The following is a 57,671-nucleotide window of genomic DNA, read 5'->3' on the forward strand; positions in this document are numbered from 1 at the left end:
AGCAGGCACTCAACGAGGAGGTCCGCGCGGCAGTCGAAGACAAGCGCAAGCAAGGGTGGACACTGGCCGTGCGGTTGACCTGGGAAGCGGGGGATGCTCGGCGATGGGTGGAAGAAGCGTTGAACGCGGGCTACACGCAATTGATTGCCGGCGGCGGCGATGGCACGTTGCGCGATATTGCCGAGGCCCTGGCGGCACACCCGAATCAGGCGAGCCTGGTTTTGATGCCACTGGGTACGGCCAATGATTTTGCTCGTGCTGCTGGCGTACCTCTAGCGCCCGCACTGGCACTGGATCTTCTGGAGGTTGCGCCACACGCTATCGATCTGGGGGAAGTCGGAGGCCAGGTCTTTCTGAACATGGCCACGGGCGGTTTCGGCAGTCAGGTCACGGCCAATACGTCAGAAGACTTGAAAAAAGTTCTCGGCGGCGCAGCTTATCTGTTTACCGGCTTATCACGCTTCAGCGAGTTGCATGCGGCTTATGGCGAGTTGCAGGGGCCGGACTTTCATTGGCGCGGAGAGCTATTGGCGCTCGGTATCGGCAATGGTCGGCAGGCGGGAGGCGGGCATGTGCTATGTCCGGAGGCGCTGGCTGACGATGGTCTGCTGGATATCAGTATTTTACCGGCACCGCAGGAAGTGGTCGGTACCTTGAGAAACCTGCTGGCCGATGGCTTTGGCATCGATAACATGTTCGTGCGCGCTCGTTTGCCCTGGGTCGAGATCAAGGTCTCGGAAGGGCTGCACATCAACCTTGATGGCGAACCATTAGAGGGCGATAACCTGCGTTTTACCGCGCGTGCCGCGGCATTACGCGTGCATTTGCCGGAGAATTCACCGCTGCTGAGTACATCGCGGTCAGCTAATCGTCCAGGCTAATGATTTGCTCGCGTACCGCAAACAGGACAAGGCCGGCCACGTCGTAGATCTGCAGGCGCTTCATGATCTGCGAGCGGTGGGTTTCAACGGTCTTGATACTGAGACCCAAGCCATTGGCGATTTCCCGGGTGGATTTTCCGCGAACAATCAGTCGCAGGATTTCCAGTTGCCGCGCCGTCAGGTTATGTGATTCGTGCGTTTCCGGGTGCTGTTTCTGGCTCCGGATCAGCGCCTGGTTGATGACCGTGTGGGCGATGGCAGGGCTGAGGTAGCGTTCGTTGTGGCGCAGGGCATCCAGCGCATGTTCCAGCTCGGTGGCCGTGGTGTCCTTGAGTAAATAGCCATGAGCGCCGGACTCCAGCGCTTGCATGATGAGCGCGGGATCGGTGTGCATCGACAAAATCAGCACCTTGCTTTGCGGGCGCACCCGCTTGAGTCGCTGCAAGGCTTCGAGACCGCTGGTCTCCTTCATGGAGATGTCCAGCAGAACAATGTCAGGGGACAGTTTCTCGACCATTTCGAGCAGCTGCGACCCATCATTGGCCTCGCCAACAACCGCATAGCCGGGAATGTCCAGCACCAAGGCGCGTACGCCTGCCCTGATCAGCGAGTGGTCATCCACCAGAAGTAAATTACAAGTCAATGCAAAACCTTATTCGTACTGGCCCGTTCGAGCGCGCGTGGCGCCCAGGGGAAGAGTGCTTCGATTTGAGTGCCTTTGCCTGGCTCGCTCGTCACGGCCAAGGTTCCGCCCAACTGATCGATCCGTTCCAGCATCCCGGCCATCCCGCGCTGGCCCTCTCGACCGGGATCAACCGCAGGTGCGAAACCCAGGCCGTCGTCGCTGATCAATAGTGTCAGGCCTTGGGGCATACGTTGCAGTCGGACCAGAAGATTTTTCGCTTCGGCGTGACGCAAAATATTGGTCACGGCTTCCTGGGTAATTCGAAACGCTGCCACCGCCATTTCTTCCGGCACACCGGTCAACCGTTGATGGCATTCCAGGCTCCAGTGCACCGATGTATTGGCCAAGGTCTTGAGTAGATGCGCACGCAGACTGGCTTCCAGCCCGAGGCTCGCCAACTGTCTGGGATTAAGGATGGCCGAGACGTCACGAACCTTGGTCAGGGTTTCTTCCAGCGTGTCGCAGAGCACCAGGCACTGGCTCTGCATTTCATCAGGCATCCGACGCTTGAGCCATTCACTTTGAAGTTTTGCGGCGGTCAGCAGCTGGCCGATATCGTCGTGCAATTCTCTACTCAGACGATGGCGTTCATTTTCCTGGACTTCCAGCAAGCGGTCGGCGAGCTCTTGCGGTTCAAATTTTATCGATTTGCCAGAGAGGCGATGTTGTAGCCAGACGCTGGCCAATGCCGCGATATTGAGCACCAGCAAGCTCAGGGCAAGGGAAGTGGAGAGACCGAAGACCATCAAGCTGCCAAGTGCCGAACAGGTGCACAGCAATAGCGTGAGCCGTCGAGCGTTTTTCTGGGACGGTGGCCATGAGGTGACTGACTTGAGGCTGGCGTACATAGCGGATGGAGCCAATGAATGTTCGCTGCGGGCAGACCGGCCATAGTGGCTGACGGGTCTCTGTCTGAAAATCTGTAGTGACTCGTCTTGAGCAGAGTGGTCTCCAGTGGCGGAACTACAGCCGTTATCGGCTGGCTCTGATCTGAATTCACTTTGCCATTAATTGGCGTCAACTAATGGTCGGCATAATACCACCTTAGATACCGTTGGTCGCGTTTGGTATATATGTCCAAAGAGTCAGGAAATAAAGCAGTGGACGATAGTTCCACTATGGAAAAAGTTTACGGAGGGAGTAACGATTAACGCCGTACTGTCGTTCGCAGGTATGAAATATTCAATTGCGACATGAGTGCACTCAGTTATAGAGGCGCGTCATGGCAATAAGAATACGCACCCTGTAGTTGTCTGACTAATTCAAGCCTGCCGTTCCGAGTAGGAAACGAGCGTAAACGGCTTGGAATTAGCCGGTAACTGAAAATGACTCTGACCGACCTGGACCGCAAAGGCTTCCAGCAGGGAAGTCTGTTCGCTGTCATCCAGGCTGAGCTGACCGGTGGTCTGATCGATGAGTTCGAGCTGCCAGGCCATCAGCGTGAAGCAATCCTTCAGCGCGCCCAGTGCTTGCTCGTGCAGGTCTATGTGGGTGTGGGCATGGTTCAGCAAGCCGTGAATATGCAGGGAAAATTCCGACACGGCTTCCAGCGCCAGGGCATCGGCCCGGCTCGCCAGTTTGAGCAGGCTGCTGAGCATGCAATCGATTGCGTCCTTGTCATTGCTGATCAATTGCAGATGGCTCAGGCACTCCTCCGATTTGGCCAGGAGGGTTTCCGCTTCGACAAGAAACTCCGGTAAACGCTGAGCCCACTGCTTCGGTTTGTTCGGCATGCTTATCTCCACAACGTCATGTCAAATGAGGGGATGTCGCGTATGTCGATGAGGGCGTCCAACGTCCCGACGCTGCCATGCCGGCATGAGATCGCGCTCCCGCAGGCCTGAGCGCAGGCTTGGGAACTCGAGAGGGTGGATGGCCACTTACCTGCGATCGCACACAAAAGCCTGACTCCGTTCATGCAATGAGAATGGCGTCACATTAATGGCTATTGGATATTGCGAATATCAGGTTGGGCCTGATTGTTACTAGGGGAATCCCTTACGCGGGGGAACCTAGCGTGCAAACCGTGGTCGCGCCGCTGGATAAAGCAGGTGAATTGCGGATGCAGTAAACCATGATGTTAATGTGACATCAATGCTCGATCGTGGCATTTTGTCTCAGGGTCAAGATATGGCAACAACAGCCGATAACCCTCTTTAGTGAATTAATCAGAACAAGCCCAGGAGTCATTAATGGCCGGCATTCTCGACACGGTAGACCAACGCACGCAACTGGTGGGTGAGAATCGCCTGGAAATTCTGATGTTTCGCCTGGCCGGCCGGCAATTGTTCGCGATCAACGTCTTTAAAGTGCAGGAAGTGTTGCAACTGCCCAAACTGACCCTGATGCCCCAGCGCCATCCGTTCGTTTGCGGGGTGGTCAACCTGCGTGGCCAGACGTTGCCAGTGATTGACCTGTCCCAGGCCATCGGCATGCGCCCGCTGATACCGAGCCCGACCAGCACGATCATCGTCACCGAGTACAACCGGTCAGTGCAGGCGTTCCTGGTTGGCGGTGTGGACCGCATTGTCAATATGAATTGGGAAGCCATTCTGCCGCCGCCGACCAGCGCCGGTCGCCAGCATTACCTCACGGCGATCAGCAAGGTCGATGACCAGTTGGTGGAAATCATCGACGTCGAGAAAGTACTGGCCGAAATCGTGCCTTACAACGCCAAGGTCTCCCGCGAAAAACTCGACGATCCGGTTCTGGAGCGCGCCCGTGGCCGCGAAGTGCTGCTGGTCGATGACTCCAATGTCGCACTGTCGCAATTGCGCGACACACTGGGTCAGTTGGGCGTGAAGATGCACATTGCCAGTGACGGCCTGAAGGCGCTGAACATGCTCAAGGCCTGGGCGGATACGGGCGTGTCGATGACCGACAAACTGTTGATGGTGTTCACCGACGCAGAAATGCCGGAAATGGACGGCTATCGCCTGACCACCGAAATTCGAAACGACCCGCGTCTGCGTGGCCTTTATGTGGTCCTGCACACCTCCCTGTCGGGCAGCTTCAACGACTCGATGGTGAAGAAGGTCGGCTGCGACAACTTCCTCTCCAAATTCCAGCCGGACAAACTCGTCGACGTGGTGCGCCAGCGCCTGATGCTCGACGAAGTCCCGGCCTGATCACGATCAAGGACTGGCCACTTTCCGTGTAGGAGCGAGCCGCCCGGAGCAGGCTCGCTCCTACACGGGAGCCATGTCATGTTTTCAGCCTTTGATTCGGTGACCAAGCTCGTATAGGGTGGCCTTTTTTGACCATCAGGGAGCTGGCCATGTTGCGTCTGAGCGCGCTTTACCGTTATCCGTTGAAATCCGGCAAGGGTGAAACCTTGCAACACGCCGGCCTCGACAAACTGGGGCTGGACGGTGATCGACGCTGGATGCTGGTAGATGAGGCCAGCGGACGCTTCCTGACCCAGCGCGCAGTCGCGTCCATGAGTCAGTTGTCGGCGTTGTGGAATGCCGAGGGCGGCCTGACCCTCAGCGCCCCGGGCCGCTCACCGATCGACATCGCCTTGCCCTCCAGCAACGCTGAACTGCGTGGCGTCACCATTTGGCGCGACACCTTGCGCGTGCCGGATGCCGGTGACGAGGCGGGCGCCTGGGTCAGTGAGTTCATTGGCAAGCCGACGCGGCTGGTGCAGGTTCCTCTTGATCGTGCGCGCATGACCGAGGCCGGTTACGGCAAGGACGATGATCAGGTAGCGTTCGCCGATGGGTATCCATTGTTACTGATCGGGCAGGCGTCCCTCGAAGATTTATCGCAAAAGGTCGGACGTTCCCTGGAAATGCTGCGCTTTCGACCGAACCTGGTGATCGAGGGCAGCGAAGCCTTTGCCGAAGACAGCTGGAAGCGTATTCGCATCGGCGATGTCGAGTTTCGGGTGGTCAAGTCCTGCTCTCGGTGCATTCTGACCACCATCGATCCGCAAACCGGTGAGCGAAGCGATGACCGGGAACCGCTGGCCACGTTGCAGAAATACCGTTCCGAGGCCGATGGGGCGATGTTTGGACAGAATCTGGTCAACGACAGTAACGGTCGTCTCGAAGTCGGGATGCCGGTGACGATTCTCGAGTAAACGTCCCGGAATGAAAAATGCCCGTGTCTTTGGACACGGGCATTTTTTTATCGCGATGAAAACCCGGGGGGTTAGCCGCGGTATTCACACAGGTAAGCGGTGTCGACGGCCACTTTCAGCTGAAACTTGCTGTTGGCAGGCACGTTGAACTGGCTGCCGGCCGCGAAGGTTTCCCAGTCGCTGCTGTCAGGCAGTTTGACGGTCAGGGCGCCGCTGACCACGTGCATGATTTCACGTTGGCTGGTGCCGAATTCGTATTCGCCCGGAGCCATGACGCCAATAGTCGCAGGACCTTCAGCGGTGCCAAAGGCGATCGACTTGACGGTGCCGTCGAAGTACTCGTTGACTTTAAACATGGGCGATTCCTCGAAAAGGGCTAAAAAGGGCCGGCCAGTATGCACAAGGCCTCGAGCGTCGTCACCTCTCTAGGAGGGGAGAATCAGCGGTAATAAGCGAGCTGTATTGCGCGCATCTTCCAGTGCCCGGTGCTGCTGTCCGGTGAATTGCATGCCCGCCAGTTGCAGGGCGCCATTGAGCCCCAGCGGGCGTTCCAGGCGCCGGGCCTTGGCAAAGCGCTGCTTGAGGTTCATGTGCGGCACGCGGCTCAAGGCGCTGTCGAGTTGCAGGCGTTCCCACTCCTGAACCAACTGTTTGCGGTCGTAGTCGCCCCAGCTCGCCCAGCCTTCCAGGCGTGAGTGATGCTGGCCCAGCCAACGTTCGAACGCCGGCCAGACCTCGGTCAGCAGTTGCGCGGTATCGATATTGCCCTGAGTGATGTGCGTCAGCTCCCGGCAAAACGGTGTCAGCAGGGGCCGCCGCAGTGGTCGCACGAAACGCTGGAAGTGGTCCAGTTCGCGACCTTTGCGGTCCACCAGGGTGGCACCGATTTCGATGATTTCCATTTCCGTTACTGGCCAGCCACCTTCATCGGTGGTGGCTTCCAGATCTATCACCAGCCAGTGAGGCATCGCAGGTTTCCTGGTATCCGCGTCCTGATAGGGCTTGAGCGTAGCCAAACCCGGCGGATCCGCCTAGCGGCTTATTCGACCTCCAACAAAATCTGACGATTTTTGACCTGATCGCCGACCTGAACCTGCAAGCGTTTGAGGACTCCGTCGATGCCCGACTTGAGTGGATGCTCCATTTTCATGGCTTCGAGCACCACCAATAGCTGGCCTTTGCTGACGGTACTGCCCTCACTGACCAGTACGTCGACGATGGCGCCGTCCATCGGTGCCTTGAGCGTGCCGGAACTGACGCTGGTCTGACTGCTGACCAGCGCCTGGGTCCGATCCAGCAGTTTCAAACTGCCGGGCCGCGCGAACAACCACAGGTGCCCTGCCTCGAGTCGATAGGCATGACGCTGGTGGATACCGTCAATCTCCAGCATTGCCCAGCGCCCATCGCTACGGATGATCTTCAATGTGAGCCGTTGCCCGGCGACATGAATCCGAAACGACCCCTCAGGCAAGGCGTTCAATTCCACCGGCCAATCGTGGTCATTCAGGCCGATGCGATAGTGCAACGGCACGCTGGCATTGTTGCGCCAGCCCTTCAGCGGTACCGGGTGAGCCTGTGCCGACACTTGATAAAACAGCGCCGCAGCGATGGCCAGCTCACAGGCGCTCGGGACATGAGCCTGCAAGCACGGCTCGTCAGTAAAGCAGTTCGGGATGAACCCGGTGCTGAACTCGCCGCTGATGAACTGCGGGTGTTGCAGCAGACTGGCAAGCAGGCGCTGATTGCTCTGTACGCCCAGCAGCACGCTGTCCTGCACCGCGCGCAACAACTTGCGTCGGGCCTCTTCGCGGGTTGCACCGTGGGCGATGATTTTGCCCAGCATCGGGTCATAGAACGGACTGATGTCCTGGCCTTCAATCAGGCCATGATCGATCCGCACACCATTCTGCAACGCCGGCTCCCACGCCTTGACTTGACCGGTTTGCGGCAGAAAGTCGTGAGCGGGATCTTCGGCGTACAAACGTACTTCCATGGCATGCCCGCTGAGCTGAACCTGCTCCTGTCGCAATGGCAGCGGTTGTCCTTCGGCGACGAGCAGTTGCCAGGCCACGAGGTCCAGCCCGGTGATCAGTTCGGTCACCGGATGTTCTACCTGCAGCCGGGTGTTCATCTCCAGAAAATAGAACTGCCCGCGTGCATCCAGCAGAAACTCCACCGTCCCGGCGCCGACGTAGTTCACTGCCCGGCCGGCCTTGAGCGCAGCCTCGCCCATGGCCTGACGCAACTCGCTGGTCATCACCGGGCACGGCGCTTCCTCGATGACTTTTTGATGCCGGCGCTGGATCGAACAGTCGCGCTCGCCGAGGTAGATCAGGTTGCCGTGCTGATCGCCAAACAGCTGAATCTCGACGTGGCGCGGGTCGATCAAGGCTTGTTCGAGAATCAGTTCGTCGCTGCCAAAACCATGCTGCGCTTCTGAGCGTGCAGTGCGCAGTTGTTCCAGCAGCTGGCTGGCATCCTGTACCAGGCGCATGCCTCGTCCGCCCCCGCCCGCACTGGCTTTGATCATCAGTGGGTAACCGATGCGTTCAGCTTCACGACTCAGGGTTGCATCGTCCTGTTCGGCGCCTTGATAGCCTTTAACGCAGGGCACTGCGGCATCGATCATGGCGATTTTCGACAGGCGTTTGCTGCCCATCAGCTCAATGGCTTCGGGGCTGGGGCCGATGAAGGTAATGCCCGCGTCACGGCAGGCAAGGGCGAAGCCAGCGTTTTCCGAGAGGAAGCCGTAGCCGGGGTGGATCGCATCGGCACGGGTGCGCCGGGCAGCGTCGATGATGGCCGGGATGTTCAGGTAAGACTGCTGCACTGGGGCCGCGCCGATGTTGACGGCTTCGTCGGCCATTTGTACGTGCAGGGCATCGGCGTCGGCGTCGCTGAAGATGGCGACAGTGCGATAGCCCAGCGCCTGGGCGGTGCGCTGGATACGGCAAGCGATTTCACCGCGGTTGGCGATCAGGATTTTTCTGAGTCCGGGCATGAAGGCTTTCCTTGAGAATTGCGGTGAATGTGATGACCTCTTCGCGAGCAGGCTCGCTCCCACAGGATTTGTGATCGACGCATAACCAATGTGGGAGCGAGCCGGCTCCGGGCGGCGTTCCGACGAAGCTTCTAAGTGGCCCACCCCGGTTTACGCTTTTGCACAAAAGCCATGGTCCCTTCGATAGCTTCCGCCCCCGTCACCGCTTCGCTAAACCACTGCGCCGCGTCATCCAGCAACGCATCCGACGGTTGCCCGGCACTCGCCAGCAACAGTTTTTTAGTTGTCGCATTCGCCCCCGGCGCGCAGCACAGCACATGGGCGAGGATTTCATCGAGGCGTTCAGCCAGGGCTTGCGCATCATGCTCGACAAAGTGCACCAGGCCCATGCGCCGAGCCTGTGTACCGTCGAAACGTGCGGCGGTCAGCGCCAGGCGCCGGGCCTGGGTCAGGCCGATGCGCTGGACCACAAACGGGGCGATTTGCGCGGGCAACAAGCCGAGGCTGGTTTCCGGCAATCCGAACTGCGCCAGGTGATCGGCCAGGGCCACGTCGCTGACACACGCCAGCCCCAGGCCACCGCCCAACACCGCGCCTTGCAGCACCGTAATCACCACTTGCGGCGCGTGTTGCACCTCTTGCAGCAGTGCGCCAAAGGCCCGGTTCAACTCGCGATAGGCGTCCGAACCTTGAGCGCGTGCGTTGGCCATGTCCTTGATGTCGCCACCGGCACAGAAGTGTCCGCCGGCGCCGCCGATCACCAAGGCCCGAACCGCACGATCATCACGCACCGCCGCAAGGACCGCGCGCAGTTCGGCGACCATGTGCAGACTCATGGCATTGCGGCTTTGCGGACGATTGAGGGTGATGTGCAGCACGCCGTTATGCGACTCCAACAGCAGTGTCTGGCAATCGGGCAGGGTGCTCATTTCTTTTTCCCCGGCAGAATGCCCATGAGTTTGCAGATGATCCCCAGCATGATTTCATCGGCGCCACCACCAATCGACACCAGCCGCACGTCGCGGTAAGCGCGGGCCACCGGGTTGTCCCACATGAAACCCATGCCGCCCCAATATTGCAGGCAGCTGTCGCTGACTTCACGGCCCAGGCGCCCGGCCTTGAGCTTGGCCATGGAAGCCAGGCGAGTGACGTCCTGACCTTTGATGTATTGCTCGGTGGCCTGATAGACCAGCGCCCGCAGGCATTCGATTTCGGTTTGCAGCTCGGCCAGACGGAAGTGGATCACTTGATTGTCGATCAGCGCGTTGCCGAAGGTTTTGCGTTCTTTGCAGTACTCGATGGTGCTGTCGACGCAATACTCCAGGCCCTTGATCATGTTCGCCGCACCGAACAGGCGTTCCTCCTGGAATTGCAGCATTTGCATCATGAACCCGGCGCCTTCATGGCCGATGCGGTTGCGTTGCGGCACACGCACATTGTCGAAAAACACCTGGGCGGTTTCCGAGCTGCGCATGCCGAGTTTGTCCAGGTGCGAGCTGAGGCTGATGCCGGGGGTGTTCATCGGCACCATGATCAGCGACTTGTTGATGTGCGGTTTGTCGTCGGAGGTGTTGGCCAGCAGGCAGATGAAATCGGCGCTGGGCGAGTTGGTGATCCACATCTTGCTGCCGTTGATCACGTAGTCATCGCCGTCCTTGCGGGCGGTGGTTTTCAGCCCGGCGACGTCGGAGCCGGCCCCAACTTCGGAAACGCCGATGCAACCGACCTGTTCGCCGGTAATCGCCGGGCGCAGAAACTCGTCGCGCAATTCATCTGAACCGAAGCGGGCGAGGGCGGGCGTGCACATGTCGGTCTGCACGCCGATGGACATCGGAATGCCGCCGCAATGGATGGTGCCGAACTCTTCGGCCGCGACAATCGAATAGCTGTAGTCCAACCCCATGCCACCGAATTTTTCCGGTTTGGAAATCCCCAGCAGGCCGAGGTCGCCGGCCTTGCGGAAGATTTCATGGATGGGGAAACGCCCGGCCTTTTCCCATTCCTCGACGTGAGGGTTGATCTCGTGATCGACGAACTGGCGGACGGTGCGGCGCAGTGCTTCGTGTTCCTGGGTGAAGATCATTTTTATTGTTCTCCTAAAGGCCGGTCTAGAACCTGGCGACGCCAAAACTGTTGGCTTGCAGCGGCCGCACCTCGGCCTCGTGACAGATATCCAGCAAGTAACCGAGCAACGTCCGCGTGTCCCGCGGATCGATCAGTCCGTCGTCCCACAGATTGGCACTGCCGTAGAGGGCGGTGGACTGGCTGTCGAGTTTCTGTGCGGTGACCTGTTCCAGCATGTCGAGCATTTTTGGATCCGGCACCAGACCGTCCTTGAGCTGTTTGGCCTCGGTGACAATCCGCAGCACCTTGCCGGCCTGGGCGCCGCCCATCACGGCGGTGCGGCTGTTGGGCCAGGCGAAGATGAAACGTGGGTCGAGGCCACGCCCGCACATGGCGTAGTTGCCGGCGCCGTAGGAGCCGCCGACGACAATCGTCAGTTTCGGCACCCGGGCATTTGCCACCGCTTGAATCATTTTCGCGCCGTGCTTGATCACGCCTTGCTGTTCCGATTCGGTGCCGACCATGAACCCGGTGGTGTTGTGGAAAAACAGCAGCGGCGTCTGGCTCTGGTCGCACAGCTGGATGAACTGCGCGGCCTTGCTCGCACCCTTGGGCGTAATCGGGCCGTTGTTGCCGATGAAGCCGCAGGCACGGCCCTGGATTTTCAGGTGGCCGCAAACGGTCTGCTGATCGAACTCAGCCTTGAATTCTAGGACGTTCGAACCGTCGGCAATACGCGCGATGATCTCGCGCACGTCATAGGGTTTTTTCGGGTCGTCCGGGATCAGGCCCAGCAGCTCGTCGATGGGGTAGAGCGGTTCTTCCCAGCGCTGTTCCGGGCGCCAGGGCAACTGATCGTTCCAGGGCAACAGACTGACGATCTCGCGCACCTGGCGTACGCCGTCGGCATCGTTCTCGGCCAGGTACTCGGCGGTGCCAGCGGTTTGCGCATGCATCTCGGCGCCGCCGAGTTCTTCGTCGGTGGCGACTTCCCCGGTTGCCGCTTTCAGCAGTGGCGGGCCGGCGAGAAACAGCTTGGCCTTGCCGCGCACGACCACCACGTAATCCGACAATCCCGGCTGATAAGCGCCGCCCGCGGTGGCCGAGCCATGCACCACGGTAATCTGCGGTAATCCCATGGCCGACATCCGCGCTTGATTGGCAAAGCTGCGCGCGCCTTCGACGAAAATGTCCGCGGCGTAATTCAGGTTGGCGCCACCGCTTTCGGCGAGGGTGATCACCGGCAGTTTGTTCTCCATGGCGATCTGTTGCAGGCGCAGGGACTTTTTCAGTCCGCTGGGGGAAATGGTCCCGCCCTTGATCGCACTGTTGTTTGCCACCACGAGCACGCGGACGCCGGACACGTAACCGATCCCGGCGATCAAACCACCACCGGCCGCGCTGCCGTCCTTGTCGTCGTGCAGCTTGTAGCCGGCCAGGCTCGCCAGTTCGAGGAACGGCGCGCCGGGGTCGAGGAGCAGGTTGAGGCGTTCACGCGGCAGCAGTTGGCCGCGCTTGTCGAACTTCGGCTTGGCCTCGGCCGCCTTGTTCAAAAGGTTCTGTTCGAGCTGGCGCACGTGTTCGATCACGGCCAGCATCGCGTCGCGGTTCTGGGCGAACGGCGCGCTGAACGGGTCCACTTGCGATTGAATCACCGGCATGGCTTATTCCTTGTCCTTGAGCACTTCTGGCAAATACGCGCGGTGAAAACCGTTGTACGACTCACTGTTTGTAGCCTTGTGGATCGGCCACGCGCGCCCGCCGAGGCTGGCGGCTCCGTCGATGCGCAAGGTGCTGCCACTGACAAACGCCGCGGCCGGGCTGAGCAGGAACACGATTGCAGCGCTGACTTCCGATTCGGTGCCGATGCGTTTGAGCGGCACGTGTTCGCGCAAGGTGGGGATCACCGCTTTGAAAGCGCCTTCATAAGTGTCCATGCCGCTGGAAGCGACCCACCCCGGCGCCACCGCGTTGACCCGCACCCCGGCGTAACCCCATTCGAAGGCGGCAGTCTTGGTCAGGTTATCCATGCCCGCGCGCGCCGCGCCTGAATGCCCCATGCCGGGCATGCCACCCCACATGTCGGCGAGCATATTGACGATGGCGCCGCCATGCTTGCTCATGGATTGATTGAACACTTCCCGGGCCATCAGGAAACCGCCCACCAGATTGGTGCGGACCACGGTTTCGAATCCTTTCTGATTGATTGAGGCCAGCGGTGACGGGAATTGCCCACCGGCGTTGTTGACCAGACCGTGGATCGGCCCGTATTTGCGAATCAGTTCGCTGACCAGATGCTTGACCGCATCTTCCTCGCGAATATCGCACACGGCCCAATCCGCCTTGCCGCCGTCTTCGGCAATCTCGGCGGCAACGCTTTTCAACTTGTCGGCCTTGCGCCCGACCAGTAGCACATGCGCGCCCAGCGCTGCCAGTTCATGGGCGGTGCAACGACCGATGCCGCTGCCGCCACCGGTGACAAGAATGGTCTGGCCTGCAAACAGATCGGTTTTGAAGATCGAATCGTAAGCCATGGCGGCAGTCCTCTAGTTGACCTGGTCGGCGATGCGCTGGGGCACCGGAATCTGGATTTCCAGCAGTTGCTGGGCGAAGGCTTTGCCTTGCGGGTCGATCCGCAGGCTGGCCACGCCACCACCGCCGAGGGCGTTCTCCAGTAGAAAATTCAGGCTGTGGGTGCCCGGCAAATACCAGCGCTCCACACGCCCGTGAACGGGGTCGAGGACGTGGCTCATCCAGTCGACCATGACCTCCGGCGTCAGCGCTTCGGCGATCCAGGGCAGGTACTCGGGCGCGCGGGCTATGACGCCGATGTTACTGTGATTGCCCTTGTCGCCCGAGCGCGCGACCGCGAGTCTGATCAGGGCCACGCTGGCATCGGCGCGGTCGCTGGGCTGCGGTGGGTCGAACGGGACAGGCAAGTCATCCGGGTCGAGCACATCGACGGTGGGCAGGGCGCAGGGGTGGCGCCGGCCGTTGAAATCAATGTCCAGCGTGCAGGCGGTTTTGTCGATAAGGAAGGAGAACAGCCGGATCAGCGGATACACCGTTGGCCGCCCGCCGACGATCCCGGTCAGCCCCGGCGCCATGCCGGTTGCAGCCTGGGCGATTTCCCGGGAGAACACGATCAAGGCCTGTTTGCTCGGGTGACGCACAGCGAGTTTGATCACCACTTCGCGGCTGTCCGTGCGCTGGCCGTGGGGGCCGTAGGTGGCCTCGCTGCCGAGCAGTTCAATGTTCACTTCGCTGTAGGGCGCCCAGCCGCGTTGGCGGAAAATATCCGAGGTTTTGTTGATGATCGCTTCACTGACCCGTCGCGCCTTGTCCACCGCATCGATGCCCGCCATCAAACAACTGGCGGTGCAGCGGAAACCGTCCGGGTACGTCGCGCTGACCTTGTACTGATCGGTCGGCGGCAAGCCCTTCGCGCCATGCACCTGAACCGCGTTTTTGCCCTGTTGCTGAAGTTTGACCTGAGTGAAATCGCAGACCACATCCGGCAGCAGGTAAGCCCGTGGATCGCCGATTTCATAAAGCATCTGCTCGCCGACGGTCAGTGGCGTGACCAGACCGCCGGAGCCTTCCGGTTTGCTGACGATGAACTGGCTGTCGGCGCTGACCTCGACGATGGGGAAGCCGATGTGCTCGTAGTCGGGCACTTCGCGCCAGTCGGTGAAGTTACCGCCGGTGCATTGGGCGCCGCATTCGATGATGTGACCGGCCAGGGCGGCTTGGGCGAGTTTGTCGTAGTCGTGCCAGGACCAGCCGAATTCATGTACCAGTGCCGCGCTGACCACGGCGCTGTCGACCACGCGGCCGGTGATGACGATGTCCGCACCCAGACGCAAAGCCTCGACGATGCCTGGCGCGCCGAGGTAGGCGTTGGTCGATACGCACAGGGGCGGTAACGGTGCGCCGCAGAACATTTCATGGAGGCCGAGGCTGCTCAGCTGCTTGAATTGCGGTTGCAGGTCATCGCCCAGCAACACGGCGATTTTCAGCGCAACACCGGCCTTGTCGCAGGCGGCTTGCAGGGCGGCGGCGCAGGCGAGTGGATTGACGCCGCCAGCGTTGCTGATGACACGAATCTTCTGTTCGGCAAGTTGCCCCAGCAGTGGGCTGAGGACTTCGATGAAGTCCCCCGCATAGCCTGCCTGCGGGTCTTTCATCCGTGCGCCGGCCATGATCGACATGGTTATTTCGGCCAGATAGTCGAAGACCAGGTAGTCCAGGCGTCCACCTTCCACCAGTTGCGCGGCAGCGGTCGAGGTGTCGCCCCAGAAGGCGCTGGCGCAGCCGATGCGAATCGTTTTAGGCACAGTCAACTGCATAGCCACCTCCCAGTGAAGTGAATCGAGACTACCAAGCAAGCGCTTGGTTTGTAAACGCCTGAAATATCTTCTGCCCGAGCGCTTGCTTGGTGGTCGTCGCCAGCTTAAATTGCCCGCGCAACCCCGTTGTTTTAGCGGCAAGCGGCGTATTTGATTGATCGACTGTAGGAGAGAACGGGTGGACGAGCAAAAAGCCCTGAGGGTCATGCGCGAATTGGTCGACAACGGCCAATTGACCGACCCGGACAGCGCCCGCGGCAAACTGCTGCAAGTGGCGGCTCACCTGTTCCGCAACAAAGGTTATGAACGCACCACGGTGCGCGATCTGGCGGGCGCCGTGGGCATCCAGTCAGGCAGCATTTTTCATCACTTCAAAAGCAAGGACGAAATCCTTCGCGCCGTGATGGAAGAGACCATCCGCTACAACACTGCATTGATGCGGGCGGCCCTGGCCGAATCCAGCAACGTCCGCGAGCGAGTGCTGGCGCTGATTCGTTGCGAATTGCAGTCGATCATGGGTGGCAGCGGCGAGGCCATGGCGGTGCTGGTGTATGAATGGCGCTCGTTGTCCGAAGACGGGCAGGCGCAGGTATTGGCACTGCGTGATATTTATGAGGAACTCTGGCTGCAGGTGTTGGGTGAAGCCAAAGAGGCGGGTTTCATTCGCGGCGATGTGTTCATCACGCGGCGTTTCCTGACGGGCGCGTTGTCGTGGACCACCACCTGGTTTCGCGCTGACGGCAGCATGAGCCTCGATCAATTGGCCGAGGAAGCCTTGATTCTCGTACTGGAAGAAAAACAATAAGGTTGTGCCAATCTAGGGAAACTGGCTAAGTGGCCGAAACCGCCTAGCTTGAATGCATTGATGCGTATTTTTTTGGGGAGTGGGTTGTTTTGATGTCTTCGCCAATCAGGACGGCTTCGCGGCTTTTGCTGGCGTCGCTTGCGGCGCTTTGGGTATTGCCGTCCCACGCTGCACAACTGGTGCGAGTGGGGGCAGCGCATTTTCCGCCCTACACTATTCGCCCGGAAACCGGTGTCGATACCGGCCTGCTGCCTCAGTTGGTCGAGGCGTTGAATCGCCAGCAAAGCGATTATCAGTTTGTCCTCGTGCCCACTTCCATTCCCCGGCGCTTTGGAGATTTCAAGCAGGGCCGGGTCGACATGGCGATTTTCGAAAACCCGGATTGGGGCTGGCAGGAGATTCCCCACACCAGCGTCGACATGGGGCTTGAAGACGCCGAGATTTTCGTCGCGCAACGCCTGCCGGATCGACAGCAGAACTATTTTGTCGACCTCACTGGCAAGCGCCTGGCCTTGTTCAGCGGCTATCACTACGAATTCGCCAACTTCAATGCCGACCCGAAATTCCTCGCGCAAAACTACAACGCGACGCTGACCTATTCCCACGACAGCAACTTGCTGATGGTGCTGCGCGGGCGTGCCGACATTGCACTGGTGACGCGCTCGTACCTGAGCGACTACCTGCTGCGTAACGAAAAAGTCGCCGATCAACTGCTGGTGTCCCAGCGCATCGATCAGGTCTATCACCACTACGCGATCCTCCGTCCCTCCGGGCCGATCACTGGCGAAGCGTTCGGCAAATTGCTGCAGGGGTTACGCGACAACGGCCAGATGCTGAAGATTTTCGATCCGTACAAAATCGCTGTAGTGCCGGTGCCGCGAAACTGATATCGCGCCACAGTATTTGCGCACTTGTCTTAAATTTCCGGGCCCTGCTCACGTCACATCGTTGAACTGTCGACGATTGACGTGAGCCCGACCCATGCCCGATTTGAATGACCTCACTGCACTGGCCCTGCCAGCCGAAGGGCCGCTTGTAGCGGATGAAAGCGAAAACCGCTTGCACCTCAGCCTGAAAGGGCAGCCGTTGATCCAGCTGCGCCTGATCCGTGAGCCCGAGTTGCAGGTGCAAGTGGAAGAGCATTTTGGCCAACCGCTCGGACATAGCATCCGGGCGGCGTGTTATTGGCTGTTTGCTCGTGATCCCGCTTGCCAGCGCCTGACCTGGCAACTCAATGAAATCCCCATCGATGCACTGCTCAGCGGATTGCTGGTTCCCACCGAAATCGCCGGCCAGTATCACTGTTTGCGCACCCTGTTCTGGCAAATACCTCAGCCATGGCTGGGTGAATTGCTGGTCGTCAGTTATCCGCAGCATAAGGTCATCAGCAACGGCAAGCGTCATCCGCTGCGCCCACCGAAGCCGCGGGGGGAAGTCTATCGGCGCTTTGACGCGCGCCTCGGAGCCTGGATTTCCCTGCGCACGGTGGACATTGAATTGGACCTGGAGCGTTTCAATCGCTGGCAGAACAGCCCGCGCGTGGCGAGTTTCTGGCAGGAGGAGGGCAGTCTCGAGCAACATCGAGACTACCTGGAAAAACTGGCGGCGGACCCGCACACGTCGACCCTGATCGGCTGTTTTGATGATCAGCCGTTTGCCTACTTCGAAGCGTATTGGGCCAAGGAAGATCGCATCGCGCCATTCTATGACGTCGATGATTACGACCGTGGCATCCACATGCTGGTGGGTGAGGAAAACCACCGGGGGCCGCACAAAGTGGCGAGCTGGTTATCGGCGCTGGTGCATTACCTGTTTCTAGACGACCTGCGCACGCAACGGGTGGTGGCCGAGCCTCGTGCGGATAACGCGAAGATGATCGGGCACATGCAGGGGCAGGGTTTTTACTGCGAGAAAGAATTCGACTTCCCGCACAAGCGGGCGGCGTTGATGGTGGTGGGACGGGAGCGGTTTTTTGATCGGTGCCGGTTGGCTTGATGTTTATGACTCAAGACCTGTATTGGTCTTGAGCCTGCTCGCGATGGGGGCACCACAGAATCCAGATCTTAACGACGAGCAAAAGTATCCGCCCGACTCCCCGACACCTTGCGGCAATGCACCAGCGCATCACGAATCATGAAGTTCACCAGGGTCGGCGATACGCCGAGTTCCTTGGCGATATCCTTCTGCGGCACCCCGTGCAAGCGGTACATCTCGAAGGCGTAACGGGTGCGGCTCGGCAGCTCCGTCAGTGCATCGGCAATGTGCTCAAGGGTAGAGAAGTTGATGTGCGAGGTTTCGGGTGAAGCGCCTTGGATCACCACGTTCAGACCTTCCTCTTCAGGGCCGGAATACTTCTGCTCCAGCGCCTGCTTGCGGTAGTGGTCGATCGCCAGGTTGCGCACGATCTGGAACAGGTAGCTGAGCTGAGCCTTGAACGATGACGTGATCGCCGGTGCTGATTGCAGCCGGAAAAATGCATCCTGCACCACGTCTTCGGCGCGTGACCGGCAACCGGTGATGCGGGCTGCAATCTTGACCAGAATCAGTCGATTGTCGACGAAGGCCTGAAGTAGCGGTGAATCGCACCTGCTTGTGGATACTTGTTCCGTCATGGAAATCACCCTGCTGCCAATAGGTTGGTGGGACGGCACGAAACCGGTGCCGCCCGACACGTCGAGCGACAAATTAAGTTGAATGATAATGATTGTCAATTGAGAAAGAGAAGTAATGCGCTTCGGTGGTGCAAAGTGCGAACTGCTGCACGCCGACGTCCTCGCTTGCACCCTCCATCCGTGCTGGCTATCCGGCCTGTCGACTAATTATTTGCAGATGTCATCCGTTCTCATTGGTTAGAAAACCGATTCCACTTGCAAGCCGAAATCAGGCAGGAAACCTCATGACCGACGCGTTCGAAATCCCAAGCACACTGGTCCAAGCCCTACAGCGCCGCGCGGCCCTGACGCCGGATCGGGTGGCCTTGCGTTTTCTTGCCGAAACCCCGGATCAGGCGGTAGTCCTCAGTTATCGCGAACTGGATCAGCGCGCGCGAACCATTGCATGTGCGTTGCAAGCCGAGGGGGCGTTTGGCGATCGCGCGGTCCTGTTGTTTCCCAGTGGTCCGGATTACGTCGCCGCGTTTTTCGGCTGCCTGTATGCAGGCGTGATCGCGGTGCCGGCCTATCCGCCGGAGTCTGCCAAGCGTCATCATCTGGAACGCCTGCTGTCGATCATCGGCGATGCCCAACCGCGTTTGCTGCTGACCAGCGCCGATCTGTGCGACGCGTTGCGGCAGATCGAAGGCGCGCCGCCGCTGCTCTGCGTCGACACTCTCAATGTTGAACTGGCGGATCGTTGGGTCGAACCAAACCTCGAAGGCAACCACATCGCCTTCCTGCAATACACCTCCGGTTCCACCGCGGTGCCCAAAGGCGTACAAGTCAGCCACGGTAATCTGGTGGCCAACGAAGTGCTGATTCGCCACGGCTTTGGCATTGATCTGAACCCTGATGACGTGATCGTCAGCTGGCTGCCGCTGTACCATGACATGGGCTTGATCGGCGGTCTGTTGCAGCCGATTTTCAGCGGCGTGCCGTGCGTGTTGATGTCGCCGGCGTACTTCCTCGGCCGGCCGCTGCGCTGGCTGGAAGCGATCAGCGAGTACGGCGGCACCATCAGCGGCGGACCGGATTTTGCCTACCGGCTGTGCAGCGAGCGGGTCGGCGAATCGGCGTTGGAACGGCTCGACCTGAGCGGCTGGCGTGTGGCGTACTCCGGGTCCGAACCGATTCGTCTCGACACCCTGGAACGCTTCGCCGAGAAGTTCGCCACGTGCGGATTTACCCCGGACAGTTTCATGGCGTCCTACGGCTTGGCCGAAGCGACGCTGTTCGTGGCCGGCAGCCCCCGGGGCCAGGGCATTGGCAACCTGCGCGTAGACGATCAAGCCCTGGCGCAAAACCGCGCCGAATCGGGCGAGGGCAGCGCGATCATGAGTTGTGGCATCAGCCAGCCGGATCACGCAGTGCTGATTGTCGATCCGGTTGCGCTCACTGAACTGGCCGAGAATGTTGTCGGTGAAGTCTGGGCCGCCGGGCCGAGTATCGCCCTCGGCTATTGGCGCAACCCCGAGGCCAGCGCCAAGACCTTCGTCCAGCACAACGGCCAGACCTGGTTGCGCACCGGCGACCTGGGGTTTATGCGCGACGGCGAACTGTTCATCACCGGGCGCTTGAAGGACCTGCTGATCGTTCGTGGGCACAACCTCTATCCGCAGGACATCGAGCAGACTATCGAGCGTGAAGTGGAGGTGGTGCGCAAAGGTCGCGTCGCGGCATTCGCGGTCAATATCGACGGTCAGGAAGGCATTGGTGTCGCCGCCGAAATCAGCCGCAGCGTGCAGAAAATCCTGGCGCCCGAAGCGCTGATCAAAGCCATCCGCCAAGTCGTGGCCGAAGCGTATCAAGAAGCGCCGAGCGTGGTGGTGCTGCTCAATCCGGGGGCGCTGCCCAAGACGTCGAGCGGCAAGTTGCAGCGCTCGGCGTGCCGCCATCGTCTGGCGGAGGGCAGTCTCGACAGCTATGCGCTGTTTCCGTCAGCGGCCACCGAGCGTGAAGCAAACACCGAGTCCGGGTCTGAGCTGCAATCCCTGATCGGCCAGATCTGGTGCGAACAATTGCAGGTCAAACAGATCCATGCGGACGACCACTTCTTCCTGCTTGGCGGCAACTCCATCGCCGCCACCCAGGTGGTCGCGCGTCTGCGGGAAGTACTCGGCCTGGAGCTGAACCTGCGTCTGTTGTTCGAAGCACCGACCCTCGGCGCATTCGCCAGCGCTGTGGCTCAGCAACAACAGGATGGCGGCCTGGCCCAAGGCGCGATCACCCCGTTGTCGCGCACCGACGCAATGCCGCAATCCCTGGCGCAAAACCGCCTGTGGATCACCTGGCAACTCGATCCGCACAGCAGCGCCTACAACATTCCCGGTGCGTTGCGTTTGCGCGGCGAGCTGGATGGAGACGCGTTGCGCGCCAGCTTCCAGCAACTGATCGAGCGCCACGAATCCCTGCGCACGCGGTTCTTCGAGCGTGACGGCGTTGCGCTGCAACAGGTGGATGCCGCTGCCGGGTTCAACCTGCAATTGATCGACATCAGCGACCTGCCGGCCGCCGAGCGTGAAGCTCGCGCCGAGCAAATCCGTGAGGACGAAGCGCGTACTCAGTTCGATCTGGAGAAAGGTCCGCTGTTGTGGGGGACGCTGGTGCGCCTCGACGATGAAGATCACCAGTTGCTGCTGACGATGCACCACATCATCGCCGACGGTTGGTCGCTGAACCTGTTGATCGACGAGTTCTCGCGCCTGTACGCCGCAGCTTCCCAGGGACAACAAGCAACACTTCCCGCCTTGCCGACGCAGTACGCCGACTACGGCAGCTGGCAGCGCCAATGGTTGGCGCAAGGGGAGGGTGAGCGCCAACTGGCGTACTGGAAAGCGCGGTTGGGCGATGAGCATCCGACGCTCAACCTGGCCACCGACCACCCGAGTTCGGCACAGCACACTCGCAGCGCGGCGCGGCATTCCGTCAAGCTGGACGCAACCTTGAGCGACGCCATTCGCCGGACCGCACAGGCGCATGACTCAACCCCGTTCATGCTATTGCTCGCCGGGTTCCAGACCCTGTTGCACCGCTACAGCGGCCAGCGCGACATCCGCATCGGCGTGCCGAATGCCAACCGTCCACGCCTTGAAACGCAAGGGCTGATCGGCTTCTTCATCAACACCCAGGTGCTGCGTGCCGAAGTGGATTCGCGACAGCCTTTTGTTGAGCTGCTGGCGCAAACCCGTCAGCACGCATTGGGCGCCCAGGCGCATCAGGACCTGCCGTTCGAACAACTGCTCGAAGCGTACCCGCAAGCCCGCGAACAAGGTCTGTTCCAGGTCATGTTCAACCACCAGCAACGGGACTTGAGCGCACTGCGCCGGCTGCCGGGATTGCTCGTCGAAGAGTTGCCGTGGCACAGCCGCGAAGCCAAGTTCGACCTGCAACTGCACAGCGAGGAAGATCAAAAGGGTCGCCTCAGCCTGTCCTTCGATTACGCCAGCGAACGGTTCGAGGCATCGACCATCACCCGTCTGGCCGAACACTTCAGCAACCTGTTGCACGCCATTTGCGAACAACCCGACACCGCCATCGGCAACCTGCCGCTGCTGACCTCAAGTGAGCACGATCAGCAAACTGCCTGGAGCGCGGCGCCTTGCACGCCGGCCAGCCAATGGCTGCCGCAACGGCTCAACGAGCAGGCGAAACTGACACCGGAACGCACCGCCCTGGTGTGGGACGGTGGCGCCATGGACTTCGCCGACCTGCACAGCCGCGCCAACCGCCTCGCGCATTACCTGCGCGACAAAGGTGTCGGCCCGGACGTGTGCGTGGCCATCGCTGCCGAGCGTTCGCCGCAATTGCTGATCGGCCTGCTGGCGATCATCAAGGCTGGTGGCGCGTATGTGCCACTGGACCCGGACTATCCGACCGAACGCCTGGCCTACATGCTCGGCGACAGCGGCGTCGAGTTGCTGCTGACCCAGACCGGGTTGCTTGAACGTCTGCCGGCCACCGAGGGTGTCAGCGTGATTGCCATGGACGCGCTCAACCTCGACTGTTGGCCGAACCATGCGCCGGGGCTGCATTTGCAGGGCGACAACCTCGCCTACGTGATCTACACCTCGGGTTCCACCGGTCAGCCGAAGGGCGTCGGCAACACTCACGCGGCGCTGGCCGAGCGACTGCAATGGATGCAAGACACTTATCGCCTGAATGACACCGACGTGCTGATGCAAAAGGCGCCGATCAGTTTCGACGTGTCGGTGTGGGAGTGCTTCTGGCCGCTGATCACCGGCGCCCGTTTGCTGATGGTCGACCCCGGTGAACACCGCGATCCGCATCGCATTGCACAGTTGGTTCAGCAGTACGGCGTGACCACGCTGCACTTCGTACCGCCGCTGCTTTCGTTGTTTATCGACGAATCGCTCACCGCTGAGTGCACCAGCCTGCGCCGCGTATTCTCCGGCGGCGAAGCCTTGCCGGCCGAACTGCGCAACCGTGTGCTGGAACAATTGCCCGCCGTGCAACTGCACAACCGTTATGGCCCGACCGAGACCGCGATCAACGTCACCCACTGGCAGTGCACCACGGCCGATGGCGAGTGTTCGCCGATTGGCCGTCCGTTGGGCAACGTCATCTGCCGCGTGCTCGACAGCGACCTCAACCCCGTACCGGCCGGCGTACCCGGCGAACTGTGCATCAGCGGCATCGGGCTGGCGCGTGGTTATCTGGGGCGTCCGGGCCTGACTGCCGAACGCTTTGTCGTTGATCCGCTGGGCGAGCCGGGCGCACGTCTGTACCGCACCGGCGACCGAGCGCGCTGGACTGCTGACGGCGTGATCGAATACCTCGGTCGTCTCGATCAGCAGGTCAAATTGCGCGGCTTCCGTGTCGAACCGCAAGAGATTGAAGCGCGGTTGCTGGCGCAGGAGGGCGTTGCACAAGCCGTGGTGCTGGTGCGCGAGACGGCAGTCGGCGGGCAGTTGATCGGCTACTACACCGCCACACAAACCAGCGAAACCGAAGACGCCCAGGCCTCACGCCTGATCACCGCGCTGGCCGCCGAGCTGCCGGAATACATGGTCCCGGCGCAGCTGATGCGTCTGGAGCAAATGCCCCTGAGCCCGAGCGGCAAGCTCGACCGTCGCGCCTTGCCCGAGCCGCAATGGCACGTGTGCGAACACGTCGAACCGGTCACGGCGCTGGAGCAACAGATCGCCGGTATCTGGCGCGAAGTGCTGGGCCAGACGCAAATCGGTCTGCGTGACGACTTCTTTGCCCTCGGCGGTCACTCGTTGCTGGCCACACAAATCATTTCCCGCACCCGCCAGGCCTGCGACGTCGAATTGCCGCTGCGTGCGTTGTTCGAGAACCGTGAACTGGGCGCATTCGCCGAGCAGGTTCGGCTGATTCAGGTCAGCGGCCAGACCAACGAGCAACCGCCGATCGAGCAGGTCGACCGCAGCCAACCGGTGCCGCTGTCCTATTCCCAGCAACGCATGTGGTTCCTCTGGCAGATGGAACCGGACAGCCCGGCGTACAACGTCGGTGGCATGGCGCGGCTGCGTGGCGTACTCGATGTCGGGCGTTTCGAAGCGGCGCTGCAAGCGTTGATCATGCGCCACGAAACCCTGCGCACCACGTTCCCTAGCGTCGACGGCGTGGCCCGGCAACAGGTGCATGGGCAAGCCGGAATGCGCATGGGCTGGAAGGATTTTTCCGCACTGGCGGGCGATGTCCGCGAGCAGCGCGTCCAGCAACTGGCTGACGACGAGGCGCATACGCCGTTCGATCTGGAAACCGGCCCGCTGCTGCGTGCCTGCCTGGTCAAGACTGCCGGGCACGAACATTACCTGGTGCTGACCCTGCATCACATCGTTACCGAAGGCTGGGCGATGGACATCTTTGCCCGGGAATTGAGCGCGCTCTACGAAGCTTTCGTCGATGACCGCGAATCACCACTGGCGCCGCTGCCGGTGCAATACCTCGATTACAGCGTGTGGCAACGCCAGTGGCTTGAGGCCGGCGAGCGTCAGCGCCAACTCGACTACTGGACTGCACAACTGGGCCGTGAACATCCACTGCTGGAACTGCCGGCGGACCGTCCACGCCCACCGGTGCAAAGCCACCGGGGCGAACTGTTCCGTTTCGACCTGAGCGATGACCTGGCGGCGCGCGTTCGGGCCTTCAATGCGCAAAACGGTCTGACCCTGTTCATGACCATGACCGCCGCGCTCGCCGTGCTGCTTTATCGCTACAGCGGCCAGACTGATCTGCGCATCGGTGCGCCGGTGGCCAACCGGATTCGTCCGGAAAGCGAAGGGCTGATCGGTGCGTTCCTCAACACCCAAGTGCTGCGTTGCCGACTCGACGGGCAGATGTCCGTTGGTGAATTGTTTGAGCAGGTGCGCCACACCGTGATCGAAGGCCAGTCCCATCAGGACCTGCCGTTCGACCACTTGGTGGAAGCGTTGCAGCCACCGCGCAGCGCCGCTTACAACCCGTTGTTCCAGGTGATGTGCAACGTGCAGCGCTGGGAATTCCAGCAGAGCCGCACCCTGGCCGGCATGACCGTCGAGTACCTGGCCAACGATGCGCGGGCGACCAAGTTCGACCTCAACCTGGAAGTTACCGACCTCGATCATCGCCTCGGTTGCTGCCTGACCTACAGCACTGATCTGTTCGATGAACCGCGCATCGCGCGCATGGCCGGGCATTGGCGCAATCTGCTGGACGCATTGCTGACCGATCCGAAACAGCGCCTCAGTGAACTGACGTTGCTGGACACCCGCGAACAACAAGCATTGCTCGATAGCCTTGGCGTCGAACCGGGTGAGCATCGCCTCGACCAGTGCATTCATCATCTGTTCAGCGAGCAGGCGCTGGTGCGCAAGGAGGCGCCGGCCCTGACCTTTGCCGGGCAGACCCTGAGCTATGCCGAACTCGACAGCCGCGCCAATCAACTGGCCTGGATGCTTCGCGAGCGTGGTGTTGGTCCGCAGGTGCGCGTCGGCCTGGCGCTTGAGCGTTCGTTGGAGATGGTCATCGGTTTGCTGGCGATTCTCAAGGCCGGAGGTGCCTATGTGCCGCTGGACCCGGAATATCCGCTCGACCGTTTGCATTACATGATCGAGGACAGCGGCATCGGCTTGCTCATCAGCGATGCGGCAATGTTCGAATCCCTCGGTGTGTTGCCAGCAACGGTGGCACGCTGGTGCCTGGAAGAGGAAACGGCCGGGCTGGTCAATTCCCCGACCAGCGAGTTGCCGTTTATCAGTCTGCCGCAACATCAGGCGTACCTGATTTACACCTCCGGTTCCACCGGAAAACCGAAAGGCGTGGTGGTGTCTCACGGTGAGATCGCGATGCACTGCCAGGCGGTGGTCGAACGCTTCGGCATGCGTCCGGACGATTGCGAGCTGCATTTTTACTCGATCAACTTCGATGCCGCGACCGAGCGTTTGCTGGTGCCGTTGCTGTGCGGCGCGCAAGTGGTGTTGCGTGCGCAGGGGCAGTGGGATGCGCAAGAAATCTGCGGCTTGATTCGTCAACATCACATCAACATTCTTGGCTTCACCCCCAGCTACGGCAGCCAGTTGGCGCAATGGCTGGCGACCCGGGGCGAAACCCTGCCGGTGCGCATGTGCATCACCGGCGGCGAGGCCCTGACCGGTGAACACCTGTCGCGGATTCGTGCGGCGTTCAAACCGAGTCTGTTTTTCAATGCTTACGGCCCGACCGAAACCGTGGTCATGCCGCTGGCCAGTCTTGCGCCCGAACAGCTGGAAGAAGGCTTGGGCAGTGTGCCGATTGGTCGCGTGATCGGCGCGCGGGTGGCTTACATTCTTGACGCCGATCTGGCGTTGGTGCCACAAGGCGCTACCGGCGAGTTGTATGTCGGCGGCGCCGGTCTGGCGCAGGGTTATCACCAGCGTCCGGGCATGACCGCCGAACGCTTTGTGGCTGATCCGTTCGCCAACAATGGCGGACGCCTGTACCGCACCGGCGACCTGGTACGTCAGCGTGCCGATGGGTTGGTGGAGTACCTCGGGCGTATCGACCATCAAGTGAAGATTCGCGGTTTCCGCATCGAGTTGGGCGAGATCGAGGCTCGTCTGCTGGAACATGAATCCATCCGTGAAGCCGTGGTGCTGGCCCTCGACGCACCGAGCGGCAAGCAACTGGTGGGCTATCTGGTCACCGAGGTGGCCGAGCAGGACGAAGCGCAACAAGCCGCACTGCGCGACGCCCTCAAGTCGCACCTCAAATTCCAACTGCCGGATTACATGGTGCCCACGCACCTGGTCCTGCTGGCCAGCATGCCGCTGACCGCCAACGGCAAACTCGACCGCCGCGCCTTGCCGGCACCGGACCCGGAACTGAACCGTCAGCAGTACGTGGCGCCGAGCAATGCGCTGGAACTGACCTTGGCCGCGATCTGGTGCGAAGTGTTGAACGTCGCGCAGGTCGGCCTCAACGACAACTTCTTCGAACTGGGCGGCGATTCGATTCTGTCGATCCAGGTGGTCAGCCGGGCGCGGCAGCAGGGCATTCATTTCAGTCCGCGTGACCTGTTCCAGCACCAGACCGTACAAACCCTGGCCACCGTGGCCACCTGCACCGAGCAGGTCACCGCCGAGCAGGGACTGCTCACCGGCGAATCGCGTCTGACGCCGATACAGCATTGGTTCTTCGATACCGACATCCCCGAGCGCCAACACTGGAATCAGGCGTTACTGCTGGAACCGACCGTGACGCTGGAGCCTCATCTTCTTGAGCAATCGCTGCTGGCGGTGATCGAACAGCATGACGCCTTGCGCCTGCGCTTCACCCAAGCCGGTGCGCAATGGCGCGCCGAGTACCAACCGCTGTCCGATGTCCCCGTGCTGTGGCAGCTACGTGTTTCGTCGATGGACCCCTGCACCGCGCTGTTCGCCGATGCCCAGCGCAGTCTTGATCTCCAAGAAGGTCCGCTGCTGCGTGCGCTGCTGGTCGATGGGCCTGAGGGACATCAACGGCTGTTCATCGCCATTCACCACCTGGTGGTCGACGGCGTTTCGTGGCGCGTGCTGCTGGAGGATCTGCAAACGGTTTACCGGCTACTGGACGCACAGCAGTCGGTCAACCTGCCGGCGAAAACCAGTGCGTTCAAGGACTGGGCGGCGCGTTTGCAGGTGTACGCCGGCAGCGAATCCCTGCGTGAAGAGTTGAGCTGGTGGCAGTCGCAACTGGCTGGCCCAAGCGTTGTATTGCCCTGCGAGCATCCTCAGGGCGGCCAGCAGAATCGTCATGCGCATACCGTCAGTGTGCGCCTTGATAGCGAGCGCACCCGGCAATTGCTGCAACAGGCGCCGAGCGCTTACCGCACGCAGGTCAACGACCTGCTGCTGACGGCACTGGCACGCGTGATGTGCCGCCGGAGCGGCGACGAATCGACGCTGATTCAACTGGAAGGTCACGGCCGCGAAACCCTGTTCGACGAGATCGACCTGACCCGCACCGTGGGCTGGTTCACCAGCGCCTATCCCCTGCGACTGACGCCGATGGGCGGGCAGGGCGACTCGATCAAGGCGATCAAGGAACAACTGCGCGCCGTACCGCACAAGGGTTTGGGGTATGGCGTCTTGCGATATCTGGCCGACGACCTCTGCCGACAGGCAATGGCCGCACTGCCGGCAGCGCCGATCACGTTCAACTACCTCGGTCAGTTCGACCAGAGCTTTGGCGCGGATGCCTTGTTCCGCCCGCTGGATGAAGCAGTCGGCGCGGCCCACAATCCGCACGCGCCGCTGCCCAATGAGCTGAGCGTCGACAGTCAGGTCTACGGTGGTGAACTGGTGCTGCGCTGGACCTTCAGTGCCGAACGCCACGATCCGCAAGCAATCACCGACCTGGCCAACGCTTATCTTGGCGAGCTGCGAAGCCTGATCGAGCATTGCTTGCAGGAGGATGCCGGCGGCCTGACGCCGTCGGATTTCCCGCTGGCCAGACTGACTCAGCCACAGCTCGATGCCCTGCCGGTTCCGGCCGCCATGATCGAAGACGTCTACCCGTTGACCCCGATGCAGGAGGGCATGCTGCTGCACACCTTGCTCGAGCCGGGCACCGGCCTTTACTACATGCAGGATCGCTACCGCATCAACAGCGCACTCGATCCGCAGCGTTTCGCCCAGGCCTGGCAAGCGGTGATCGCCCGCCACGAAGCCCTGCGAGCATCGTTCTGCTGGAACGTCGGCGAAGACATGCTGCAAGTGATCCACAAACCCGGCAGCACGCCAATCGAGATCCTCGACTGGACGGAAATTGCCGAAGCCGAGCAAGAGCCGAAACTGCAAGCGCTGCTCAAAAGCGAGCGTGAAGCCGGGTTCGATCTGCTCAATCAGGCACCTTTCCACCTGCGCTTGATCAAGGTCGGCGCGGCGCGTTACTGGTTCATGATGAGCAACCACCACATCCTGATCGATGCCTGGTGCCGCTCGCTGCTGATGAACGATTTCTTCGAAATCTACACCGCCCTCGGCGAAGGCCGGGAAGCGCAACTGGTCGTGCCACCGCGTTACCGCGACTACATCGGCTGGCTGCAACGCCAGAGCCTGGCCGAGGCGCGGCAGTGGTGGAAAACCAACCTGCAAGGCTTCGAATGCACCACGCCGATCCCGAGTGATCGACCGTTCCTGCGCGAACACGCCGGCGACAGCGGCGGCATGATCGTCGGCGACCGCTATACGCGGCTCGATGCCCGTGACGGTGCGCAATTGCGTGAACTGGCGCAGGCGCATCAGCTGACCATCAACACCTTTGCCCAGGCGGCGTGGGCGCTGGTGCTGCGCCGCTTGAGCGGTGATCGCGACGTGCTGTTCGGCGTCACCGTGGCCGGACGCCCGGTGGACATGCCGCAGATGCAACGCACCGTGGGGCTGTTCATCAACAGCATTGCGTTGCGGGTGAAAATACCCGAAGACGGTCAGCGTTGCAGCGTGCGCCAATGGCTCAGCGGTTTGCTCGACAGCAATATGCAGCTGCGCGAGTACGAATACCTGCCGCTGGTGAGCATTCAGGAAAACAGCGAGTTGCCCAAGGGCCAACCGCTGTTCGACAGCCTGTTCGTGTTCGAAAACGCCCCGGTGGAAGTCTCGGTGCTGGACCGTGCACAGAGCCTCAATGCCACGTCGGATTCGGGCCGTACCCACACCAACTTCCCGCTGACGGCGGTCTGCTATCCGGGGGATGACCTGGGGCTGCACCTGTCTTATGACCAGCGTTATTTCGACGAATCGACCGTCGAGTGCATGCTCGGCGAGTTCAAGCGTTTGCTGCTGGCGCTGGTCGACGGTTTCCATGGCGACATGGCCGACTTGCCTTTGCTGGGCGCCGAGGAGCAGGACTTCCTGATCCACGGCTGCAACCAGAGCGAGCACGACTACCCACTGGAACAGAGCTATGTTGCGTTGTTCGAAGCGCAGGTCGCCCGGCATCCGCAGCGGATTGCCGCCAGTTGCCTGGATCAGCGACACAGTTATGTCGAACTGAATCAGCGCAGCAACCGCCTCGGTCATGCGTTGATCGCGGCCAGGGTCGGGCTGGATCAACCGGTGGCGCTGCTGGCTGAACGTAACCTCGATCTGCTCGGCATGATCATCGGCAGCTTCAAGGCGGGCGCGGGTTATCTGCCGCTGGACCCGGGGCTGCCAAGTCAGCGTCTGAGCCGGATCATCGACCTGAGCCGCACGCCGTTGCTGGTGTGCACTCAGGCCTGTCGCGAACAGGCGCTGGCATTGCTGGACGAGTTCGGTTGCGCCCAGCGGCCTAAGCTGTTGGTCTGGGAAGAGGTGCAGGCGAGCGCTGCATCGGTGGCGAATCCGGGTGTTTACAGCGGCCCGGACAACCTCGCCTATGTGATCTACACCTCCGGCTCCACCGGTTTGCCCAAAGGCGTGATGGTCGAGCAGCGCGGCATGCTCAATAACCAGTTGAGCAAGGTGCCTTTCCTGAACCTGAGCGATGCCGATGTGATCGCCCAGACCGCCTCGCAAAGCTTCGATATTTCGGTCTGGCAATTCCTCGCCGCACCGTTGTTCGGTGCGCGGGTGGACATCGTGCCGAACACCATCGCCCATGATCCACAGGGCCTGTTGGCCCATGTGTCGACACAAGGCATCACCGTGCTGGAAAGCGTGCCGTCGCTGATCCAGAGCATGCTCGCCCAGCAACGCATGGGCCTCGACGGCTTGCGCTGGATGCTGCCGACCGGTGAAGCGATGCCACCGGAGCTGGCGCATCAATGGCTGCAGCGCTACCCGGAGATCGGGCTGGTGAATGCCTATGGCCCGGCGGAATGCTCGGATGACGTGGCATTCTTCCGTGTCGACCTGGCCTCGACACGCGGCAGCTATTTGCCGATTGGTACACCCACCGACAACAACCGTTTGTACCTGCTCGATGGCGCGCTGGAACTGGTGCCGTTGGGCGCGGTGGGCGAGTTGTGCGTGGCCGGTACGGGTGTCGGTCGCGGCTATGTGAGTGATCCGTTGCGCACCGCGCAGGTGTTTGTGCCGAACCCGTTCGGCGCGCCGGGGGATCGGTTATATCGCACGGGCGACCTGGCCCGTCGTCGCAGTGACGGGGTGCTGGAGTACGTCGGGCGTATCGACCATCAAGTGAAGATTCGCGGATACCGCATCGAACTGGGGGAAATCGAAGCGCGCCTGCACGAACAGCCGGAGGTCCGCGAAGCGGCGGTGGGGGTGCAGGAAGGGGTGAACGGTAAACATCTGGTCGGTTATTTGGTCGCGGCTGAATCAGCCTTGAGTCCCAGCGAACGATTGGAGCGGATCAAGCAACGCCTGCGCGCCGAATTGCCGGAATACATGGTGCCGTTGCACTGGTTGTGGCTGGATCGCATGCCGCTCAACGCCAACGGCAAACTCGATCGCAAGGCGCTGCCGGCGCTGGAGATCGGCCAGTTGCAGAGCCAGGATTATCGGGCGCCGCGCAATGATCTGGAGCAGACGCTGACGGACATTTGGGTTGAGGTGTTGAAAGTCGAGAAGGTCGGTGTGCGCGACAACTTCTTTGAATTGGGTGGGCATTCGTTGCTGGCGACACAGATTGCTTCGCGGGTGCAGAAAGCGCTGCAAAGGGATGTGCCGTTGCGAGCGATGTTCGAGTGCAGCACGGTGGTGGAGTTGGCTGAATACATTGATGGATTGGCGGCGAATGACATCACCGAGGAGAAGGTGGATCGGCTGAATGACTTGATGGCGGAGTTGGAAGGGTCCTGATTCTTTAGTGTCTGGCAAGGCCTTATCGCAGGCAAGCCAGCGCCCACATTTGATCTGTGTTTGCAGAACCAATGTGGGAGAGAGCTTACTCGCGGTGGGGCCGGTACAGACACTTAGAGTGTTGACTATGGGTCCACCGCAGCACAGTCTCCCCACTCCAGTTTTCACCAAGGAAACAGTCAATGCCCTTCGCAACGATCGACGGCCAACCCCTCCATTATCTGGATCAAGGCACCGGGCCGGCGGTCCTGCTGGCCGGCAGTTACCTGTGGGACCAGGCCATGTGGGCCCCGCAGATTGCTGCCCTGTCACCGCACTACCGGGTGATCGCCTTGGACCTGTGGGGCCACGGCGAATCCGGCCCGCTGCCCGCAGGCACGCAAACGCTGGACGACATTGCGCGCCAGGCCTTGGCGCTGCTTGATCATCTGGACATCGATCGCGTCACGCTGGTTGGCCTGTCGGTCGGTGGCATGTGGGGCGCACGGCTGGCGCTGTCCGCACCGCGGCGAATCAACGGTCTGGTGCTGATGGACACCTACCTCGGGGTCGAGCCGGAACCGACTCGCCAATACTATTTTTCGTTGTTCAAACAGATTGAAGACACCGGCGTGATCTCGGCGCCGTTGCTCGACATCGTGGTGCCGATTTTCTTCCGTCCGGGCATCGATCCGCAGTCGGCGCTGTATCAGGACTTCCGCGCCAAACTGGCTGCGCTGCCGCCCGAGCGTCTGCGTGACAGCGTGGTGCCGATGGGGCGAATTACGTTTGCGCGTGATGATCTGTTGCCGCGTCTGGGGGCGTTGAATCCCGAAACCACGCTGGTGCTGTGTGGCGATCAGGACAAGCCGCGGCCGCCGTCGGAAGCGAAGGAAATGGCTGGGTTGATTGGGTGTCCGTCAGTTTTGGTGCCGGAGGCGGGGCACATCTCCAGTCTGGAGAATCCCGGGTTTGTCACTGAGGTGCTGGAGAAGTTTTTGGCTGAGAGAAATTAGTTGATCTTGCTGGCCCCTTCGCGAGCAGGCTCGCTCCCACAGGGTGAATGCGATCACCTGTGGGAGCGAGCCTGCTCGCGAAGGGGCCGGTAAGGCTTACCTGGGCCCCAGAATCTTCGCCAACTTGTCCGGCGAAGGCGCCCCTTGCTGCTGTTGCAGCTCACCCTTGTCATCCATATAGAAAATCGCCGGCGTCGCCTGCAACTCCAGGTCTTCCATCAATTGCATGTTCGCCGCCAGCTTCAGCTGAATCGCCGGCGGCACTTCCTTGAGGGCCTTGAGCGAACTTTCCTTGCCCGCCTTTTCGTGTTCTTCCAGCGCTTTGCTCGGGTCCTTGGCCGCCAGCAATGCCGCCGATTTGCCCGGGCTGTCTTCGCGAATGATCCCGACCATGATGTGGCGCAATTGCACCTTCCCGGACTTCACCCACGGCCGCGCCTGCTCCCAGAACACATTGCAGTAAGGGCAGTTCGGATCGCTGAACAGGTACACGACACGCGGGGCATCTTTTTTGCCGTCGCCAATCCAGTTACTGGCTTCCATCTTGGCCCAGACTTCCTTGGACATCGGTGCGTAGACCAGTTTCTGCAACGGCGCCGTGGTCAGGTCATTGCCGTCGGCATCGTAGAGGTTGCCGAGCAGCACGTGCTTGCCATCCGGGGTCAGGTACAGCGCCATGCCACGGTTCTGGTATTGCGCCGCGTAACCGCGCAAGCCGTCGGGGGCATCGAACTGGCCGACGATTTTCGCACCCTTGGCTTCGATCTTCTTGATCGCTTCAGGCAGTTCTTCGGCGGCCTGCACCGAGGGCAGGTGCAGCAGGGCGGCGCCCAGGGTCAGCGTCAACAGGTGGCGGAGGCGGGGCATGGCAGTTTCCTTGAAGAAGTGGACGGTGCGGCAGAAGTAGGGCTGTCGAAGTTTTCCAGGGCGCGAGCCAGGCTGGCTTCCGAGAGTTCGCCCAAGTGGCTGCCCAACAGGCGACCGTCATTGCTATAGAACAGCGTAGTCGGCAATGCCATGGAACCCACGGCCTGACCCAATCGACCACCGCCATCGAACAGCACGTTGGTCAGGCTCAGGCCTTGGGTTTCGAGAAAGGTGGCGACGCTTTGCATGCTTTCGGCCTGATTGACGAACAGGAACGTCAGGTCCGGGCGGTGTTGCTGGGCGTTTTCCAGTACCGGCATTTCCCGACGGCACGGTGGGCACCAGGTGGCCCAAAGGTTGATCACCAGCGGCCCCCCCTGGTAATCGGCCAGTTGCACGGTTTCACCGGCGGCATTTCGCAAGCTGATTTCCGGCAGGCGTGTGCCTTGCTCGTAAATGCTCAAGGAGACGGTCGCCAGCAGCCAGAACGCCAGGCCGCTGCCCACGCCGAATCCCAGAGGGCGGCGCAAACCCGGACGACGCCAGCCGCGATACAGCGTGGCCAGCAGCAGCACTATCACCCCCGGCCAGGCCAGAAAACCACCGTCACGCAAGTCGATGATCTGCCATGGATCGTTGCGATAGTGCGTCCAGTAAACGGCGACGAAACTGACACGGGCCGCCAGCATTCCCATCAGGAACAGGCTGAACAGCACCGACTCGGGGTTCTCGCCACCCCGTTTGGCCACCCGCCAGCCGACAAACGTCGCCAGTGCCAAGGCACTGATCAGCAGCAGATGGTTAAGCGCGATGGCGAAGGTGCCGAGGGTAAAGGTCAGCATTAACGGGCGTCTCGGGTAGTGGTCCAGCGTTGCAGGAAGGTATCGGCATCGACCTCGCCGGTGATGCGCTGGCTGCGACGCTCTTCGCCGTCGGTGCCGATCCACAGAAAACTCGGTGGCCCCGGCACTTTATAACGGCCAAGCAGTTCGCGGCTGGCGGCATTGTCGGCGGTGACGTCCAGCCGGAGCAAGCGCACATCGCTCAACGCTTCCATCACATGGGGTTTGCCGAACACCTGTTTTTCCATGACTTTGCACGACACACACCAGTCGGCGTAGTAGTCCAGCAATACCCATTGGCCCTGGGCCTGGGCGGCGTCCAGTTCCTGTTGCAGCGCTTGCGCACTGTTGATCGTAGTGAACGCGTCATGGCCGGTCGGGCGAGCGGCATGACCGGAAGAAGCTGAGGCGCTGTAGACCTGCAACGGTTTGAGCCAATCATCACTGCCCCCGGCGGCGCCAATCATCAGCAGACCGCCCCACATCCCTAGCAACAGCGCACTGGCGCCGAACAGATGGGCGACGCGGCCGAAACCTTCCGACTGTTTCCAGGCACTGTAGGCGGCGATCAGCAGCAAGGCGCCGCACAAACCGATCCATAGCGATTGATCCAGCACCGGGCGCAACATCAGCAGCGCGGTGGCGAGGAACAGGAAACCGAATATGCCTTTGAGCAGGTTCATCCAGGCGCCGGGTTTGGGCAGGAAGCGATTGCCCACGGTTACCAGCAACAACAGCGGCACACCGATGCCGATGCCCATGGCAAACAGAATCAGTCCGCCATTTAGCGCATTGCCGCTTTGCGCGATGTAGAGCAGGGCGCCGGCCAATGGCGCGGTCATGCAGGGGCCGACCAGCAACCCTGACAAGGCCCCGAGCACACCGGCCCCGGTCAGGCTGCCGCCACGCTGATTGCGCGAAACATTTTCCAGCCGGTCCCGCACCGCCACCGGCAGTTGCAGCTCGAAGAAACCGAACATCGGCAACGCCAGCAGGACAAATATCGCCGCAAAGCTGCCCAGCAGCCACGGGTTCTGCAACAACGCCTGAAGGTTCGCCCCGAGCAGCGCGGCCAGCACGCCCATCGCCGCATACACCAGCGCCATGCTCACCACGTAGCTGGTCGCCAGCGCAAAGCCGCGTTTGGGTGTGGCGCCGCTGCCGACGATCAACCCGGCCAGAATCGGCAGCATCGGCAACGAGCACGGCGTAAAGGCTAACAACAGCCCAAGGCCGAAGAACACCAGCAAACTCCAGCCCAGCGCCCGTTGTTGCAGGCCGCTGGCCAGGGCTTGATCCGGTGCTTCGTTGGTTGTGCCTGCAATGCTGCCGCCCAAGTCCACGACCTGAGTCTGCGGCGGATAGCACAAACCAGCATCGGCACAGCCCTGGAAGCCCACCTTGATCTGACCGGTGGCGCCCGCTGGAATCTTCAGCTCAAGACCTTGGCGATACACCTGTTGTTCGCCGAAGAATTCATCACTGTGCGCTTCGCCTTCGGGCAACTGCGGGCGCTGCTCCGGGGGCAATGCGTCGAATTTAAGGCGTTTCTGGTAAAGGTAATAACCGTCGGTAATTTGCCAGAAGAGCTGAGTTTCGCCTGATTCAAGGCGCTCGGAGGTCAAGACAAAGGCCTTTTCCACGGGCAGGAATTCAGGGTTGGTATCGAACGGATTGGTCCCTGCCTGGGCCACACCCGAGATCAAGAGAACAAAAAAAAGAAACAGTTGACGCATGGGTAGGCCTTATCCCTGTGCAAGTGAGATGCACAATGGGAGACGGCGATTAACCGATGATTAACCGCCGCCGGTGCTGCCGGCTGAGCTGATCAGAGGGCAGCCGCTACTGTTCAGGTCATCAGTTGCGCAGCAGGCCTGGCCAGGACTGGTTGTCTACTGCGTGGGGGCCGGACACCAGGCGGTTTTGCGGGATGTTATAGATCAGGTACTGATTGCGGGTCAGAAAAACATAGAAAGTGTTGTCGGCAAAGGTTCGATCGTTTTGCGCCGCCGTAATAATGCGGTCTTTGTAAAGCGCCAGACCTGGCCACGTGGATTCTGTGATGGGCTCGAGTCTTATCGTTTGAATGGGGGTGTCAACAGGGTTAAAGAGGTTGTCGTCATATTTGTCGTCTGCGTAGTCACGCCGAGGGGCGCGGGGCACCTCATCCCAGTCAAGGTAAAGAGAGTTTCCGTCATTCATGATGAATCGGAACAATGAACTACGGTTGACTTGCCACCATGTCCCCGCAACGATCCGGTCAAAGTAAGGCAGCAACAGACGCCATTTGGAAGAACGGACGGTGCTTGTTTGCAGGACCGAATCAGTGTCCTGATTGTAGGCGCAGACCATGGGCGTATCGCCGTCATAATAGAATAACCACAGAATATCCAGGTCAGACGTATCCATCGGCTTATCCAGTGTCAGCCCAGTCGTGGCAAAGCCAAATCGCAGGTTTTTGACGTGGTTATCGAATGTTCCCCAACTTCCTCTTACGGGGGCAGGGTATCCGGCAGGAACTTCCTGGTCGCCGATATTGAAGCGAGCGTAAGTGTCGGTATCTTTGAAGAAGAAATAAATTCTGTCTTTTCCTGCGCGCCAATCGACGGCAATACACTGTTCGAGTGTTGGCATGATCTGAATCCTTTCAGTCAAGTTAAAGTGGCTTTAAATAGAGGGGTAATATCTTTCGAAGTGTTTTTTTCGATGCCTGATTCCCGCATCACAATATCGTGAGTCAACCAGTTCTCTTAAGTGTTTTATGAGGCTATTTGTGTCTGTTTAAAAATCTGCCGTTTTTATAAAAAAGCCTGATGTAAATCGGTACGATGGCCAGCCAAAGCCGTCGCTTCTCGTCAGCGACATGCCTTGCCATAATTGCGGCTTAATCCTCAACTGCTTCACTGGCTTTTTTTGCTCCGGGAGCTCCCATGCATGTACTGGTTTGCGAAGACGATGAGCTGATCGCCAGCGGCATTGTTGCCGGGCTGACCGCGCAAGGCTTGACCGTCGAGCACGTCGCCACCGCGTCGTCTGCGCGCGCGATGCTCAAGGTTGCTGAATTCGATGTCATGGTGCTCGACCTCGGCCTTCCCGACGAGGACGGGCTGAAGCTGTTGCAGCAACTGCGTCACAACGGTCTGGAGATTCCGGTGCTGATTCTCACCGCGCGTGATTCAGTGACGGATCGGGTCGACGGCTTGCAAGCCGGCGCCGATGATTACCTACTCAAACCGTTCGACCTGCGCGAACTGGCTGCGCGTCTGCACACGTTGCTGCGCCGGGTGGCGGGGCGCAGCGTCAATCTGATCGAACACGGTGCGCTGACCTACGACCCCAGCAGCCGCGAAACCCTGCTCGGCGGTCAACCGGTGGACCTGTCGCGTCGCGAGCAGGCGTTGTTGCAAGCCTTGCTGCATAACCGCGGGCGCGTGCTCTCCACCGAGCAACTCAAGGACAGCGTCTACGGTTTCAATGACGAACTGGAAAGCAACGCCCTCAACGTTCACATCCATCACCTGCGGCGTAAACTCGGTAACGGCATCGTCGAAACCGTGCGCGGCCTGGGCTATCGCCTGGGGCCGGCTGATGGCGGAGAATCCTCGAAGTGATGAGCCTGCGTTTGCGCCTGAGCCTGACCCTCGGCGCCGCTTTTGCCTTGATCTGGGCTCTGGCGGCAGCCTGGATGCTCAGCGACCTGCGTAATCAAATGATGTTTTCCCTCGACCAGCGGCTGGTGGCTTCAGCGCGCATGGTCGCCGGCTTGATGGAACAATTGCCCGCGTTGCCGACCAAGGGCGAGGGCACCCATTTCAGCGCTGAACAATTGAATGTCCCCGGCGGCATGGCCTGTCAGGTCAGTTCATTGCGTGGCGAAATCCTCGCCCGCAGTCACACCGATCCGCAGCAAACCCTGGAAGCCGAGAAAATGGGCTTTCACGACCAAATGATCGACGGCGCACCGTGGCGCAGTTTCACCCTGGCGCGGGGCGATCTGCGCATCACCACCGCCGACCGGCAAATCGAGCGCGAGGCGTTGAACATGTCGATCCTGCTGGCCGCATCGGTGCCGGTGGGTGTGGCGTTGCTCGGCTGTCTGTGCCTGTTGTGGCTGGGCATCGGCCAAGGGCTGGCGCCGCTCAACCGGATGCGCGATGCGCTGATGCGACGCAGCGCCGATTCCCTCGAACCGTTGCAGATACAGCCGTTGCCTAGTGAGCTGCAACCGCTGTTGGACACGCAGAATCAGCTGTTCCAGCGCATCGGCAAGACCATCGAACGTGAACGACGTCTGACCGGCGATGCGGCGCACGAACTGCGCAGCCCGTTGACCGCGATCAAGACCCACCTGCAAGTGGCGCGCATGACTGACGGCGCGGCGCGGGATCAATCCCTGGCCCGCGCCGAAGAGGGCGCCGACCGCATGCACCGGACCCTTGAGCAATTGCTGTTGCTGGCGCGGGTCGAGGGCAGCCTGTCGTTCGACGACGGCGTACAGTGCAGCGCTGAACAAGTGGCGAAACTGGCGATTCAGGACGCCGCCAGTGGGGACAGGCAGCGCATCAAGCTGCAGATGCCGAACACGTTCTCCAGTGCTCCGGTGCAAATGCCCGCCGTGTTGTCGATTGCCGCGTTACGTAACCTGCTGGACAACGCCTTGCGCCATACGCCCGGCGATGGCGCCGTGGAATTGAGCCTGGAAACCACCGGCAATCGCGCGCGTTTTCTGGTTCGCGACCATGGACCGGGGATTGCCGAAGACGATCTGCAACACTTGACCCAACGCTTCTGGCGCAATGGCCAGAGCACCGGTTGCGGGTTGGGGCTGGCGATTGTTCAGGCGATTGTCCAGCGCTGCGGCTGCACGTTGCGGTTCGACAGCCGACCGGATGGGTTGCGGGTTGAACTGACCATGCCCCTGCAAACAATCTAACTCATACCCCCAAACCCTGTGGGAGCGAGCAAGCTCTCACAGGGGATCTGTGTTGCACATCAAATGTAACTTCTCTTCATTGGCTTTTTGACGGCCGCCAGAGCTATCGTCCCCGGCAGCTTTTTTCTCAATGGATTGAGGTAACAGCGCCATGGAAGCATCGGTTCACATCTGTAAGGCAAACTCCGCCGACGCGGGCATCATCAGCCGTATCGTCGAGCGCTCCATTCGGGTGGGCTGTGCGCTGGACCACCGCAATGACCCGCGCACCGTCGCCACCTGGGTCCAGAACAAAACCATCGGCCACGTCCAGCCCTGGCTGGCTGACCAGCGGTTGTACCTCAACATCGCCCTGTTGCATGACAAACCGGTTGGCGTCGCGATGGCCAGTATCAGCGGCAAGGTCGCGTTCTGTTATGTGCAGCCGGAATGGTTCCGCCGCGGTGTCGGGCAAGCGCTGGTGCGCGACCTTGAAGGCTGGTTGATCGAGCACGATGTGCACCTGGCACGACTCAACAGCACCCGAACCGGCGAGGCCTTTTACCGGCATCTGGGTTACCAGGCCTGCGCTGAAACCTTCACGGTGGCCGGGCTTGAGGCGGTTCCCATGCACAAAGCGTTGTCGACGCTCTAAATCCTTGAGCCCCTGATGCGTTTCCAGAACAGGAAACCTTATTGAGGGGGTCGAGAAATGTCAGTCGCTACCAGCCTTATCGAAGATCAGCCGGCCCGGATCGTTCCGACGCCTGCCGAAATGCTTTACCAGTTCAATGAATCGCCGCTGCTGGCCCGTCAAAACCAGCAGGAATCCAATGCCCGCAGCTACCCACGGCGCATTCCCCTGGCGTTGAAACGCGCCAAGGGCATTTATGTCGAGGACGTTGAAGGGCGCCATTTCATCGACTGCCTGGCCGGTGCCGGGACGTTGGCGCTGGGGCACAACCACCCAGTGGTGATCGAAGCGATCCGGCAAGTGCTGAGCGATGAATTGCCGCTGCACACGCTCGACCTGACCACACCGGTCAAGGATCAGTTTGTGCAGAACCTGTTTGGGCTATTGCCGCCAGCATTGGCTGCCGAGGCGAAAATCCAGTTCTGCGGCCCGACCGGCACCGACGCGGTGGAAGCCGCGCTGAAACTGGTGCGCACCGCCACCGGACGCAGCACCGTGTTGTCGTTCCAGGGCGGTTATCACGGCATGAGCCAGGGCGCGTTGAGCCTGATGGGCAGCCTGGGACCGAAAAAGCCGCTGGGCGCTTTGCTCAGCAGCGGCGTGCAGTTCATGCCGTACCCCTACGATTACCGTTGCCCGTTCGGGCTCGGTGGGGCGCAGGGCGTGCAGGTCAATCTGAACTACCTGGAAAACCTGCTGAATGATCCCGAGGCCGGCGTGCAGTTACCTGCCGCGGTGATTGTCGAAGTGGTGCAGGGTGAAGGCGGCGTAATACCTGCGGATCTCGACTGGCTGCGCGGCGTGCGTCGCATCACCGAAAAGGCTGGCGTGGCTTTGATCGTTGATGAAATCCAGAGCGGTTTTGCTCGCACCGGCAAGATGTTTGCCTTTGAGCACGCCGGGATCATTCCGGACGTGGTGGTGATGTCCAAAGCCATCGGCGGCAGCTTGCCGCTGGCAGTGGTGGTTTACCGCGACTGGCTCGACACCTGGCTGCCGGGCGCGCATGCCGGAACCTTCCGTGGCAATCAGATGGCCATGGCCGCGGGTTCCGCCGTGATGCGTTATCTGGTCGAACACAAGGTGTGCGAGCATGCGACCGCGATGGGCGAGCGCTTGAGCGAACACCTGCGCATCCTGCAGCGTGACTTCCCGCACATGGGCGACATCCGCGGTCGCGGCTTGATGCTCGGCGTTGAACTGGTCGACCCGTCAGGTGCGCCGGACGCTCAGGGCCATCCGCCGATATTGGCTGCGCTGGCGCCGTTGGTGCAGCGCGAATGCCTCAAGCGCGGGTTGATTCTCGAGCTGGGTGGCCGTCATGGCAGCGTGGTGCGCTTTCTGCCACCGCTGGTGATCACGGCGGCTGAAATCGATCAGGTGGCCGGGATTTTCGGTCGGGCCATGACCGCCGCGACCGCCAGTCTCTAAATTTTTTGCCGCCCTGAACGTTCTTTCTACATAACGGCTGCGCACGCCGCGCAGCCCACCCTACAGCGATGGAGAAACGCCCATGACTTCAGTTTTCGACCGCGAGGACATCCTCTTTCAGGTCGTGGTCAACCACGAAGAGCAATACTCGATCTGGCCTGATTACAAAGCCGTGCCGGAAGGCTGGCGCACCGTGGGCAAGAGCGGTTTGAAGAAGGAATGCCTGGCTTACATTGAAGCAACCTGGACGGACATGCGCCCGCTGAGTCTGCGTCGCAAGATGGATGAGCAGACGGCAGCGGCTCACTGATTGACCGTACGAAAAAAGCCCGCTGAACCGAGAAGGTCAGCGGGCTTTTTCATGTCCGGAGGATCGTTCCCACGCACAGCGAGGGAACGATCTATCTAACCGGCTTACACGCCGTTCAACCCCTTGATCACCAAATCCACATTCCCCTCCAGCTCCGCCACCGGATCCGCGGCATCCACACTCAACACCACCAATCGGCTACCGGCCTCGGCGATCGTCGCTTTCACCGCGTCCGAAGGCTGGCGATGATGCAACACCACCGCCACCTCGTTGTCCTTCAAGGTTGCGCCTAATTGCTTGAGCGCTTCAGACGTCCACTCGGCATCCGGGCGTGCATCGATCCCGATCAGCTCCAGATTGAGCCCGCCCATCAAATAGCCAAAGTGATCACTGAGACTCATCACACTGAGAGTGTCAGCACTGGCCAGCCGCGCTTCGCTGTCGGCGCTGAATTTGAGCAAGCGCTGTTTCAGCGCCGCCAGGTTAGCCTCGATTGCAGGTTTGGCTTCTGGTGCCAGGCGTACCAGGTCCGCGGCCATCACGTCCGCCATCCGCCCCATGTTGTTGCTGGACAGCCACGGCTGGCTGTTCAAGCCCTCGACCTTGTTGTCCGGCTGCACGGCGATGCCTGGCAGGGCGCCGTCCACCGGGCGCGCGGCGTCGACTTCGACAATGCGAATGTTGCTGCGACGGGAGATCGGGTACAGCGGATCATCCGCCCACAGTGACCGCAGGCCGATCACCGCATCGGCGTGGGAAGCCAGTTTGGCCAGCGCCGGCGCACCACGGCCGCTGAAGTACGCGGTCTGACGGCTGCCAGGCAGGTTCGCCGGTGCGGCACGTTCAAGGTTGACGTCAGTGCCTTTGAGCAAGACTTCACCCAAGCCGTAAGTGATTGGCAAGGACGCCAGCACATGCAGTGGTTTGGCGTTGTCCGCCGCGAAGGCAGTGTTGACCGGCCCGCAGAGCGGCAATGTGAAGGTCAATGCCAGGGTCAGTTGACGCAGAGAAAAAGACATTTATCCGAGATTCCCTTTGAGGCTGGGGACGACACCGCGCGCAATGGCGGACAGGGCGAAAGCGATACCGGCCACCAAAATGATCGCGGCACCGGACGGGATGGGCAGGTCGAACACAATCGGCGCCAGAATCCCGCACAGCGTGCTCACCGTGGCGATCAGCACCGAACACCAGAAAAAGCCGTTGAGCGACTGGCTGAGCAAGCGCGCGGCGGCTGCTGGAATCACCAGGAGCGCGCCGACCAGAATCGCGCCGATGACCTTCACCGCGGCCACCGTAATCAGCGTCACCAGAATCACAAACAGGTAATCCAGGGTCTTCACCGCCACCCCGCGCACCGCCGCCAATTGCGGGTTGAAACTGGCCAGCATGATGCGGTTGTACAGCGGTAAGGCCAGCGCCATGACCAGCGAGCCGACAATGGCCAACACCGCCAGGTCATTGCCATTGACGGTCAACACTGAACCGAACAACACGTTTTCCAGAATGTGCACGTTGATCTTGCCCGCCAGAATCAGCAGCAGGCTCGCGCCCAATGCCAGCGACACCGACAGGAACACGCCGATCAAGGTATCCGGCGCCAGGCCGGTGCGGTTGCGCAGGTAATTGAGCAAAATGCCGAACAGCAGGCAGTAACCGAACAGGCTGCCATAAGGCCCGGTGTAGGGTTCGCCGAGCAGGATGCCGATGGCCACGCCGGTCAACGCCGCATGACCCACCGCTTCGGAGAAAAACGCGAAGCGCTTGACCACCACCAATGTGCCCAATCCACCGAGTACCGGGCCGATCAACAGGCCGGCGAGCAGTGCGTTGACCACAAATCCGTAGGCCAGCGCCTCGGGCAGATACCCCGAAGACGCCCAGCCCTGAACCATCAAGCGAAAGGCTTCGTAGCTCATTTGGCAGCGCTCCGTGGTTGGGTGGAAAACAGAGTCAGCAGACGTTCCGGGGTCAGGGCCTGTTTCGGCGTGGCATCGAACAACACCCGGCGATTGAGCCCGGTGACGCGATCCGCCAGGCGCCCGACGGCCTCCAGATCGTGCTCGATCCACAGCACGGTGATGCCGCTTTGGCGCCAGTCGCCGAGCAGCCGTTCGAACACCCGGATACCGGCTTCATCCAGCGCCGACATCGGTTCGTCGAGCACCAGCAGTTGCGGCGCCGGGATCAGCCCTTGCGCCAGCAATACCCGTTGACGCTCACCGCCGGACAACGCGCCCATGCGCCGTTTGCGTTTGTCCTGCATGCCGACCCGTTCCAGCGCTTCACCGATCGCGGCGGCGTAGTGTTTGCTCAAACCGAGGAACGCCGGGCGGCGCTGGCACATGGCGGCCATGAAATCGTCGACGGTCATGGGCAGGCCGCGATCAAACTCCAGGGCTTGCGGTACGTAGCCGATGGTCCCGGGTGTGCCCGGCCATTGCAGGCTCAGCCTCCCCTGATGCGGCATCTGTCCGAGCAGGGTCTTGATCAGCGAACTCTTGCCACCGCCGTTGGGGCCGACCAGCGCGTGCACGCTGCCGGGGGAAACCTGAAAGGTCACGTTGTCGAGGATCGTTGTACGCCCGAGGGTCAGGCTGACATCGGTGAAGTCCAGGGTCGGGCCGCTGGTTTGGGCCGAGAGGTTTTCTTGAGCAGTCATTGACCCGACTCCTGTATCGCCCGGACCACAGTGTTGAGGTTGCCGGTCATTTCCTTTTCGTACTTGTCGGCGGTGTATTCGCCATAGGAAATATGCGACAGCGGGTACAGCTTCACCCCGGATTCACGCTGGATGGTGTCGACGTAAGTGGAGGGGAAATCCATCTCCGAGAAGATCACTTTCACGTCCAGTTCGCGCAGTTGGTCGATGGTTTTTTTCAACTGGCTCGGGCTTGGTTCGATGCCGTGGGCCGGTTCAACCACCGCAGTGACTTCGAGGCCGAATTCGCGCAGCAGGTAATCGTAAGCGGCGTGAACCGTGGCTACGCGCAGTTCGGCGTTGGGTGCCTGGGTCAGCTTCGCCAAGGCGTCGGCGCGCATCTGCCGCAGACGCTTGCCGTAGGCGCGGGCGTTTTGCGTATAGGTCTTGGCGTTGGCCGGATCAAGCTTGCCCAGTTCCCGGGCGATGTTGTTGACCTGGGCAATCGAGGCGCTGATCGACAGGAACGTGTGCGGGTTGACCACCTTGCCCGCACCGCGTGCGGCAACGCCAGTGGCGGCCAGCAGTGGCACGTTTTCGTTGGCTTCGATCACCGGGATGTTCGGGGTTTCGCTGGCGGCAATCATGCGGTCGGCGAAGTCGTCATGACCGACGCCATTGAGCACGATCACGTCCAGTCCGCCGATGCGCTTGATGTCCTCGGCGCGGGGCTCGTAGGCGTGCGGATTGAAACCGGCCGGAATCAGCGGCACCACCTCGGCCTTGTCGCCGACGATGTTGGCGACGTAGCTGTAATAAGGGTGCAGGGTGATGCCGATGCGCAGGCGTTTGGCGTCGTCGGCATGGGCCAGTGGAGTCAGCAGGCAGGCCAGCAAGCCGACCGATAGCAGGCGCAGGAAAGATGAAATAGGCATGGGAAAGCGGTCTTCTCTCGGTTGAAGGCGAGGGGTCAGTGCCGGTGCTGGCGGGTCACGCCGGCATCGAATTGCGCGACGATCAGTTTCCAGCCGGCGCTTTCGAGGGCTGCGTCCGTCAGGTCGGTCGGGGCTTGGAGGTCGGCGGCGCGGTGGAGCCAGATGTCCGGTGCCTCGTCGCCAGCGGTCAGGCGCATCAAAAACGAACCGGCCACGGCGGCTGTCTGGCTCTGGCCGAAGTACGCCTTGGTGTCGAGCAATTGCCATTGATGGGCGCCACGGCTGACGGAGCTGGCGTCCTGGGCGAAGGGTGCAAAACCTTCCTCGGCCAGGGCAACAGGTGTTGGCAGGGTTTGCTGTTCCTGTTGCAGCAGGTGAATCTCGTCCAGCGTTACCCGCAGGTCGGCGTAGATCCCTTGCTCGGACGCGCTCAAGTCGCGGCGGGCATCCAGTTGATGGCTGCCGACGCTGCTCGCGGCCAGGGACTCGTGGCGCCAGGCAACCACCGAACCGGCCACCGCCAGAATCATCAGGCACAACAACAGCACAAAAAGGGTTTCGTGGCCGGCACCGGCCGGGCGGACGACGTGTGTGGTGGGCGTACTCATGGGGTTTCGATGTCCGCTTGGTCGATCTCGACGACGTGGCCGGGACCGGCGTCGAACAGCACATAAAATTCCGCGCCGGGTTTCTTGAAGGTCAATGTGGAATCGGCGCCGAGCTTGCCCGGTACCAGAATGGTTTCGTCGTAGCCGATCACGTCCAGGGTCACGCCCGGCGCGCCGCTGCCGTCGGAGAAACCGCCGGTGCATTTGATCTGTTCGGCATCGACGGCTTTGCATTCGCACATCGGGTTGTGCGCCAGCGCGCTGGCACTGAATCCGGCGCAGAGCACCAGCAACACAGTTTGAAGTGGGCGAAAAATGCTGATCATGGTTTGCCTCCTTGTTGGTTCAGCCACGCGACGGTGGCCGGCGATGCCTGGCCCAGGGGGAGGGCGGCCTGGTGCATCGCGCCGTCCCAGCCTTCCATGGTGATCCACAGCTCGGCGTCAGCCTTGGTCTTTTCCGGGATCGGCACCATGGCGCCCATGCGATGCGGTGTGCCGAAGAAAATCACACCGGCGGCCCGCAGGCTGCGCGGTTTGCCGATGCGCAGGTAAGTCGCCTTGACCTGATCGCGGCAGCTGTCGCACAGCGCCGCGGTGAAGTTCTTCATGTGGCCGGCCGGGCCATCGAGTGTCGGGGCTTCATTGCGCAGTTCGGCCAGTCGCAGGCTCCACGGGCCGACCTGGACTTCCCCTATTTCCCGCTCGCCCAGTCCGGTATCGCCGCGAAACAGGGCCGCGTCAGCGAAGTATTTGGGCATGAATCCCAGTGGCACCAACAACAGCAGAACGTTGATGTGGAAGCGCCACTTGAGCCAGAAGCGGCGCAGCGTCGAGTCCGGTGTTTGTTTGGTGTGCGCGTTCATTGGCTGGCCTCCGTCGCGGCTTGCATCCGTGGCTGTTTGTGGTTGCGCTTGAAAGCGTTGGCGGTGGCGAGGGCGGTGCGTTTGGTCCAGATCAGCAGGCCGCTGAGGACCATCATGCTCAGGATCAAACCGAAGAAGAACCAGATCAGCTTGATCCAGATCCCGCCGAAATCACCGGTGTGCAAGGGGCGCATGGACTCGGTCACCAGCTCCAGGCCGCTGCGGTCCGACAGCAAGCGTGTGGCGGCGACGTCGCCGGTGTAGGGGTTGATGTCGGCCGTCTGGTACATCAGCGGATACCAACTGCGTCCACCCACCGACAAGTAGCTGTAGGCATTGGCGGGCAGGCTGACGAAGCTGTCTTCCAGGCCGGGAATGCGTTGCTTGGCCTGGGCGATCGCGGTTTCGAGGCTGATCATCGATGCGGGCGAGCCATCCGTGGTCACCGGCACACTTTCACGCGGCACCACCAGGGCCACCGGCGCGGTGGAAATCGAGACCTGGTTATCGAACATGAACGCCTGAATCAGGAACCAGGTGCTGGTGACGGAAATCACCGCAATGAACCAGATCGACCAGATACCGCTGAGGCGATGAAAGTCGCCCCAGAAAATTCGGGCGCCATGACGAATGCGCAGGGTCGGTCGGAAGAAGCCCTTCCAGAATTTTTTGTAGACCACCAGCCCGGTGACCAGCGAGGCCAGCAACGGCAGGCTCAAGAAGGACACCAAATACCAGCCCCAGCTGTAACCGTTGGTGAACGGCACCAGCCACCAGCCGTGCAGCGCGCGGGTAAAGGCCTTGAAATCGAAGGCCGGGGCGGTGCCCTGAATGACGCCGCTGTACGGGTTGACGTACACCGTTACCGAGCGGCCGTCGGGGTAGCTGACGCTGACGTCGAGGGCGAAGTGGGATTCATCGGGGCGGCTGATGGATTCGACCAGCGTGTCCGGCTCGGCCTGTTTGATTGCCGCGATGATCTGGTCATAGCTGAGCAACGGTGCATCGTCCGACGGCTGGCTGGCGCGCATTTGCGGGTTGGCCAGCCAGACGATTTCCTGACTGATCACCGCCAATGTGCCGGTGACACAGACAATCAGAACGAAAAACCAGATCGGCAATGCCAGCCAGCTATGGACCAGAAACCAGAGTTTGGAACGGGATTTCTTCGACATGATTAAAGGTCTTGTATCGATGAGAGAACCTCTGCTGCGGGCTTCCCAGCGATGAGGTCCATGAAAAGGCCGGCGATGGCTGTTGCGAGCACACGCCGACTGCATCTCTATAAGACGGATGAGGAGCAGAAATCCCGAAGGGGGAGATGAAAGTAAATGTTTCTTATTGGCGGGTAGTTGTTGCAAAGGGGGGCGGTGTTGGGGATGGCCCCATCGCAAGCTTGCTCGCGATGAGGCCCAATCAGGCGACAAAGCTCTCAACCCTGCTGAAACATCTCCTTCGCCCGCTGCTCTATCTGCGCTTGAGTCAGGTCTTCCTTGCGCGTGGCCAAAAACCACAGATGCCCATACGGATCTTTCAACGTCCCGGAGCGGTCGCCATAAAACTGATCCTTAACCTCGGACACCACCGTGCCTCCGGCATCAATCGCCTGCTTATAGGACTTGTCCACATCCGTCACATACAGATGCAGACCCACTGACGGCGACTTGTCCGGGTTGCTCAACGGCCCCTGATCACATGGCGTGCCGAGCATGATCGGGCAGTCGCCGATCCTCAGTTCGGCGTGACCAATGCCGCCATCGGGCATGGCCAGGCGCATGACTTCGATGGCGCCAAAGGCCTTCTTGTAGAACTCGATTGCTTCAGCCGCTTTTTGAATGCCCAGATACGGGGTGATGCTGTGATAACCCTCTGGAATGGGTTTGACGCTCATGATGAATCTCCCTGTTTGTTGTTGTGGGTGGAAAGTGTCCTGCGCCGATTTCCGGCCGATTAAATATAGGTCAGCGTCATGTTGGCAGCCGAGCACCCGACGAGCAGCCACACTGTTCAGCCATCAACAGCGCAGCAGCAGATTGCTCGGCTGCGTCATCAAAAACACCAAAAAAGCACCCGTAACCCCCCCCGTAAACATGGGTGATGAACCTCGGCACAGAAGCTGCAATGGCTCTGTCAAACACTGTTGTCGAGATCCTCACATGCTTGAATCTGCCGTTTATCCGATCAACCCGCCGGCCGCCCATCGGATTGCCGACGAAGCCGAAGCCTTGCGCGTCGCCGAGCGTGTCGCCGCTGTACTGCTGGAGCAGGACGCCGAGCGCGACCGCACGCGCCAGGTCCCCGCCGAGATCGTCGATCTGTATTCCAACAGTGGTTTATGGGGCATCAGCGTGCCTCGCGAGTTTGGTGGTGCGCAGGTGTCATATGCCGTGCTGGTGCGAGTCATCGCGATCATTTCGGCGGCCGACCCGTCGCTGGGGCAGATCCCGCAAAATCACTATTGCCTGCTGGAGGACATCCGCCTGCAAGGCACGCCCGAACAACAGGCGCACTTCTTCGAACTGGCGCTGCAAGGCCATCGTTTTGCCAACGCCTTGTCGGAAACCGGCGGCAAAAACGTCCAGGATATTCAGGCGACGATCCGCCGTTACGGCGACGGCCATGTGATCAACGGGCGCAAGGGTTATTGCACCGGTTCGCTGTACGCCCACTGGCTGGCGGTGTTGGCGCTGGATGATGAGCAGAAGGGTCAACTGGCGTTTGTCGAGCGTGGCACCCAAGGGCTGGTGATCGTCGACGACTGGGACAGCATCGGCCAACGCACCACGTCCAGCGGCACCGTGCTTGCCGAGGACTTGCACGTCTGGGCATTCAATCTGTTCCCGACCTACCGCTCCTATGAAACACCGACGCTGGCCGGCCCGTTTGCACAATTGACCACCGCGGCCATCGATGCCGGCATCGCCCGTGCGGCATTGCGCGACACCATCGCCTTCGTTCAGCAATTCGCTCGGCCGTGGATCGATGCCGGTGTGGAAAAGGCCAGTGAAGATCCGCTGACCATCATCCAGATCGGTGGCCTGGAGATTCGCCTGGAAGCCGCCGAAGCCTTGCTGGAACGGGCTGGGCGAGCGCTGGATGCGGCGCGTCCGGCACCCGACGAAAACAACGTCGCCCAAGCATCCCTCGCGGTGGCCAAGGCCAAGGTACTGACTACCGAAATCGCCATCGAAGCCAGCAACAAACTCTTCGAACTCGGCGGCACTCGCTCAACCCTGAGGAAGCACAACTTCGACCGCCATTGGCGCAACGCCCGGGTTCATACCCTGCACGACCCGGTGCGCTGGAAATACCACGTGGTCGGCAACTGGCTGCTCAACGGCGTGAAACCGCCGCGCCATGACTGGTCGTGATCCATGGCCGAGTTGCTCAAACATATCTATTGGGCCGACATCGCCCGGGCCTGCCTCGACACCCTGAGCATGCTCGGTGCCGCGCTGGGATTCACCGTGTTGCTGGGATTGCCGCTGGGGGTGGTGCTGTTCCTCACCGGCAAGCGCCAGCTGCACGAAGCAGTCGGCGTTTACCGGGTGCTGTCGGTGATCGTCAACATGCTGCGGTCGTTGCCATTCATCATTTTGCTGATCGTGCTGATTCCCCTGACCACGCTGTTGGTGGGGACTTCGCTCGGAGTGCCGGGGACCATTCCGCCGCTGGTGGTTGGTTGCACGCCCTTCTTCGCGCGGCTGGTGGAAACCGCATTGCGCGAAGTGGATCGCGGAGTTGTGGAAGCGACCCAGGCCATGGGCGCGAATACGTGGCAGATCATCCGCCACACCTTGTTGCCTGAGGCGAGGGCAGGGTTGTTGGCGGCGGTCACGGTGACCGCGATTGTGCTGGTCGATTACACGGCGATGGCCGGCGTGATCGGCGGCGGTGGACTGGGCGATCTGGCGATCCGCTACGGCTATCAGCGTTTTCAGACCGACGTCATGGTGGTCACCGTGGTCCTGTTGTTGATTCTGGTCCAGGCCCTGCAAATGACCGGCGACCGATTGGTCGCGCGCTACAGCCGACGATAAGTTTTATTCAAAAGAAAGCAATCAGGCCCCACGTCCACCTCACGACGGCCACTCAATCTGCCTAGGAGCGGAACATGAAAAAGACCCTGGCCATTCTGGCTGCCTTAGTGTCGTTGAGCGTTCACGCCAACGAAAAACTCACCGTCGGCGCGACCCCGGTGCCGCACGCGGAAATCCTCGAATTCGTCAAACCGACCCTGGCCAAGGAGGGCGTGGACCTGGACATCAAGGTCTTCACCGACTTCATCCAGCCCAACCAGCAGTTGGCGTTGAAGAACCTCGATGCCAACTATTACCAGTACCGGCCGTTTCTCGATGATTACAACAAGACCCGCCATACCGATCTGGTGCCGGTGGTCGGCGTGCACATTGAACCGTTCGGCGCCTACTCGACCAAGATCAAAAACATTGCCGAGCTGAAAGACGGCGCCACCGTGTCGATCCCCAACGACCCGGTGAACACCGGCCGCGCGCTGGTGCTGTTGCACGAAGCCGGGCTGATCAAACTCAAGGACCCGAGCAACACCCTGGCCACGCTACGGGACATTATCGACAACCCCAAACACCTGAAGATTCGTGAGCTGGAAGGGGCGTTGCTGGCGCGTTCGGTGAATCAGGTCGACCTGGCGTTTGTGTTTGCCAACTACGCGCTGGAAGCGGGGATCGACACCAACAGCGCGTTGATTGTCGAGAAGGGCAAGAGCCTGTACATCGAGTTTCTGGTGGCGCGGCCGGACAACATCAATGATCCAGGCTTGCAGAAACTGGCCAAGGCGTTGAATTCGGATGAGGTTCGGCAGTTCATCCTGACCCGCTATAAAGGGCAGATTGCGCCGGGGTTCTAATTCTTCATTAGATTGACAGGACGCCATCGCGGGCAAGCCTCGCTCCCACAGGTTTTATGTCGTTCAAAATTATTGCAAACGACACAAAACCTGTGGGAGCGAGGCTTGCCCGCGATGGCCGCGACGCTATTTCGGAGCAGTCCCCGATTCCAGCAGCTGTGCCCCCGGCCCCTGTTCCCCCAGCACATCGCCAAAATTACGCAACGGACACGCCTCCATCGACAAACACCCACACCCGATGCAGCCATTGAGCTTGTCGCGCAGCAACGTCAGCTGATTGATCCGCTCGTCCAGATCCCGGCTCCATTGCACCGACAACACCTTCCAGTCCGCCGCCGTCGGTGCGCGGTTATCCGGTAGCGATTTCAACGCCTCACCGATCTCCGCCAACGGAATCCCCAGGCGCTGCGCGACTTTGATCAGTGCCACCCGCCGCAACACTTCCCGTGGATAGCGCCGCTGGTTGCCCTGATTGCGCGTGCTTTTGATCAGCCCCTTGGATTCATAAAAGTGCAGCGCCGTGACCGCCACACCGCTGCGGGCGGCCAATTGGCCGACGGTGAGTTCCTTGTGCAGAGTGTCCGGGGTGATCAATCTGAAAATCCTGCTTGACCTCTAGTTAACTCGAGGTTTTACCCTGCAGGCCTTCGGATCGCAAGATCCGCCTGACATGTGAGGGGGACTATTCATGAAATCGTCAGAGAACAATCGCAGCTTCACCCAACTGATCGAGTTCGAGATCGAGCCGCATCAGCAACCTGCGCTGGTGTCGGCGTTGTCCCGGCAGACCGAGCGTCTGGCCCGGGATTTCAGTGGTTTCCTGAGTGCGAGCATCCAGGCCAGCGACGACGGCCGGCGGGTGCTCAACTACCTGCAATGGCAAACCCGCGCGGCGGGAGAGGCGGCCTTTCAAAGTTTCGAAAGCGGCGAGCAGGATTTCTGGCAGCTGATCCACGCCCATCAGGCGAAGGCCGTGACGTTCGGCTCGTTCCAGGTGCTGCACAGCCTGGCGCTCAGCAACGACAACGCGCTGCACTGCCGCCTTGTGGGTTAAATCGACAGCTGCATCACCCGCTCGCCCTGGACATTCGCCATCACCCGGCGTTTGTTCACCGCCAGTTCGCCGATCTTGATCAGCCGCGTGCGCGTCACGTTTCGGCTCAGGCCCAGCAGGGCAGCGGTGTGCACCTGGTTGTAATGGCAGAAGCGATAGGCCGCGCGCAACAAGGCGTCTTCGACTTTTTCATGCAGCGCGCCGGCCTGTTCTGCGAAGAGTGTTTGAAAGGCTCGATCCAGTAGGGCTTCCGGTGAATCGTCGACGCTGGCGTGGTAGTCGTCCTGGCGCTCGATGCGCATGTTGGACAGGCGCAGGTCATCACGTTCGATCACGCCGTTACGGCAGATCAGCAGCGTGTGGTGTATGACGTTTTCCAGTTCGCGGATGTTGCCCGGCCAACTGTAGCCGCGCAGTTTCAATTCGGCTTCTTTGCTGATGGTGATGCTGCCGTAGCCGAGGCGCCGGCTGTAGGCGTCGACGAAATGTCGGGTCAGCGGCAGGATGTCGCCGGGGCGTTCGCGCAAGGGGCTCAGCTCCAGGCTGACGACATCGAGGCGGTAATAAAGGTCTTCGCGAAAATGCCCGGCGTTGATGGCTTTTTCCAGTTGCACGTTGGTCGCGGCCAGGACGCGCACGTCGATCGGAATGCTTTTGCGCGAGCCGAGCCGCACCACTTCGCGCTCCTGCAACACGCGCAGCAGCTTGACCTGAATCGCCATCGGCAGATCGCCGATTTCATCGAGAAACAGCGTTCCGCCATCGGCCTCTTCGAACCAGCCAGCCTTGGCGCTCAACGCACCGGTGAAAGCGCCTTTTTCGTGGCCGAACAGTTCGGCCTCGACCAGCGATTCGGAGAACGCGCCGCAGTTCACCGCCACGAATGGGCGGTTGCGCCGGGCGCTGAGGTTGTGAATGTGACGCGCCACCAGCTCTTTGCCGGTGCCGGTTTCGCCGATGATCAGCACGCTGGCTTCACTGGGCGCGACTTGCTGCAGGTGGGCGAGCAAGGCCTGGGATTTCGGGTCTTCGAACACTTGCGCGGTGGCACGAATCGAGGTGGCCAGCGCGGGAGAGGGCGGTAAGGTCAGCAGTTGCATGGGGTTCGCTCCATGAAGAGAAGGTCAGGAATAAAAAGTCGGAACGGTCAGGGCCTGGTTCAGCGCCCATTTACCCAGCTCATGGAGTTTGTAATCCACCGGGGCGTGCAGGGTTTGCGTGCGCAGGTTGCGCCGGTGACGGTCGAGTCGCAGGGACACGTGAGTCGAGCGCGCGCCGGTCACTTCGAACAAACGGCTACACAGCTCCAGGCCGTTGCGGGTGGCGGCGACCTTCGCGGTGGCGATGGCGGTGGCCAGATGGCCGCGTGGCGAGCATCAAGTGATGGAAGCCGAAGACGTGGGCGATGGAACTGTCGACCTTGGCGAACTCGCGGACGATGGCCAGGGTTTCGCTCCAGCTGGCGCCGAGGCCGCTGTACTGGACAGGGATGCTCAAGCCCAGCAGGCCGCTGTGGCGCAGGGCATCGCGTTCAACCTTTGGCGTGCCCCCGCGCTCGTCGCGTTCGACAGCGGTCAGGGCAAATCCGGCGGCCAGTCGGCGGGCGGTCTGCAAGGGGGATAGCAGGGTGCTGTGCGACTTGGCGGTCACGCGTGAATTCCTCATAAATTCGACACAAATCCTTGTGGGAGCGTCAGGCCGTGGCTTTGGTGGGCAGGACATCATTGGCAATCATTTCGCCAAAGGGCCCGGTCCCGGCCGGATGGAGGTGGGCAGGAACCAGAAAACATCCATGAAAAAATCCTTAAGCGATTTTCAGCAGATTTTTGGGGTGCACGCCAAACAACGGCGCGGCGCGTTCTGCAGCAAGACGAATGCGAGCCTTCAAGGGCTCACTGGTTATTGGGTAGTTGGAGAAGTCGGCTTCGGTGGCGTAGACGCCAATGGGCAAGGTCAGGGCCTGGAAAAAACTGAACAGCGGGCGCAACTGATGATCGAGAGCCAGCGCATTGCGTTCGCTGCCACCGGTGGCGGCCAGCAGCAACGGCGTGGCGATCAGGGCATTGAGGTCAATCAGGTCGAACAGATGCTTGAGCAATCCCGGATAGGAGCCGCGATACACCGGCGCGGCAACAATCAGCAGGTCGGCGCTCTCGATCGCATGCAACTCGGCTTCAATCTCGGCGCTCAACTCCTGTCGAGAGAGTGCCGCAACGAGGGGGCGAGACGGGCGCCAGGTTCCGCCCGAGAGGGCAACGACTTTCAATGCACGGGACATGATCAGTTCCTTTTTCAACAGTTGCTCGGAGAGCCGTGAGTAGTTCTTGGGTTGAGCAAGAGCTCTACCAATCCTTCGGGCCCCCGGGGCTGTTTGCTGGATGACTGTTGCCTGGCAAACAGTTGTTCCGGCAACAGTTCGTGAAGCGATGGCGTTGTTATAAAGGCTGTTTTATATTCCGCAAAAGACATTATAAAAATATTTATAGATCATTATGGAATATATGTAGGCGTATCTGGAGAGTGTTTGCCAAAGTCGATAGCCACTATTGAGAGCGTTGATTTCTGCCCGTCAAGCCGCGCGAGTAGCCTGTGTTCATTCCCCGAACCCAGATGCAGGACGCCAAAAATGAAACCTCTAATCGCCACTTTTCTGCTGCTCGCGGTCTCTGTGCTTGCCGGTTGTGCCAGTCATGTTTCACCGGAATTGCGGCCGTACACCGCCGAGGAGTCAAAGGAATTGGCGCTGGAGGATTTGAATCGCCGTGGTCTTTCCTTCGAGGAATACCACGCGAAGAAAGCTGCCTTGCTCGGTCAGCCGCAAAAATCGTTCAGCTTCGACAAACAGGGTGAGATGAACGCCGAACGTGCTGTACAGCTTCACGGTCGTCCAAGCTGATCGAAAACTGTACCGCTCGAAGTTTCACGTAACTGTCCATGGGTTTCCGGCAAGGCGTGCGATAGGGTCTTAACACCCGATTGACCCTCATGGACTGCCGCTGATGACGTTTTCACTCGATCTGCTGATGGGCCTGGCCCTGTTTGCGCTCGTCACCTCGATTACTCCCGGCCCCAACAACACCATGTTGCTGGCATCGGGTGTGAACTTCGGCTTCAACCGCACCATCCCGCATATGTTGGGCGTCACCTGTGGTTTCTTTGTCCTGGTGGTCGCCGTCGGGTTCGGCCTCGGTGCCGTGTTCAAAACCTATCCTTTGCTCTATACCGTGCTGCGTTACGTCGGCGCGGCGTATCTGCTGTACCTGGCATGGAAAATCGCCCATTCAGGTCCGGTCTCCGAGAGCGAGAACGGCGAAAGCAAACCCATCACTTACCTGGGCGCAGCGGCGTTCCAATGGGTCAATCCAAAGGCGTGGATCATGGCCATCGGTGCCATCAGCACCTACACGCCGATGCAGGGCTATTTCACCAATGTGATTATCATTGCGGCAGTGTTTGCCGTGATCAACCTGCCGAGCGTCGGTATCTGGGCCGGGTGCGGCACGTTGTTGCGCAATGTGTTGAGGGACCGCCGCTGGTTGCGCCTGTTCAACTGGGGCATGGCGGCGCTGTTGGTGGCGTCGCTGTATCCGTTACTTCTTGAAAGCTTTAGCTGACGCATTGCTTCAACCGGTTGCCCGATGCCTGTTAAGCTCGACTTCAGGAGCGTTCCTACGCACTTTTAAATGAAGTTGTTCTTCTTTAACGGCTTCCGATCAGGTATTTCTAACGTGCTGAAATATCGGCGCAGCTCACAAGGCTGCGCCTCGACGTTTCCGTCATGAGCTTCCTGATCCCGGAACACGCTCTGCGAGTGTTTTATGAATAAACGTCCGTTATATTTCGATTACGCCGCCACCACGCCGGTGGATGAGCGGGTCATCAAGGTCATGGTCGAGTGTCTGGGTTTTACCGGCAATTTCGGCAACCCGGCGTCCAGCTCCCATGCCTATGGCCAGCAAGCCCGACAGTCGGTCGAGCGGGCCCGGCAGCAGGTTGCCGAACTGGTTGGCGCCACGGCGCAGCAAATCGTCTGGACCTCCGGCGCCACTGAATCCAACAACCTCGCGCTCAAGGGCGTGGCCCAGGCCCGTGGTGTCAGCGGCGGGCACATCATTACCAGCCAGATCGAACACAAGGCGATTCTCGACACGGCGAAGCAATTGCAGGACGCCGGGGTTGCGGTCACGTACCTGGTGCCTGACGCCGAAGGTTTGATCACGGCGCAAGCAGTCAGCGAAGCGATGCGCGAAGACACCTTTCTGGTGTCGCTGATGCTGGTCAATAACGAACTCGGCACAGTCAACGATATCGTCGCCATTGGCGAAGTCGTGCGTGCACGTGATGCGTTGTTTCACGTCGACGCGGCGCAAGGCGCGGGCAAGGTGGCCATTGACCTGGCGCGCCTGCCGGTCGACCTGATGTCGTTTTCCGCGCACAAGATCTACGGCCCCAAAGGCATCGGTGCGTTGTACGTCGGCCCGCGCGCGCAGCAACGTCTGCAGGCTCAGATTCACGGCGGTGGTCACGAAGGCGGGTTGCGCTCCGGTACCCTGGCGACTCATCAGATCGCAGCCATGGGCGCGGCCTTCGCCTTGGCCGCCGACCTGTTCGATGACGAGAAAGCCACGATCGTGCGCTTGCGCGAACGTCTGCTCGAGCAACTGCTGAGCCTTCCCGGTGTTCGCCTCAATGGCAGCCCGGCCCAGCGCATTCCCCACACCCTCAGCCTGACGTTCAGCGAAGGCGAGTTCAATTCTGCGGCGTTGAGCCATTCGATCGCTTTTTCTGCGACGTCGGCCTGTAACTCCGCCAGCAATGTTCCATCCCATGTGCTGCTGGCCCTGGGGCATGATGCCCGCTCGGCGAGTCGCACCATCCGCTTG

The 57,671-nt window shown here is 60.7% G+C and carries 48 protein-coding genes and 1 pseudogene (2 of these 49 only partly in view); 20 read left to right on the plus strand and 29 right to left on the minus strand.

Going from position 1 to position 57,671, the window contains the following annotated elements:
* Positions 1–881, plus strand: the 3' portion of a protein-coding gene (yegS, locus tag J2X66_RS23480; RefSeq protein WP_310269127.1) for a lipid kinase YegS. 37 nt of this gene lie to the left of the window's left edge; 881 of the gene's 918 nt are visible here — the last part of the coding sequence; the start codon falls outside the window, past its left edge; its stop codon occupies positions 879–881.
* On the opposite strand, the gene J2X66_RS23485 is transcribed toward yegS, so the two are convergent.
* From J2X66_RS23485 to J2X66_RS23495, 3 genes are all read right to left on the minus strand, one after another.
* Positions 865–1,524, minus strand: a complete 660-nt coding sequence (locus tag J2X66_RS23485; protein WP_310269130.1) for a response regulator transcription factor — start codon at positions 1,522–1,524, stop codon at positions 865–867. The two genes, yegS and J2X66_RS23485, sit on opposite strands and share 17 nt — an antisense overlap.
* Positions 1,521–2,414: a sensor histidine kinase gene (locus J2X66_RS23490; protein ID WP_310269311.1), complete on the minus strand. Its 894-nt coding sequence runs from the start codon at positions 2,412–2,414 to the stop codon at positions 1,521–1,523. Before J2X66_RS23490 ends, J2X66_RS23485 begins: the two co-directional genes overlap by 4 nt.
* Before the next feature lie 414 nt (positions 2,415–2,828).
* Positions 2,829–3,299, minus strand: coding sequence for a hypothetical protein (locus J2X66_RS23495; protein ID WP_310269133.1), 471 nt, complete (start codon positions 3,297–3,299; stop codon positions 2,829–2,831).
* A 459-nt stretch (positions 3,300–3,758) separates the two neighbouring features.
* On the opposite strand from J2X66_RS23495, the gene J2X66_RS23500 reads away from it, so the two are divergent.
* Both J2X66_RS23500 and J2X66_RS23505 read left to right on the plus strand, forming a co-directional pair.
* On the plus strand, positions 3,759–4,694 hold the full coding sequence (locus J2X66_RS23500) for a chemotaxis protein CheV (RefSeq protein ID WP_027925758.1): 936 nt from the start codon (positions 3,759–3,761) through the stop codon (positions 4,692–4,694).
* A 149-nt stretch (positions 4,695–4,843) separates the two neighbouring features.
* The gene (locus J2X66_RS23505) at positions 4,844–5,650 is read left to right on the plus strand and encodes an MOSC domain-containing protein (RefSeq protein WP_310269136.1); all 807 of its coding nucleotides are present in this window, start codon (positions 4,844–4,846) and stop codon (positions 5,648–5,650) included.
* A 71-nt stretch (positions 5,651–5,721) separates the two neighbouring features.
* Here J2X66_RS23505 and J2X66_RS23510 read toward each other — a convergent pair whose 3' ends face one another.
* The 8 genes from J2X66_RS23510 to J2X66_RS23545 form a co-directional block, all read right to left on the minus strand.
* Positions 5,722–6,006, minus strand: coding sequence for a pyrimidine/purine nucleoside phosphorylase (locus J2X66_RS23510; protein WP_007940055.1), 285 nt, complete (start codon positions 6,004–6,006; stop codon positions 5,722–5,724).
* A gap of 69 nt (positions 6,007–6,075) precedes the next feature.
* Complete coding sequence (locus tag J2X66_RS23515) at positions 6,076–6,618, minus strand: exonuclease domain-containing protein (RefSeq protein ID WP_310269139.1); 543 nt, start codon at positions 6,616–6,618, stop codon at positions 6,076–6,078.
* Positions 6,619–6,689: 71 nt separating this feature from the next.
* Positions 6,690–8,651 carry an acetyl/propionyl/methylcrotonyl-CoA carboxylase subunit alpha gene (locus tag J2X66_RS23520; protein WP_310269141.1) on the minus strand — a complete coding sequence of 654 codons (1,962 nt, stop codon included), beginning with the start codon at positions 8,649–8,651 and terminating at the stop codon, positions 6,690–6,692.
* 131 nt (positions 8,652–8,782) lie between these two features.
* Positions 8,783–9,580: an enoyl-CoA hydratase-related protein gene (locus J2X66_RS23525; RefSeq protein ID WP_310269144.1), complete on the minus strand. Its 798-nt coding sequence runs from the start codon at positions 9,578–9,580 to the stop codon at positions 8,783–8,785.
* The gene (gene atuD / locus J2X66_RS23530; protein WP_310269146.1) at positions 9,577–10,734 is read right to left on the minus strand and encodes a citronellyl-CoA dehydrogenase; all 1,158 of its coding nucleotides are present in this window, start codon (positions 10,732–10,734) and stop codon (positions 9,577–9,579) included. The genes J2X66_RS23525 and atuD overlap by 4 nt, the downstream gene beginning before the upstream one ends.
* Positions 10,735–10,759: 25 nt before the next feature.
* Positions 10,760–12,376: a geranyl-CoA carboxylase subunit beta gene (gene atuC / locus J2X66_RS23535; protein ID WP_310269149.1), complete on the minus strand. Its 1,617-nt coding sequence runs from the start codon at positions 12,374–12,376 to the stop codon at positions 10,760–10,762.
* A gap of 3 nt (positions 12,377–12,379) precedes the next feature.
* The gene (locus tag J2X66_RS23540) at positions 12,380–13,249 is read right to left on the minus strand and encodes an SDR family oxidoreductase (RefSeq protein ID WP_310269152.1); all 870 of its coding nucleotides are present in this window, start codon (positions 13,247–13,249) and stop codon (positions 12,380–12,382) included.
* Between the two features lie 12 nt (positions 13,250–13,261).
* On the minus strand, positions 13,262–15,052 hold the full coding sequence (locus tag J2X66_RS23545; RefSeq protein WP_310269314.1) for an acyclic terpene utilization AtuA family protein: 1,791 nt from the start codon (positions 15,050–15,052) through the stop codon (positions 13,262–13,264).
* Between the two features lie 190 nt (positions 15,053–15,242).
* On the opposite strand from J2X66_RS23545, the gene J2X66_RS23550 reads away from it, so the two are divergent.
* From J2X66_RS23550 to J2X66_RS23560, 3 genes are all read left to right on the plus strand, one after another.
* Positions 15,243–15,869 carry a TetR/AcrR family transcriptional regulator gene (locus J2X66_RS23550; RefSeq protein ID WP_027925767.1) on the plus strand — a complete coding sequence of 209 codons (627 nt, stop codon included), beginning with the start codon at positions 15,243–15,245 and terminating at the stop codon, positions 15,867–15,869.
* Positions 15,870–15,961: 92 nt separating this feature from the next.
* Positions 15,962–16,756 (plus strand): transporter substrate-binding domain-containing protein, encoded by a 795-nt coding sequence (locus tag J2X66_RS23555; protein ID WP_310269155.1) that lies wholly within the window; start codon positions 15,962–15,964, stop codon positions 16,754–16,756.
* Between the two features lie 94 nt (positions 16,757–16,850).
* Positions 16,851–17,864, plus strand: coding sequence for a GNAT family N-acetyltransferase (locus J2X66_RS23560; RefSeq protein ID WP_310269157.1), 1,014 nt, complete (start codon positions 16,851–16,853; stop codon positions 17,862–17,864).
* Between the two features lie 68 nt (positions 17,865–17,932).
* Here J2X66_RS23560 and J2X66_RS23565 read toward each other — a convergent pair whose 3' ends face one another.
* On the minus strand, positions 17,933–18,481 hold the full coding sequence (locus tag J2X66_RS23565; RefSeq protein WP_027925770.1) for an RNA polymerase factor sigma-70: 549 nt from the start codon (positions 18,479–18,481) through the stop codon (positions 17,933–17,935).
* A 284-nt stretch (positions 18,482–18,765) separates the two neighbouring features.
* Here J2X66_RS23565 and J2X66_RS23570 point away from each other — a divergent pair, with 284 nt between their 5' ends.
* On the plus strand, positions 18,766–31,749 hold the full coding sequence (locus J2X66_RS23570) for a non-ribosomal peptide synthetase (protein WP_310269159.1): 12,984 nt from the start codon (positions 18,766–18,768) through the stop codon (positions 31,747–31,749).
* 182 nt (positions 31,750–31,931) lie between these two features.
* A complete protein-coding gene (locus J2X66_RS23575; protein WP_310269161.1) occupies positions 31,932–32,744 on the plus strand; it encodes an alpha/beta fold hydrolase in 813 nt (270 codons plus the stop codon).
* A 96-nt stretch (positions 32,745–32,840) separates the two neighbouring features.
* On the opposite strand, the gene dsbG is transcribed toward J2X66_RS23575, so the two are convergent.
* The 4 genes from dsbG to J2X66_RS23595 all read right to left on the minus strand — a co-directional run bounded on the left by dsbG (position 32,841) and on the right by J2X66_RS23595 (position 37,087).
* A complete protein-coding gene (dsbG, locus tag J2X66_RS23580; RefSeq protein WP_310269163.1) occupies positions 32,841–33,611 on the minus strand; it encodes a thiol:disulfide interchange protein DsbG in 771 nt (256 codons plus the stop codon).
* The gene (locus J2X66_RS23585) at positions 33,587–34,453 is read right to left on the minus strand and encodes a TlpA disulfide reductase family protein (RefSeq protein ID WP_310269166.1); all 867 of its coding nucleotides are present in this window, start codon (positions 34,451–34,453) and stop codon (positions 33,587–33,589) included. Before J2X66_RS23585 ends, dsbG begins: the two co-directional genes overlap by 25 nt.
* Positions 34,453–36,189: a protein-disulfide reductase DsbD gene (gene dsbD, locus J2X66_RS23590; protein WP_310269169.1), complete on the minus strand. Its 1,737-nt coding sequence runs from the start codon at positions 36,187–36,189 to the stop codon at positions 34,453–34,455. Before dsbD ends, J2X66_RS23585 begins: the two co-directional genes overlap by 1 nt.
* 121 nt (positions 36,190–36,310) lie before the next feature.
* Positions 36,311–37,087, minus strand: a complete 777-nt coding sequence (locus J2X66_RS23595; protein WP_310269172.1) for a hypothetical protein — start codon at positions 37,085–37,087, stop codon at positions 36,311–36,313.
* Positions 37,088–37,383: 296 nt separating this feature from the next.
* Here J2X66_RS23595 and J2X66_RS23600 point away from each other — a divergent pair, with 296 nt between their 5' ends.
* The 5 genes from J2X66_RS23600 (at position 37,384) to J2X66_RS23620 (ending at position 41,800) form a co-directional block, all read left to right on the plus strand.
* Positions 37,384–38,064 (plus strand): response regulator, encoded by a 681-nt coding sequence (locus tag J2X66_RS23600; RefSeq protein WP_140671008.1) that lies wholly within the window; start codon positions 37,384–37,386, stop codon positions 38,062–38,064.
* The gene (locus tag J2X66_RS23605; RefSeq protein WP_027925778.1) at positions 38,061–39,386 is read left to right on the plus strand and encodes an ATP-binding protein; all 1,326 of its coding nucleotides are present in this window, start codon (positions 38,061–38,063) and stop codon (positions 39,384–39,386) included. Before J2X66_RS23600 ends, J2X66_RS23605 begins: the two co-directional genes overlap by 4 nt.
* Positions 39,387–39,537: 151 nt before the next feature.
* Positions 39,538–40,020, plus strand: coding sequence for a GNAT family N-acetyltransferase (locus tag J2X66_RS23610; RefSeq protein WP_310269181.1), 483 nt, complete (start codon positions 39,538–39,540; stop codon positions 40,018–40,020).
* A 57-nt stretch (positions 40,021–40,077) separates the two neighbouring features.
* Positions 40,078–41,490, plus strand: a complete 1,413-nt coding sequence (locus tag J2X66_RS23615) for an aspartate aminotransferase family protein (RefSeq protein WP_310269185.1) — start codon at positions 40,078–40,080, stop codon at positions 41,488–41,490.
* An 82-nt stretch (positions 41,491–41,572) separates the two neighbouring features.
* Positions 41,573–41,800 (plus strand): MbtH family protein, encoded by a 228-nt coding sequence (locus tag J2X66_RS23620; protein ID WP_310269188.1) that lies wholly within the window; start codon positions 41,573–41,575, stop codon positions 41,798–41,800.
* A 104-nt stretch (positions 41,801–41,904) separates the two neighbouring features.
* Here the strand turns inward: J2X66_RS23620 and J2X66_RS23625 are convergent, their stop codons facing one another.
* From J2X66_RS23625 to J2X66_RS23665, 9 genes are all read right to left on the minus strand, one after another.
* Entirely contained in the window at positions 41,905–42,819 is a 915-nt protein-coding gene (locus tag J2X66_RS23625; protein WP_310269191.1) for a metal ABC transporter solute-binding protein, Zn/Mn family, read from the minus strand.
* Complete coding sequence (locus J2X66_RS23630; RefSeq protein WP_310269194.1) at positions 42,820–43,719, minus strand: metal ABC transporter permease; 900 nt, start codon at positions 43,717–43,719, stop codon at positions 42,820–42,822. It abuts the gene before it with no gap.
* Complete coding sequence (locus J2X66_RS23635; protein WP_310269197.1) at positions 43,716–44,462, minus strand: metal ABC transporter ATP-binding protein; 747 nt, start codon at positions 44,460–44,462, stop codon at positions 43,716–43,718. Before J2X66_RS23635 ends, J2X66_RS23630 begins: the two co-directional genes overlap by 4 nt.
* Complete coding sequence (locus J2X66_RS23640) at positions 44,459–45,376, minus strand: metal ABC transporter substrate-binding protein (protein ID WP_310269201.1); 918 nt, start codon at positions 45,374–45,376, stop codon at positions 44,459–44,461. Before J2X66_RS23640 ends, J2X66_RS23635 begins: the two co-directional genes overlap by 4 nt.
* Positions 45,377–45,411: 35 nt before the next feature.
* Positions 45,412–45,984: a DUF6162 family protein gene (locus J2X66_RS23645; RefSeq protein WP_310269204.1), complete on the minus strand. Its 573-nt coding sequence runs from the start codon at positions 45,982–45,984 to the stop codon at positions 45,412–45,414.
* Positions 45,981–46,310: a hypothetical protein gene (locus J2X66_RS23650; RefSeq protein ID WP_027925787.1), complete on the minus strand. Its 330-nt coding sequence runs from the start codon at positions 46,308–46,310 to the stop codon at positions 45,981–45,983. Before J2X66_RS23650 ends, J2X66_RS23645 begins: the two co-directional genes overlap by 4 nt.
* On the minus strand, positions 46,307–46,849 hold the full coding sequence (locus J2X66_RS23655; RefSeq protein WP_310269208.1) for a thiamine pyrophosphate-binding protein: 543 nt from the start codon (positions 46,847–46,849) through the stop codon (positions 46,307–46,309). Before J2X66_RS23655 ends, J2X66_RS23650 begins: the two co-directional genes overlap by 4 nt.
* Positions 46,846–48,024: a PepSY domain-containing protein gene (locus J2X66_RS23660; protein WP_310269211.1), complete on the minus strand. Its 1,179-nt coding sequence runs from the start codon at positions 48,022–48,024 to the stop codon at positions 46,846–46,848. The genes J2X66_RS23655 and J2X66_RS23660 overlap by 4 nt, the downstream gene beginning before the upstream one ends.
* A gap of 257 nt (positions 48,025–48,281) precedes the next feature.
* Positions 48,282–48,740, minus strand: coding sequence for a VOC family protein (locus J2X66_RS23665; protein WP_310269213.1), 459 nt, complete (start codon positions 48,738–48,740; stop codon positions 48,282–48,284).
* 265 nt (positions 48,741–49,005) lie between these two features.
* Here J2X66_RS23665 and J2X66_RS23670 point away from each other — a divergent pair, with 265 nt between their 5' ends.
* The 3 genes from J2X66_RS23670 (at position 49,006) to J2X66_RS23680 (ending at position 51,734) form a co-directional block, all read left to right on the plus strand.
* Positions 49,006–50,220: an SfnB family sulfur acquisition oxidoreductase gene (locus J2X66_RS23670; RefSeq protein ID WP_310269214.1), complete on the plus strand. Its 1,215-nt coding sequence runs from the start codon at positions 49,006–49,008 to the stop codon at positions 50,218–50,220.
* A 3-nt stretch (positions 50,221–50,223) separates the two neighbouring features.
* Positions 50,224–50,889, plus strand: coding sequence for a methionine ABC transporter permease (locus tag J2X66_RS23675; RefSeq protein ID WP_310269218.1), 666 nt, complete (start codon positions 50,224–50,226; stop codon positions 50,887–50,889).
* A 74-nt stretch (positions 50,890–50,963) separates the two neighbouring features.
* Positions 50,964–51,734, plus strand: a complete 771-nt coding sequence (locus J2X66_RS23680; protein ID WP_310269221.1) for a MetQ/NlpA family ABC transporter substrate-binding protein — start codon at positions 50,964–50,966, stop codon at positions 51,732–51,734.
* 126 nt (positions 51,735–51,860) lie between these two features.
* On the opposite strand, the gene soxR is transcribed toward J2X66_RS23680, so the two are convergent.
* Positions 51,861–52,328 carry a redox-sensitive transcriptional activator SoxR gene (gene soxR, locus J2X66_RS23685; protein ID WP_310269224.1) on the minus strand — a complete coding sequence of 156 codons (468 nt, stop codon included), beginning with the start codon at positions 52,326–52,328 and terminating at the stop codon, positions 51,861–51,863.
* 94 nt (positions 52,329–52,422) lie between these two features.
* On the opposite strand from soxR, the gene J2X66_RS23690 reads away from it, so the two are divergent.
* Positions 52,423–52,788: an antibiotic biosynthesis monooxygenase gene (locus J2X66_RS23690; protein ID WP_310269228.1), complete on the plus strand. Its 366-nt coding sequence runs from the start codon at positions 52,423–52,425 to the stop codon at positions 52,786–52,788.
* Here the strand turns inward: J2X66_RS23690 and J2X66_RS23695 are convergent.
* The 3 genes and pseudogenes from J2X66_RS23695 to J2X66_RS23705 form a co-directional block, all read right to left on the minus strand.
* Positions 52,785–53,888 carry a sigma-54 dependent transcriptional regulator gene (locus J2X66_RS23695; RefSeq protein WP_310269231.1) on the minus strand — a complete coding sequence of 368 codons (1,104 nt, stop codon included), beginning with the start codon at positions 53,886–53,888 and terminating at the stop codon, positions 52,785–52,787. The two genes, J2X66_RS23690 and J2X66_RS23695, sit on opposite strands and share 4 nt — an antisense overlap.
* A gap of 24 nt (positions 53,889–53,912) precedes the next feature.
* A pseudogene (locus J2X66_RS23700) lies at positions 53,913–54,438 on the minus strand (acyl-CoA dehydrogenase family protein).
* Positions 54,439–54,592: 154 nt separating this feature from the next.
* Positions 54,593–55,066, minus strand: coding sequence for an NAD(P)H-dependent oxidoreductase (locus J2X66_RS23705; RefSeq protein ID WP_310269235.1), 474 nt, complete (start codon positions 55,064–55,066; stop codon positions 54,593–54,595).
* 348 nt (positions 55,067–55,414) lie between these two features.
* On the opposite strand from J2X66_RS23705, the gene J2X66_RS23710 reads away from it, so the two are divergent.
* The 3 genes from J2X66_RS23710 to J2X66_RS23720 form a co-directional block, all read left to right on the plus strand.
* Positions 55,415–55,684 carry a hypothetical protein gene (locus tag J2X66_RS23710; RefSeq protein WP_027925793.1) on the plus strand — a complete coding sequence of 90 codons (270 nt, stop codon included), beginning with the start codon at positions 55,415–55,417 and terminating at the stop codon, positions 55,682–55,684.
* A gap of 103 nt (positions 55,685–55,787) precedes the next feature.
* Entirely contained in the window at positions 55,788–56,402 is a 615-nt protein-coding gene (locus tag J2X66_RS23715; protein WP_310269240.1) for a LysE family translocator, read from the plus strand.
* Between the two features lie 204 nt (positions 56,403–56,606).
* A protein-coding gene (locus tag J2X66_RS23720; protein WP_310269243.1) for an aminotransferase class V-fold PLP-dependent enzyme crosses the window boundary here: on the plus strand, positions 56,607–57,671 show its 5' portion. 93 nt of this gene lie beyond the right edge of the window; the window shows 1,065 of its 1,158 coding nt (coding positions 1–1,065); the start codon lies at positions 56,607–56,609; its stop codon lies off the right edge, out of view.

Origin of the sequence: Pseudomonas sp. 3296 (assembly GCF_031456615.1) — a bacterium.
Taxonomy (GTDB): domain Bacteria; phylum Pseudomonadota; class Gammaproteobacteria; order Pseudomonadales; family Pseudomonadaceae; genus Aquipseudomonas; species Aquipseudomonas mucoides.

Coding starts and splice junctions, on each gene's coding strand:
- J2X66_RS23660 (WP_310269211.1), bottom strand. CDS start 48,024: ATGTCGAAGAAATCCCGTTCCAAACTCTGGTTTCTGGTCCATAGCTGG.
- J2X66_RS23635 (WP_310269197.1), bottom strand. CDS start 44,462: ATGACTGCTCAAGAAAACCTCTCGGCCCAAACCAGCGGCCCGACCCTG.
- J2X66_RS23600 (WP_140671008.1), top strand. CDS start 37,384: ATGCATGTACTGGTTTGCGAAGACGATGAGCTGATCGCCAGCGGCATT.
- J2X66_RS23705 (WP_310269235.1), bottom strand. CDS start 55,066: ATGTCCCGTGCATTGAAAGTCGTTGCCCTCTCGGGCGGAACCTGGCGC.
- J2X66_RS23630 (WP_310269194.1), bottom strand. CDS start 43,719: ATGAGCTACGAAGCCTTTCGCTTGATGGTTCAGGGCTGGGCGTCTTCG.
- J2X66_RS23650 (WP_027925787.1), bottom strand. CDS start 46,310: ATGATCAGCATTTTTCGCCCACTTCAAACTGTGTTGCTGGTGCTCTGC.
- J2X66_RS23525 (WP_310269144.1), bottom strand. CDS start 9,580: ATGAGCACCCTGCCCGATTGCCAGACACTGCTGTTGGAGTCGCATAAC.
- J2X66_RS23520 (WP_310269141.1), bottom strand. CDS start 8,651: ATGCCCGGACTCAGAAAAATCCTGATCGCCAACCGCGGTGAAATCGCT.
- J2X66_RS23615 (WP_310269185.1), top strand. CDS start 40,078: ATGTCAGTCGCTACCAGCCTTATCGAAGATCAGCCGGCCCGGATCGTT.
- J2X66_RS23490 (WP_310269311.1), bottom strand. CDS start 2,414: ATGTACGCCAGCCTCAAGTCAGTCACCTCATGGCCACCGTCCCAGAAA.
- J2X66_RS23495 (WP_310269133.1), bottom strand. CDS start 3,299: ATGCCGAACAAACCGAAGCAGTGGGCTCAGCGTTTACCGGAGTTTCTT.
- J2X66_RS23575 (WP_310269161.1), top strand. CDS start 31,932: ATGCCCTTCGCAACGATCGACGGCCAACCCCTCCATTATCTGGATCAA.
- J2X66_RS23710 (WP_027925793.1), top strand. CDS start 55,415: ATGAAACCTCTAATCGCCACTTTTCTGCTGCTCGCGGTCTCTGTGCTT.
- atuC (WP_310269149.1), bottom strand. CDS start 12,376: ATGCCGGTGATTCAATCGCAAGTGGACCCGTTCAGCGCGCCGTTCGCC.
- J2X66_RS23715 (WP_310269240.1), top strand. CDS start 55,788: ATGACGTTTTCACTCGATCTGCTGATGGGCCTGGCCCTGTTTGCGCTC.
- dsbG (WP_310269163.1), bottom strand. CDS start 33,611: ATGCCCCGCCTCCGCCACCTGTTGACGCTGACCCTGGGCGCCGCCCTG.
- J2X66_RS23625 (WP_310269191.1), bottom strand. CDS start 42,819: ATGTCTTTTTCTCTGCGTCAACTGACCCTGGCATTGACCTTCACATTG.
- J2X66_RS23695 (WP_310269231.1), bottom strand. CDS start 53,888: ATGCAACTGCTGACCTTACCGCCCTCTCCCGCGCTGGCCACCTCGATT.
- J2X66_RS23610 (WP_310269181.1), top strand. CDS start 39,538: ATGGAAGCATCGGTTCACATCTGTAAGGCAAACTCCGCCGACGCGGGC.
- J2X66_RS23500 (WP_027925758.1), top strand. CDS start 3,759: ATGGCCGGCATTCTCGACACGGTAGACCAACGCACGCAACTGGTGGGT.
- J2X66_RS23690 (WP_310269228.1), top strand. CDS start 52,423: ATGAAATCGTCAGAGAACAATCGCAGCTTCACCCAACTGATCGAGTTC.
- J2X66_RS23655 (WP_310269208.1), bottom strand. CDS start 46,849: ATGAACGCGCACACCAAACAAACACCGGACTCGACGCTGCGCCGCTTC.
- atuD (WP_310269146.1), bottom strand. CDS start 10,734: ATGATCTTCACCCAGGAACACGAAGCACTGCGCCGCACCGTCCGCCAG.
- J2X66_RS23620 (WP_310269188.1), top strand. CDS start 41,573: ATGACTTCAGTTTTCGACCGCGAGGACATCCTCTTTCAGGTCGTGGTC.
- J2X66_RS23585 (WP_310269166.1), bottom strand. CDS start 34,453: ATGCTGACCTTTACCCTCGGCACCTTCGCCATCGCGCTTAACCATCTG.
- J2X66_RS23555 (WP_310269155.1), top strand. CDS start 15,962: ATGTCTTCGCCAATCAGGACGGCTTCGCGGCTTTTGCTGGCGTCGCTT.
- J2X66_RS23640 (WP_310269201.1), bottom strand. CDS start 45,376: ATGCCTATTTCATCTTTCCTGCGCCTGCTATCGGTCGGCTTGCTGGCC.
- J2X66_RS23540 (WP_310269152.1), bottom strand. CDS start 13,249: ATGGCTTACGATTCGATCTTCAAAACCGATCTGTTTGCAGGCCAGACC.
- J2X66_RS23510 (WP_007940055.1), bottom strand. CDS start 6,006: ATGTTTAAAGTCAACGAGTACTTCGACGGCACCGTCAAGTCGATCGCC.
- J2X66_RS23680 (WP_310269221.1), top strand. CDS start 50,964: ATGAAAAAGACCCTGGCCATTCTGGCTGCCTTAGTGTCGTTGAGCGTT.
- J2X66_RS23560 (WP_310269157.1), top strand. CDS start 16,851: ATGCCCGATTTGAATGACCTCACTGCACTGGCCCTGCCAGCCGAAGGG.
- J2X66_RS23515 (WP_310269139.1), bottom strand. CDS start 6,618: ATGCCTCACTGGCTGGTGATAGATCTGGAAGCCACCACCGATGAAGGT.
- J2X66_RS23565 (WP_027925770.1), bottom strand. CDS start 18,481: ATGACGGAACAAGTATCCACAAGCAGGTGCGATTCACCGCTACTTCAG.
- J2X66_RS23665 (WP_310269213.1), bottom strand. CDS start 48,740: ATGAGCGTCAAACCCATTCCAGAGGGTTATCACAGCATCACCCCGTAT.
- J2X66_RS23570 (WP_310269159.1), top strand. CDS start 18,766: ATGACCGACGCGTTCGAAATCCCAAGCACACTGGTCCAAGCCCTACAG.
- J2X66_RS23670 (WP_310269214.1), top strand. CDS start 49,006: ATGCTTGAATCTGCCGTTTATCCGATCAACCCGCCGGCCGCCCATCGG.
- J2X66_RS23595 (WP_310269172.1), bottom strand. CDS start 37,087: ATGCCAACACTCGAACAGTGTATTGCCGTCGATTGGCGCGCAGGAAAA.
- J2X66_RS23675 (WP_310269218.1), top strand. CDS start 50,224: ATGGCCGAGTTGCTCAAACATATCTATTGGGCCGACATCGCCCGGGCC.
- J2X66_RS23645 (WP_310269204.1), bottom strand. CDS start 45,984: ATGAGTACGCCCACCACACACGTCGTCCGCCCGGCCGGTGCCGGCCAC.
- J2X66_RS23505 (WP_310269136.1), top strand. CDS start 4,844: ATGTTGCGTCTGAGCGCGCTTTACCGTTATCCGTTGAAATCCGGCAAG.
- dsbD (WP_310269169.1), bottom strand. CDS start 36,189: ATGCGTCAACTGTTTCTTTTTTTTGTTCTCTTGATCTCGGGTGTGGCC.